The organism is Bifidobacterium sp. LH_743 (genome assembly GCF_056355775.1).
Genome location: NZ_JBKESZ010000002.1, coordinates 173015 through 228141 on the forward strand (window position 1 = coordinate 173015; position 55127 = coordinate 228141).

General features: G+C 58.4%; 62 protein-coding genes and 6 tRNA genes (2 of these 68 running past the window's edge). 37 read left to right on the plus strand and 31 right to left on the minus strand.

What is annotated here, in order from left to right; genetic code table 11:
• A protein-coding gene (locus AC1ATL_RS03865; RefSeq protein ID WP_476568631.1) for a zeta toxin family protein crosses the window boundary here: on the plus strand, nt 1-1264 show its 3' portion. 86 nt of this gene lie to the left of the window's left edge; the window shows 1264 of its 1350 coding nt (coding positions 87-1350); the start codon falls outside the window, past its left edge; the stop codon is at nt 1262-1264.
• 498 nt (nt 1265-1762) lie between these two features.
• Here AC1ATL_RS03865 and AC1ATL_RS03870 read toward each other — a convergent pair whose 3' ends face one another.
• On the minus strand, nt 1763-3067 hold the full coding sequence (locus AC1ATL_RS03870; protein WP_476568633.1) for a tyrosine-type recombinase/integrase: 1305 nt from the start codon (nt 3065-3067) through the stop codon (nt 1763-1765).
• 964 nt (nt 3068-4031) lie between these two features.
• Here AC1ATL_RS03870 and AC1ATL_RS03875 point away from each other — a divergent pair.
• Nucleotides 4032-4102: transfer RNA gene (locus AC1ATL_RS03875), tRNA-Gln, on the plus strand.
• Between the two features lie 268 nt (nt 4103-4370).
• Here AC1ATL_RS03875 and AC1ATL_RS03880 read toward each other — a convergent pair.
• Nucleotides 4371-4444, minus strand: a tRNA-Pro gene (locus AC1ATL_RS03880).
• Between the two features lie 218 nt (nt 4445-4662).
• Between AC1ATL_RS03880 and AC1ATL_RS03885 the strand changes: the two genes are divergently transcribed.
• The 6 genes from AC1ATL_RS03885 (at nt 4663) to AC1ATL_RS03910 (ending at nt 12397) form a co-directional block, all read left to right on the plus strand.
• A complete protein-coding gene (locus AC1ATL_RS03885) occupies nt 4663-6102 on the plus strand; it encodes a UTP--glucose-1-phosphate uridylyltransferase (protein ID WP_476568635.1) in 1440 nt (479 codons plus the stop codon).
• A 143-nt stretch (nt 6103-6245) separates the two neighbouring features.
• Nucleotides 6246-8156 (plus strand): helix-turn-helix transcriptional regulator, encoded by a 1911-nt coding sequence (locus tag AC1ATL_RS03890; RefSeq protein WP_432624517.1) that lies wholly within the window; start codon nt 6246-6248, stop codon nt 8154-8156.
• Nucleotides 8157-8167: 11 nt separating this feature from the next.
• Nucleotides 8168-8485 carry a hypothetical protein gene (locus AC1ATL_RS03895; RefSeq protein WP_432624518.1) on the plus strand — a complete coding sequence of 106 codons (318 nt, stop codon included), beginning with the start codon at nt 8168-8170 and terminating at the stop codon, nt 8483-8485.
• A 14-nt stretch (nt 8486-8499) separates the two neighbouring features.
• Nucleotides 8500-11100 carry a DEAD/DEAH box helicase gene (locus tag AC1ATL_RS03900; RefSeq protein ID WP_476568637.1) on the plus strand — a complete coding sequence of 867 codons (2601 nt, stop codon included), beginning with the start codon at nt 8500-8502 and terminating at the stop codon, nt 11098-11100.
• Between the two features lie 96 nt (nt 11101-11196).
• Nucleotides 11197-11544: an RNA polymerase-binding protein RbpA gene (locus tag AC1ATL_RS03905; protein ID WP_026646045.1), complete on the plus strand. Its 348-nt coding sequence runs from the start codon at nt 11197-11199 to the stop codon at nt 11542-11544.
• 118 nt (nt 11545-11662) lie between these two features.
• The gene (locus AC1ATL_RS03910; RefSeq protein ID WP_476568639.1) at nt 11663-12397 is read left to right on the plus strand and encodes an HAD hydrolase-like protein; all 735 of its coding nucleotides are present in this window, start codon (nt 11663-11665) and stop codon (nt 12395-12397) included.
• A 67-nt stretch (nt 12398-12464) separates the two neighbouring features.
• Here the strand turns inward: AC1ATL_RS03910 and AC1ATL_RS03915 are convergent, their stop codons facing one another.
• The gene (locus AC1ATL_RS03915) at nt 12465-13544 is read right to left on the minus strand and encodes a protein rep (protein ID WP_476568641.1); all 1080 of its coding nucleotides are present in this window, start codon (nt 13542-13544) and stop codon (nt 12465-12467) included.
• Nucleotides 13545-13652: 108 nt separating this feature from the next.
• Here AC1ATL_RS03915 and AC1ATL_RS03920 point away from each other — a divergent pair, with 108 nt between their 5' ends.
• Nucleotides 13653-13988 carry a hypothetical protein gene (locus AC1ATL_RS03920; RefSeq protein WP_476568643.1) on the plus strand — a complete coding sequence of 112 codons (336 nt, stop codon included), beginning with the start codon at nt 13653-13655 and terminating at the stop codon, nt 13986-13988.
• A 61-nt stretch (nt 13989-14049) separates the two neighbouring features.
• Here AC1ATL_RS03920 and AC1ATL_RS03925 read toward each other — a convergent pair whose 3' ends face one another.
• The 18 genes from AC1ATL_RS03925 to AC1ATL_RS04010 form a co-directional block, all read right to left on the minus strand.
• The gene (locus tag AC1ATL_RS03925; RefSeq protein WP_476568645.1) at nt 14050-14901 is read right to left on the minus strand and encodes a hypothetical protein; all 852 of its coding nucleotides are present in this window, start codon (nt 14899-14901) and stop codon (nt 14050-14052) included.
• A 213-nt stretch (nt 14902-15114) separates the two neighbouring features.
• Nucleotides 15115-15387 (minus strand): hypothetical protein, encoded by a 273-nt coding sequence (locus AC1ATL_RS03930; RefSeq protein ID WP_476568647.1) that lies wholly within the window; start codon nt 15385-15387, stop codon nt 15115-15117.
• Entirely contained in the window at nt 15387-18026 is a 2640-nt protein-coding gene (locus AC1ATL_RS03935) for a hypothetical protein (RefSeq protein ID WP_476568649.1), read from the minus strand. The genes AC1ATL_RS03930 and AC1ATL_RS03935 overlap by 1 nt, the downstream gene beginning before the upstream one ends.
• Before the next feature lie 83 nt (nt 18027-18109).
• The gene (locus AC1ATL_RS03940) at nt 18110-18301 is read right to left on the minus strand and encodes a hypothetical protein (RefSeq protein WP_476568651.1); all 192 of its coding nucleotides are present in this window, start codon (nt 18299-18301) and stop codon (nt 18110-18112) included.
• A 361-nt stretch (nt 18302-18662) separates the two neighbouring features.
• Nucleotides 18663-18959: a hypothetical protein gene (locus tag AC1ATL_RS03945; protein WP_476568653.1), complete on the minus strand. Its 297-nt coding sequence runs from the start codon at nt 18957-18959 to the stop codon at nt 18663-18665.
• A 290-nt stretch (nt 18960-19249) separates the two neighbouring features.
• Entirely contained in the window at nt 19250-19495 is a 246-nt protein-coding gene (locus AC1ATL_RS03950; protein WP_476568655.1) for a helix-turn-helix domain-containing protein, read from the minus strand.
• A gap of 68 nt (nt 19496-19563) precedes the next feature.
• Complete coding sequence (locus AC1ATL_RS03955) at nt 19564-19788, minus strand: hypothetical protein (RefSeq protein WP_476568657.1); 225 nt, start codon at nt 19786-19788, stop codon at nt 19564-19566.
• Between the two features lie 90 nt (nt 19789-19878).
• Complete coding sequence (locus AC1ATL_RS03960) at nt 19879-20100, minus strand: hypothetical protein (RefSeq protein WP_476568659.1); 222 nt, start codon at nt 20098-20100, stop codon at nt 19879-19881.
• Nucleotides 20097-20324 carry a hypothetical protein gene (locus AC1ATL_RS03965; protein ID WP_476568661.1) on the minus strand — a complete coding sequence of 76 codons (228 nt, stop codon included), beginning with the start codon at nt 20322-20324 and terminating at the stop codon, nt 20097-20099. The genes AC1ATL_RS03960 and AC1ATL_RS03965 overlap by 4 nt, the downstream gene beginning before the upstream one ends.
• A gap of 107 nt (nt 20325-20431) precedes the next feature.
• A complete protein-coding gene (locus tag AC1ATL_RS03970; RefSeq protein WP_476568663.1) occupies nt 20432-20719 on the minus strand; it encodes a hypothetical protein in 288 nt (95 codons plus the stop codon).
• 241 nt (nt 20720-20960) lie between these two features.
• Nucleotides 20961-21329: a hypothetical protein gene (locus AC1ATL_RS03975; protein ID WP_476568665.1), complete on the minus strand. Its 369-nt coding sequence runs from the start codon at nt 21327-21329 to the stop codon at nt 20961-20963.
• A gap of 210 nt (nt 21330-21539) precedes the next feature.
• The gene (locus AC1ATL_RS03980) at nt 21540-21977 is read right to left on the minus strand and encodes an FHA domain-containing protein (RefSeq protein WP_432624231.1); all 438 of its coding nucleotides are present in this window, start codon (nt 21975-21977) and stop codon (nt 21540-21542) included.
• A gap of 87 nt (nt 21978-22064) precedes the next feature.
• On the minus strand, nt 22065-22250 hold the full coding sequence (locus AC1ATL_RS03985) for a hypothetical protein (protein WP_432624226.1): 186 nt from the start codon (nt 22248-22250) through the stop codon (nt 22065-22067).
• A 115-nt stretch (nt 22251-22365) separates the two neighbouring features.
• Nucleotides 22366-22497 carry a hypothetical protein gene (locus AC1ATL_RS03990; RefSeq protein ID WP_275051104.1) on the minus strand — a complete coding sequence of 44 codons (132 nt, stop codon included), beginning with the start codon at nt 22495-22497 and terminating at the stop codon, nt 22366-22368.
• Between the two features lie 271 nt (nt 22498-22768).
• Nucleotides 22769-22841 (minus strand) — tRNA-Val (locus AC1ATL_RS03995).
• Between the two features lie 30 nt (nt 22842-22871).
• A tRNA-Val gene (locus AC1ATL_RS04000) sits at nt 22872-22943 on the minus strand.
• 41 nt (nt 22944-22984) lie between these two features.
• Nucleotides 22985-23055 (minus strand) — tRNA-Cys (locus AC1ATL_RS04005).
• A 29-nt stretch (nt 23056-23084) separates the two neighbouring features.
• Nucleotides 23085-23157, minus strand: a tRNA-Gly gene (locus tag AC1ATL_RS04010).
• Between the two features lie 150 nt (nt 23158-23307).
• On the opposite strand from AC1ATL_RS04010, the gene AC1ATL_RS04015 reads away from it, so the two are divergent.
• Nucleotides 23308-24135: a PAC2 family protein gene (locus AC1ATL_RS04015; protein WP_432624225.1), complete on the plus strand. Its 828-nt coding sequence runs from the start codon at nt 23308-23310 to the stop codon at nt 24133-24135.
• Between the two features lie 89 nt (nt 24136-24224).
• Here AC1ATL_RS04015 and AC1ATL_RS04020 read toward each other — a convergent pair whose 3' ends face one another.
• Nucleotides 24225-25109 carry an undecaprenyl-diphosphate phosphatase gene (locus tag AC1ATL_RS04020; RefSeq protein ID WP_432624224.1) on the minus strand — a complete coding sequence of 295 codons (885 nt, stop codon included), beginning with the start codon at nt 25107-25109 and terminating at the stop codon, nt 24225-24227.
• A gap of 163 nt (nt 25110-25272) precedes the next feature.
• Between AC1ATL_RS04020 and AC1ATL_RS04025 the strand changes: the two genes are divergently transcribed.
• On the plus strand, nt 25273-26064 hold the full coding sequence (locus AC1ATL_RS04025) for a fructosamine kinase family protein (RefSeq protein ID WP_476568668.1): 792 nt from the start codon (nt 25273-25275) through the stop codon (nt 26062-26064).
• 104 nt (nt 26065-26168) lie between these two features.
• Here the strand turns inward: AC1ATL_RS04025 and dnaJ are convergent, their stop codons facing one another.
• The 3 genes from dnaJ to AC1ATL_RS04040 all read right to left on the minus strand — a co-directional run bounded on the left by dnaJ (nt 26169) and on the right by AC1ATL_RS04040 (nt 29081).
• Complete coding sequence (dnaJ, locus tag AC1ATL_RS04030; RefSeq protein WP_476568670.1) at nt 26169-27320, minus strand: molecular chaperone DnaJ; 1152 nt, start codon at nt 27318-27320, stop codon at nt 26169-26171.
• Between the two features lie 52 nt (nt 27321-27372).
• A complete protein-coding gene (gene hrcA, locus AC1ATL_RS04035) occupies nt 27373-28518 on the minus strand; it encodes a heat-inducible transcriptional repressor HrcA (RefSeq protein WP_476568672.1) in 1146 nt (381 codons plus the stop codon).
• A gap of 101 nt (nt 28519-28619) precedes the next feature.
• Nucleotides 28620-29081, minus strand: a complete 462-nt coding sequence (locus AC1ATL_RS04040) for a DUF739 family protein (protein WP_476568674.1) — start codon at nt 29079-29081, stop codon at nt 28620-28622.
• Nucleotides 29082-29139: 58 nt separating this feature from the next.
• Here AC1ATL_RS04040 and AC1ATL_RS04045 point away from each other — a divergent pair, with 58 nt between their 5' ends.
• Nucleotides 29140-29361: a helix-turn-helix domain-containing protein gene (locus tag AC1ATL_RS04045; protein WP_267473145.1), complete on the plus strand. Its 222-nt coding sequence runs from the start codon at nt 29140-29142 to the stop codon at nt 29359-29361.
• Between the two features lie 113 nt (nt 29362-29474).
• On the opposite strand, the gene AC1ATL_RS04050 is transcribed toward AC1ATL_RS04045, so the two are convergent.
• Nucleotides 29475-29834, minus strand: a complete 360-nt coding sequence (locus tag AC1ATL_RS04050) for a hypothetical protein (protein ID WP_476568676.1) — start codon at nt 29832-29834, stop codon at nt 29475-29477.
• 259 nt (nt 29835-30093) lie between these two features.
• Between AC1ATL_RS04050 and AC1ATL_RS04055 the strand changes: the two genes are divergently transcribed.
• The 8 genes from AC1ATL_RS04055 (at nt 30094) to AC1ATL_RS04090 (ending at nt 36542) form a co-directional block, all read left to right on the plus strand.
• Nucleotides 30094-31260 (plus strand): helix-turn-helix domain-containing protein, encoded by a 1167-nt coding sequence (locus AC1ATL_RS04055; protein WP_476568678.1) that lies wholly within the window; start codon nt 30094-30096, stop codon nt 31258-31260.
• Between the two features lie 132 nt (nt 31261-31392).
• A complete protein-coding gene (locus AC1ATL_RS04060; RefSeq protein WP_476568680.1) occupies nt 31393-32610 on the plus strand; it encodes a DUF2637 domain-containing protein in 1218 nt (405 codons plus the stop codon).
• A 3-nt stretch (nt 32611-32613) separates the two neighbouring features.
• Nucleotides 32614-33396 (plus strand): hypothetical protein, encoded by a 783-nt coding sequence (locus tag AC1ATL_RS04065; RefSeq protein WP_476568681.1) that lies wholly within the window; start codon nt 32614-32616, stop codon nt 33394-33396.
• A 166-nt stretch (nt 33397-33562) separates the two neighbouring features.
• On the plus strand, nt 33563-33898 hold the full coding sequence (locus AC1ATL_RS04070) for a hypothetical protein (protein ID WP_476568683.1): 336 nt from the start codon (nt 33563-33565) through the stop codon (nt 33896-33898).
• Between the two features lie 43 nt (nt 33899-33941).
• Nucleotides 33942-35222, plus strand: coding sequence for a helix-turn-helix domain-containing protein (locus tag AC1ATL_RS04075; protein WP_476568685.1), 1281 nt, complete (start codon nt 33942-33944; stop codon nt 35220-35222).
• Between the two features lie 20 nt (nt 35223-35242).
• Nucleotides 35243-35746, plus strand: a complete 504-nt coding sequence (locus tag AC1ATL_RS04080; protein WP_476568686.1) for a hypothetical protein — start codon at nt 35243-35245, stop codon at nt 35744-35746.
• 51 nt (nt 35747-35797) lie between these two features.
• Nucleotides 35798-36178 (plus strand): hypothetical protein, encoded by a 381-nt coding sequence (locus AC1ATL_RS04085; RefSeq protein WP_476568688.1) that lies wholly within the window; start codon nt 35798-35800, stop codon nt 36176-36178.
• A 160-nt stretch (nt 36179-36338) separates the two neighbouring features.
• On the plus strand, nt 36339-36542 hold the full coding sequence (locus AC1ATL_RS04090) for a hypothetical protein (RefSeq protein WP_204442867.1): 204 nt from the start codon (nt 36339-36341) through the stop codon (nt 36540-36542).
• A gap of 248 nt (nt 36543-36790) precedes the next feature.
• Here AC1ATL_RS04090 and AC1ATL_RS04095 read toward each other — a convergent pair whose 3' ends face one another.
• A complete protein-coding gene (locus AC1ATL_RS04095) occupies nt 36791-37402 on the minus strand; it encodes a hypothetical protein (RefSeq protein ID WP_204442866.1) in 612 nt (203 codons plus the stop codon).
• A 178-nt stretch (nt 37403-37580) separates the two neighbouring features.
• On the opposite strand from AC1ATL_RS04095, the gene AC1ATL_RS04100 reads away from it, so the two are divergent.
• The 7 genes from AC1ATL_RS04100 (at nt 37581) to AC1ATL_RS04130 (ending at nt 44047) form a co-directional block, all read left to right on the plus strand.
• The gene (locus tag AC1ATL_RS04100) at nt 37581-39059 is read left to right on the plus strand and encodes an aggregation-promoting factor C-terminal-like domain-containing protein (RefSeq protein ID WP_476568691.1); all 1479 of its coding nucleotides are present in this window, start codon (nt 37581-37583) and stop codon (nt 39057-39059) included.
• 29 nt (nt 39060-39088) lie between these two features.
• Nucleotides 39089-39748, plus strand: a complete 660-nt coding sequence (locus tag AC1ATL_RS04105; protein WP_476568693.1) for a hypothetical protein — start codon at nt 39089-39091, stop codon at nt 39746-39748.
• A 69-nt stretch (nt 39749-39817) separates the two neighbouring features.
• Nucleotides 39818-40162 (plus strand): hypothetical protein, encoded by a 345-nt coding sequence (locus AC1ATL_RS04110; RefSeq protein WP_204442863.1) that lies wholly within the window; start codon nt 39818-39820, stop codon nt 40160-40162.
• 86 nt (nt 40163-40248) lie between these two features.
• A complete protein-coding gene (locus tag AC1ATL_RS04115; RefSeq protein ID WP_476568695.1) occupies nt 40249-41778 on the plus strand; it encodes a type IV secretion system protein in 1530 nt (509 codons plus the stop codon).
• A 119-nt stretch (nt 41779-41897) separates the two neighbouring features.
• The gene (locus tag AC1ATL_RS04120; RefSeq protein WP_476568697.1) at nt 41898-43361 is read left to right on the plus strand and encodes an SCO6880 family protein; all 1464 of its coding nucleotides are present in this window, start codon (nt 41898-41900) and stop codon (nt 43359-43361) included.
• Between the two features lie 15 nt (nt 43362-43376).
• Nucleotides 43377-43703, plus strand: coding sequence for a hypothetical protein (locus AC1ATL_RS04125; protein WP_195229556.1), 327 nt, complete (start codon nt 43377-43379; stop codon nt 43701-43703).
• Nucleotides 43700-44047 carry a hypothetical protein gene (locus AC1ATL_RS04130; protein ID WP_476568699.1) on the plus strand — a complete coding sequence of 116 codons (348 nt, stop codon included), beginning with the start codon at nt 43700-43702 and terminating at the stop codon, nt 44045-44047. The genes AC1ATL_RS04125 and AC1ATL_RS04130 overlap by 4 nt, the downstream gene beginning before the upstream one ends.
• 632 nt (nt 44048-44679) lie before the next feature.
• Here the strand turns inward: AC1ATL_RS04130 and AC1ATL_RS04135 are convergent.
• Nucleotides 44680-45462 carry a hypothetical protein gene (locus tag AC1ATL_RS04135; RefSeq protein ID WP_204442859.1) on the minus strand — a complete coding sequence of 261 codons (783 nt, stop codon included), beginning with the start codon at nt 45460-45462 and terminating at the stop codon, nt 44680-44682.
• 35 nt (nt 45463-45497) lie between these two features.
• Between AC1ATL_RS04135 and AC1ATL_RS04140 the strand changes: the two genes are divergently transcribed.
• The 3 genes from AC1ATL_RS04140 to AC1ATL_RS04150 all read left to right on the plus strand — a co-directional run bounded on the left by AC1ATL_RS04140 (nt 45498) and on the right by AC1ATL_RS04150 (nt 47397).
• Nucleotides 45498-46028, plus strand: coding sequence for a DUF4352 domain-containing protein (locus tag AC1ATL_RS04140; RefSeq protein ID WP_204442858.1), 531 nt, complete (start codon nt 45498-45500; stop codon nt 46026-46028).
• A 181-nt stretch (nt 46029-46209) separates the two neighbouring features.
• On the plus strand, nt 46210-46443 hold the full coding sequence (locus AC1ATL_RS04145; protein ID WP_476568702.1) for a hypothetical protein: 234 nt from the start codon (nt 46210-46212) through the stop codon (nt 46441-46443).
• 75 nt (nt 46444-46518) lie between these two features.
• The gene (locus AC1ATL_RS04150; protein ID WP_055054436.1) at nt 46519-47397 is read left to right on the plus strand and encodes a hypothetical protein; all 879 of its coding nucleotides are present in this window, start codon (nt 46519-46521) and stop codon (nt 47395-47397) included.
• A gap of 94 nt (nt 47398-47491) precedes the next feature.
• Here AC1ATL_RS04150 and AC1ATL_RS04155 read toward each other — a convergent pair whose 3' ends face one another.
• Both AC1ATL_RS04155 and AC1ATL_RS04160 read right to left on the minus strand, forming a co-directional pair.
• Nucleotides 47492-47842 carry a toxin-antitoxin system protein gene (locus AC1ATL_RS04155; RefSeq protein ID WP_227561695.1) on the minus strand — a complete coding sequence of 117 codons (351 nt, stop codon included), beginning with the start codon at nt 47840-47842 and terminating at the stop codon, nt 47492-47494.
• Between the two features lie 137 nt (nt 47843-47979).
• Nucleotides 47980-48150 (minus strand): hypothetical protein, encoded by a 171-nt coding sequence (locus AC1ATL_RS04160; protein WP_476568704.1) that lies wholly within the window; start codon nt 48148-48150, stop codon nt 47980-47982.
• 211 nt (nt 48151-48361) lie between these two features.
• On the opposite strand from AC1ATL_RS04160, the gene AC1ATL_RS04165 reads away from it, so the two are divergent.
• The 7 genes from AC1ATL_RS04165 (at nt 48362) to AC1ATL_RS04195 (ending at nt 53950) form a co-directional block, all read left to right on the plus strand.
• Nucleotides 48362-48595: a hypothetical protein gene (locus AC1ATL_RS04165; protein ID WP_278653104.1), complete on the plus strand. Its 234-nt coding sequence runs from the start codon at nt 48362-48364 to the stop codon at nt 48593-48595.
• 64 nt (nt 48596-48659) lie between these two features.
• Nucleotides 48660-49535, plus strand: coding sequence for a hypothetical protein (locus tag AC1ATL_RS04170; protein ID WP_278653102.1), 876 nt, complete (start codon nt 48660-48662; stop codon nt 49533-49535).
• Between the two features lie 553 nt (nt 49536-50088).
• Nucleotides 50089-51474, plus strand: a complete 1386-nt coding sequence (locus AC1ATL_RS04175; RefSeq protein WP_476568707.1) for a hypothetical protein — start codon at nt 50089-50091, stop codon at nt 51472-51474.
• A gap of 346 nt (nt 51475-51820) precedes the next feature.
• A complete protein-coding gene (locus tag AC1ATL_RS04180) occupies nt 51821-52588 on the plus strand; it encodes a hypothetical protein (RefSeq protein ID WP_476568709.1) in 768 nt (255 codons plus the stop codon).
• A 96-nt stretch (nt 52589-52684) separates the two neighbouring features.
• Nucleotides 52685-53164 carry a hypothetical protein gene (locus AC1ATL_RS04185; RefSeq protein ID WP_476568711.1) on the plus strand — a complete coding sequence of 160 codons (480 nt, stop codon included), beginning with the start codon at nt 52685-52687 and terminating at the stop codon, nt 53162-53164.
• Nucleotides 53165-53287: 123 nt separating this feature from the next.
• On the plus strand, nt 53288-53608 hold the full coding sequence (locus AC1ATL_RS04190) for a hypothetical protein (RefSeq protein WP_204442768.1): 321 nt from the start codon (nt 53288-53290) through the stop codon (nt 53606-53608).
• A gap of 36 nt (nt 53609-53644) precedes the next feature.
• On the plus strand, nt 53645-53950 hold the full coding sequence (locus tag AC1ATL_RS04195; protein ID WP_204442767.1) for a hypothetical protein: 306 nt from the start codon (nt 53645-53647) through the stop codon (nt 53948-53950).
• A gap of 73 nt (nt 53951-54023) precedes the next feature.
• Here AC1ATL_RS04195 and AC1ATL_RS04200 read toward each other — a convergent pair whose 3' ends face one another.
• A protein-coding gene (locus AC1ATL_RS04200) for an N-6 DNA methylase (RefSeq protein ID WP_476568713.1) crosses the window boundary here: on the minus strand, nt 54024-55127 show its end. The gene runs 1674 nt beyond the window's last position; 1104 of the gene's 2778 nt are visible here — the last part of the coding sequence; the start codon falls outside the window, past its right edge — the gene reads right to left on this strand; its stop codon occupies nt 54024-54026.

Here is a 55127-nt window from a genome sequence, read left to right on the forward strand (position 1 = left end):
CTCCGGCAGGATGCTCGCCCAGCGGCGGCTGGCCGAAGCCCGGGGCGATCTGGACGGGGAGCGTCGGGCGGAGGCGGATCGCCGAGCGCTGTTGATTGCCCGCGACCAGGTCGGTCCGACCGACCGGAGGGCACTGATTACGGCGAAGCGCTCCAACGACGAGGACCGTGCGACCCGCGCGGACGCCGCCGCACCATGGCATGCGATCGGCAGAAACCTCGCGGTCGACGTGGAGGGCATCTGGCGCGACGACATCCGCCCCGTCATCGACGCCGCGACAAGGTCGGACGAGCCATGCACGGTATTCGTCGGCGGCCAGCCCGGCGCGGGCAAGACGCGCGCCACGCACATGGTTCGCGTCTCTGGCCTGCATGACGGGCCGCTCCTGCCCGTGAACGGCGACGACCTGCGCCAGTACCATCCCGACTACGACCGACTGTGCGACGAGGAGCCGCTGGCCATGCCGGAGCGGACCGCGAAGGCGTCGGCCGAGTGGATACGCATGACCATGGAGCACGTGACGGCCAATGGCATCTCCGCCGTGGTGGAGGGCACGTGGAGGAACGCGGCCACGGTGCTCGATGAGGCCGCGAACGCGAAACGCGCGGGCAGGTCGACGCACGCGGTGGTGCTGGCCGTGCCGCCGGCGTTGTCGCGGCTGGCGATATTGGAACGCTACTACCGCGACCGTTCGGCGGGCCTTCCGGCGCGTTGGACGCCCGCGTCCGCGCACGACAACGCCGTGGCCAACCTGCCCGTCACCGTCCGCGCCGTCGCCATGTCGCCGTTGGTCGACAGGCTCACCGTGATAAGCCGCGACGGCGGTATCCTGTACGACGGGACCGACCCCGACCTGTTTCGTTGGACAATGGGAGCGTGGTTTCAACAGGCCGTTGTCGGCCGGGGAGAGGGCCGACGTCCGCATGCGGCTCGGCAGGATCGAGGCCCTGAGAGAGGTGCCGGGCGTCGGCACGGCCCTGTCCGACCCGGTGGTGGCGTCCGTCCGCCGGAGCCTCGACGACGCGGCCTAGAACCCCCACCGGCGGCACGTGTCGACGAATGCGGTCAATCGCTCGCGTTCGTCAAGGGCCGCGTATGTGGTCGGCACGATGGTCTTCGAACGCATCTCGGCGCGTGCGCGCTCCGCGTCCAACCCATGCGGCCGCTCCGGCATCGGCGCGCCGTCGCGCGCGGCCGCGGCGATATCCAGGGCCCAGTCGTAGAGCGTTGTCGACGGCGACAGGGACGTGACGCGGGGGAGTGATTCCATTGCGTCGGCCATGCCGTCCCAGTCGAGCGTCTCGGCGGCCTGGGCGAACGCGTACCGTGTCTGCCGGTGGAGGAGATGGTCCGGCGCGTCGGAATCGGGCTCGTACGCCTCGAACAGGCGCTGCAACGTCCCGTCGTCCACGGCCGTGGCGACGAACCGTTGCGCCGGCGTGGCGTCCGGGCCGAGCCGGTGGGCCAGCGTCAGCTCCTCGGGCACGGGATGCACCTGGTCGGCGGGCAGGTTCTTGCAGGTCAGCATCCCGTCGTCGTATTTGGTCTGGACGTCGTACGACACGTCGTTGCCGAAGAAGTCGTGATGGTTGACGTTGACGACGAAGCCGGCGCCGTGGCAGTCCGTCAGCACGCGGTTGAACATTGCGAAAGTCTCCATATCGTCCACTCTATCCTTGACCGCTATATATATAGGTATCCACGGCCGTCACCCGTGCCCAAGCCCACGACCTTGTCAAGGGGCCGTGGGCCTTTCCTTTGCCTAGCCTTCGATGGCCTTCTCCACGCCGTCGGTCGCGGCGACGAGCCGGTCGAGCTCGACGTGCGTGTAGATCTCGTTCGTCGTGGACACGCGGCTGTGTCCCATGATGGCGGTGCGTGTCACGTCGTCCAGTCCAAGCCGGTTCAATATGGTCGCGGTGGTGTGGCGGGCTGAATGCGGCACGTACTCGTGGCCCAGGCCGATGCGGTCCAAGGCCTTGTACCAGCGGCAGCGCTCCACATTGCCGGTCAGGGGTTGGCCCTGGTCGTCATGGAACACGAGCCCTTTTCCGTTCACGCCGTGGCGTTCGATGTAGGCGAGGAGCTGGTCGGCCAAAGCCCGGGGCAGGGGAATGGCGCGGCGTCCCTTCTCGGTCTTCGGGCGCGTGCGGTACATGCCGTTGCCCAGGGCCGAGCATTCGACGCCCTTGGGCAGTCCGTCGACCTCGCGTTTCGTCAGGTGCTGGGCCTGCCATTCGACCAGGATGACGAGGTGGTCGCCGTCCTGGCGCAGTTCGTCTTGGGTGAGCCCCAACCGTTCGCCCTGCCGCATGCCGGTCATGAAGGCCAGCATCCACATGAGCCTCCACGTGTCGTCGGTCTCCGCGGCGATGAGGTCGGCCGCCTGGTCGGGCGTCAACGCCGCCCGCTCCTTCAGCGCCACACGCGGCGCGGTGCCCTTGACGGCGGGGTTGCGTTCGATGGCGCCCTCCAGCACCGCGTCCTCCAACGCCTTGTGCAGGGTGCGCCATGCGCTGCCCGCGGTGGCGGAGCTTCTGCCCTGCTCGACGGTGACGTACCGCTCGAGCCGGCGGAAGTGCGCGGGCTTCAGTTCGTCGAGCCTGATTCTGCCGATGGCGGGGATGATGTCGTTCGCGGTGACGGACGCGTACGTGCCCCACGTGCGGGGCTTGAGCCGGGGCTTGCACACGTCCGACAGCCAGTGGTCCATCCATTCGGCCACGGTGGGCGGCTTGACGTAGCCGACCTGGTGGGTGCGGTCGAACTCGGCGATCGCCTCCCTGAGCCGCGTCTCGGCGACGGCCTGCGTGTCGGCGGTGCGGCTCACGCGGTGCTCCTCGCCGGTGTTCGGGTCGATGACGGTGCGGTACGCCTTCACCCTGCCGTTCGGCAGCCGGCGGATGCCTCCGGCGCCCTTCGTCCGCCGCCGCTCGGCCGGGGCGATCCTGGCCCGCAATCGGTCGACGAGCCTTTTCGGATTGGTGCCCGTGAGCACCACGTTCGTGCCATCGGTGCCCGTGAGCACCAGCGTGTAGTCGGACATGCCGTTTTTTCCTGCGTTCATGCGGTCCGTCTATGCAGGTCACTTATAGGTCACTTATGATTGCGCCTGATTGGGCCTGATTGACGGAAATCGCGGGTGGTCAAAACAGCCGTCGACCAACGGAAAACGGCGGAATACCGCCGATAATCGGTGATATTCCGCCGTTCTTCAAAGCAGTGGGCGAAAGCGCCGGAGCTATTTCCACATCTGATAGCCACAGCCTCCTAAGCCCTACTGCTGGTTGGGTTTCAGAGTCCAGTGTAGGCGCTAGGTGCACCTATGGTGCACTTACTTCGGGAAAGACACGACCCCCGCACGACTCAATGAGAGCCATGTGGGGGTCGTTGTCGTCTTTTCGGGCCGGATTCCGTCACTGCGGCCGCTCGGGCAGGGAGGAGATTCAGACGTCCAGGTCGCAAGGGCGGCAGCCTCGGGCATACCCCGATAGCGGCCGGTTCTCAATGAGAATAAACGACTTCTCCTTGGGTGGCAAGTGTCGCAAGAGCCCGACCGGTGCGTAGCAGGTCACACTGCGCGAGACAACGAGGCAGCTGCCGTCCACCGTCGGCACGTCCGACGTGTAGTCCGTTAAGAGCGCCGGTAACACCATGACCGTGTCTAACTTTGACAATGGCCTGTGTCTGATCGTCGACTTTAATGGTAGCCCGATGATTGTGGGCACACCATCGTCAAATCCATGGCAGACAAGAATACAAGTGGCGCCAATGGCATCGTGGGTACGCATTGGATGGCCTCCGGGGATGGAGAAGTGTCGCGGCCGAGGAAGCCGAGCACACGGTCGCCGTGGGTGCGTCGGAATGGGAAATTTTTTATGGACAGATGTATTTTTCATTTGACATTCCAATGTCTCCTTCGCGATGCATCGATTGAGCATGCGATTCGACGCGACACTTCCGACACGCAATGTTGGTGACATATGGCATAATGGTCACTTGGCAGCGGAACCTCGCGTTCACGATGCCGATCCCCCATGGTGTAATGGCAGCACACGGGTCTTTGGAACCCTTTGTCTTGGTTCGAGTCCAGGTGGGGGAGCTCGGATAACGGATTCTCGTCTTTATGCGAGAATCCGTTTTTCTGTATTTAATGGCGATTACGAACATTGCCTTGACGTATCCGAGGTATTGGGCGGGTCTTGGACGGAGTCGAGGTGCGCATGACGTCGAGCGATTGAATCTCCTAGGGCCTTTTTCGTGTGCGAGGGATGGAGATTCGTAGTACATTGCCCCTGGCTGCCCCCGGGGCATAAAAAATCCCGTCATTCCAATGTTGTGAAAACGTTGAAACGACGGGTTTCTTTTAGTCGGACCAGCGGGATTTGAACCCGCGACCCCTTGACCCCCAGTCAAGTGCGCTACCAAACTGCGCTATGGTCCGAACGGTGTGAAAAGCACCAAGAATGAAACATAGCATACTTGGCGCTTTTTTTCAAAACGTATCGTGTCGCGTGATCGAAAAATCTCTGAAACCAAGAACCTTCCGTCCACATATGGGTGCACCCGTAACAAAATAATCCACGAATTCGGGGTCATGCCCCATTATCCAAGCCAATATGTCGTATCATGTAACACGTAGTCACGTCCGCATGGAAGGGAATGACATTGACTGAAGAGGACGTATTCGATCTCTCGGCGGCGAAGATGAGAGAGCACGGGATGACCGATATGGCCATCGCCCAGTTCAAACGCCTGTATGAGGTTTGGCGCAATGAGGAAGCCAGCAGCTGGATTCGCGAAAGCGATGTCGAGCCGTTGACCAGTGTTCCCAGCTTCCATGACGTATACGAGACCATCAACCACGAAAAGGCCATCGATGCGTTCGCCAAAACGGCTTTCCTGAAGCTCAACGGTGGTTTGGGCACTTCGATGGGGCTTGATTGCGCCAAGTCGTTGTTGCCGGTACGCCGTCATAAGGCGCGTCAGATGCGTTTCATCGACATTATTATCGGACAGGTGCTTACCGCCCGTGCCCGACTTGGTGTCGAGCTGCCGCTTACCCTGATGAACTCTTTCCGTACCTCCAAAGACACCATGAAAGTGCTGCACGCCAACAAGAAATTCCGCCAGGATGGCGTGCCGATGGAGATCATCCAGCATCAGGAGCCGAAGATCAGTGCCGAATCCGGTCTTCCGGTCAGCTTCCCGTCGAATCCCGAACTTGAATGGTGCCCACCGGGCCATGGAGATTTGTTCTCCACCATCTGGGAATCCGGTCTGCTTGATTCGCTTGAAGCGCGCGGCTTCAAATACCTGTTCATCTCGAATTCCGACAATCTGGGGGCGCGCCCTTCGCGCACTCTTGCCCAGCATTTCGAGAACACTGGTGCTCCGTTCATGATTGAGGTCGCCAAGCGAACCCCGGCCGACCGCAAGGGCGGTCATATCGTGCGGGACAAGGCCACAGGGCGCCTGATGCTTCGTGAGATGAGCCAGGTCCATCCGGACGACAAGGATGATGCTCAGAATATCGATAAACACCCGTATTTCAATACGAATAGCATCTGGGTGCGTATCGATGCGCTGAAGGCGAAGCTCGCGGCATACGATGGCGTGCTTCCATTGCCGGTGATTCGAAACAAGAAGACAGTTGATCCTACCGACCCGTCCAGCGAGCCGGTCATCCAGCTGGAAACTGCCATGGGTGCCGCGGTGTCTTTGTTTGACGGGGCGACATGCGTGTGCGTGGACCGTATGCGATTCCTTCCGGTGAAAACCACTGACGATTTGTTTATTATGCGGTCCGACCGATTCCATCTAACGGACCAATACGAGATGGAAGATGGCAATTACGTCTTCCCGGATGTTCATTTGGATTCGCGTTATTACAAAAACATCCATGATTTCGACGCTCGTTTCCCTTACGGAGTGCCATCTTTAGCTGCTGCAAAATCCGTCGAAATCGACGGTGATTGGACCTTCGGCAGGGATGTGATGCTGTTCAGTGATGCGCATCTGAAAGATCAAGGGGAGCCGAGTTACGTACCGAACGGCGAGTATGTCGGTCCGCAAGGTGTGGAACCGGATGATTGGGTCTGATTCAAGGGGGCAGTGCAACACGAAAATCCATATTTTTTCGTGAAATAGGCACAAACAGGTCGAAAAACCTCTATCATAGGATGGTGTGTGCGGCTTACAAAGCCAAACACTTAAGACGAAACGTTAACGAGACGTGAGGACTAATGGCTGAGGGAAGTAACGGTAGGCGTCGTTTTTCCGACAAATGGGGCAAGCACGAACTTGATGTGTTGGCGGTGCTTTCCTCAGCCTTCCCCCAATGGCTTACCTCTCGTCAAATCGCGCAACGTGTGAAAGCTTATGCGGATTCCTATGGAGAGCTTGCCGACCAAGCGGCGAAAGCGGCTTTTGCAAAGCAATTCCAGCGTGATCGTGCCAAGCTGGCTGCCATGGGTATCGCCATCGAATCGAGACAACCTGAATATTCCTCCAAGTCGGAAGGCCAGGACTTTGCCTCGTACCGTCTGCAATTAGGGGATGAGCCTCGCGTGCGTTTGCTGTTCGGGGATGACGATCTGCCGATTCTCGCCGCTGCGAATTATCTTGCGAGATCCATGTCGATTTCCTCCGCTCCCGCGCATGAGCCCCAACACACCTCACGTACGGCACCGCGCGTGCCGCAGACTCCGATTCCGGGTCTTGGACTTGATTCCATCGCGCCGGGACTTGGCACGCAATCCATTCCTGACGAACTCGTCAAAGTGGTGGATCAGCGGCGTTTCGCCGCAACGGTGGATGTTGACGGCGAGCATCTGAACGTCGCCTACACCGATTCCGACGATCTGGCCATGTTCGTGCTGTCCCATCCGGGAGCCTCCATTGTGAGTCCTCCGGAAGCAGTGGACGCGTTCAATCGTCGTCTGCATGCGGCCACGCAGTTCCTGCCGGCCGATGAATCCACCGGCGCCGACAGTTCAACCGTGGTTTCCCCGGAAATCAACCGTAATAGTCCGGATGATGATGCCGAGGAAGGAAAGGGACGTCCGAAGAAGAATTCGGCATTCCAAACCGGTAGCGAAGTTGATCGCCGTTTGCGTCTGATGTTGTTCCTGTCCGCGCATATGGGAGAGGAATATTCGCTGGAAGAGCTTGCCGAGCGCTTCATCGGCAGACCGAAGTCCGAAGACGAATTGAAGAAGTTCGTCAACATCATTCATAAGGACATCAATACGTTGACCACGGTGTCCGATGACGGCGAAATGGCTGGAAGCCAGTTCTTCGACATCGATTGGTCGCTGCTTGACGCCGAGGGCATCGTGTCCGCCACGAATTCGCTTGGGCTTGAACGCCTCGCCGGAATCTCCCAGCAGTATCTGAGCATGCTGACCGCATCGGTGAGCTACCTTGCTCATTCCTCCCTGCTGCCGGACAAACTGCGTGAGCAGGCTGAATCGCTGTACAGCCGTCTGCGTCAGCATGTGAAGCCGGGGGACATGCCATGGTTGAGCCTTACCGGTTACGAAATGGAGCCAAGGAATTTCTCCATCGTCAAAAGCGCCATCTCCAAGAACATGCTGCTCGATATGGAGTATACAGACGGCGCAGGGCGCATTCAGCGCAAGTTGGTGGCGCCTGATAAGATTTTCGTCGACGAGGGTGTTTATTACGTGGCGGTCTGGACGGATGTGGCCAACGCGGCTCCCGCCGACAAGGCGAAGTTTGTCAAGAAGGACACGGCCATCAACAAGGCCACGGGTAAACCGCGTATCTGGCAGGTGCTGCGTATATCCCGCATCGAACATGCCGAGTTGGTCCAGCCGACCGAAAAGGTTGACATTCCGGATGTTCCTGCATCCGAACTGCGCAAGTGGAGCTTCGATAACGGCACTCCGGCCGTCTTCATCACCAATCAGGACGACCTGTCGTTCATCGACAGTCTGTCCGGTGCCACCGTCGAAAAATGTGGCGACGGCGAGAAAGTCCATCTGATCGTCTCCTCCGATTCCTGGTATGTCGCATTCTGCATCTCGCATGCGCGTCACATCACGGCTGTTGCACCGGAGACGTTGCGTACCATGATCGTCGCTCGCGCAAAGCACGAGCTGAGCATCGGCGACCATGAGAGCGAAGACTGACGGGAGAACCTATGCCTTGGTGGATCTGGCTGGTGCTTGTCCTGTTCATGCTGGCGATGTTGATCGCGGGTGGCGCATATGCGTGCATCCATGGCTATCAGGCTTTCAAGAACGTCGCAAAAGTTGGAGGACGTGCATCCAAACGTTTTGAAGCCATGTCCAAACCGCTGCCACAAGTGGAGAAGGACATGTCTCCATTCTTTACCCGACCGCTCAAGGATGCGACGGATCACTATGCCAGCGCCCATGCCGAAGTCATTCGGCGTCAAGGGGAGAAACGCACTCGTCATGCCCAGCAGTGGGCCGAATGGAAACATTTCAACGACTGATTCGAAAAGGAACCATGACTCATCATCGCCGTCGCGGCAACAACGGTATCGACAGGCAAACAAGCAAAGCGAACGCCGAACCATCACCGGCGCAACGGTATGCGGCATTCAGACAGGCGCAGTCAAAAAGAAAGTCGGTAGCCTCTAGGTTCGCCGAATCCATGCCGTTCGAATTGGATGATTTCCAGATTAAAGCCAATGACGCGTTGGAGGCCGGCGACAATGTGCTCGTCGCGGCACCCACTGGAGCTGGCAAGACGGTCGTTGCTGATTTCGCCATCTATCTGGCGCAGGAACGCAATGTCAAGGCTTTCTACACGACGCCAATCAAAGCATTGAGCAACCAGAAATACCATGATCTGGTGGAGACATACGGATCGGACAAGGTCGGTCTGCTCACCGGCGACACGTCCATCAACTCCGAAGCGGATATCGTGGTCATGACCACTGAGGTTCTGCGCAACATGCTGTATGAGCATTCCATGACATTGGAGGCATTGCGCTACGTGATCCTCGATGAGGTCCACTACCTCGCCGACCGGTTCCGCGGCCCGGTATGGGAGGAAGTAATCATCCACCTGCCGCAGAATGTGAGAATCATCGGCCTGTCCGCGACGGTATCGAACGTCGAGGATTTCTCCAAATGGATTGAATCCGTCCGGGGTGATACCACGTTGGTGGTATCCGAAAAGCGTCCCGTGCCGTTGGAGCAGCATGTGCTTGTCCAAGCCGACGACAATACTGAGCCTGAACTAATCGACCTGTACAGGCGGGATGCGAACGGCAATCAGACCGACAAACTCAATGCGCAGTTGGTGAATAGGCTCGATCAACTGGATCGCAAGGCGGCCAGACGCAGGGGAGAGCAGCGTCCCGACAAGCGCAAAGGTGGCAAGGGCGGCTGGAATGACCATTCCCGCAAACCGGAGCGGCATACCCCGCGCAGATGGGCGGTGGTCGACGAACTGAATTTCCTCGGCGTCCTGCCGGGCATTTATTTCATCTTCTCGCGTAACGGTTGCGACCAGGCTGTGGAACAATGCATCAATGCAGGTCTTGAACTCACCACCGATGACGAGGTACGCCGCATTCGCCGCATCGTCGATGAGATGGTCGAGGGACAGCTCAGCCAAGAGGATCTGAAGGCCCTACATTTCTCGCAGTTCCGTTTCGCGCTTGAGGAGGGGTTCGCGCCGCATCATGCCGGCATGGTCGCGCTTTTCCGTCAAATCGTCGAGCGATTGTTTGAAGAAGGCTTGGTGAAGGTCGTTTTCGCCACGGAGACGCTTGCCTTGGGTATCAACATGCCGGCACGATGTGTGGTGGTGGAAAAGCTCGAGAAATTCGATGGCACAGGCCATGTCGGACTGACACCGGGGGAGTTCACCCAGTTGACCGGTCGAGCGGGTCGGCGAGGCATCGACACCATAGGACACGCGGTGGTCGTGGACCATCACGGCTTTATACCAGCGACCGCTGCCGCATTGTCTAGCAAGCGCGTCTATCCGTTGCATTCCAGTTTCAAACCGACTTTCAACATGGCAGTGAACCTGCTTAATTCTAGCGATTACGAGACGGCTCGCATCACGCTCGACCGCTCATTCGCACAGTGGGAAGCTAACGAATCCGCCTGGCAGCTTGAGGCTCAGATGGATACGCTTCGCAAGGCATTGGATGGATACGAACAGGCCTTCGATTGCGAATTTGGCGATTTCAAGGAATTCATGCGCCTGCGCATGCGGCTAAGCGATTTGGAGAAGAACGAGCGTCGCAGACTCAAGCATGAGGTTTTCCGTACGCAAAAAGCGCGCGGGGAAGCGTTCAAGGCTCTTGACAGACGTATCGCGAAGCTGCGTGAAGAGGAACGCGAACACCCCTGTCGAAAGTGTTCCGATATCCAGCAGCATCTTAAATGGGGACATCGGTGGGCTCGTGAGATGCGTGAATTGGAACGGGTACGGAATCGGTATGATTCGCGTACGGGTTCGGTCGCACGCCAGTTCGATCGCATCTGCAACGTGCTCGAAGAACTCGGATATCTCCAGAGATTTGAGGGAAGCGCCGATGATCAGGTCGATTATCGACTTACCGAACAAGGTCAGTTATTGCGCCACCTGTACAGCGAGCTGGATCTGGTGCTCGCTCAAGCGATTGACGATGGCGCGTTCGATGGCCTTGATGCGGCCGAATTAGCCAGCGTTGTCATGTCCCTGATATACGAGCCGCGCAGGGGCAGTGGGGGAGAGCCCCGTCACTATCCAGGCGGAATCCAAGGCAATGTGGCTGTCTGCGCGGCACAGCTCAAGGGTGTGCACGCGTCGATCGCCATGTTGTGCGAGGACCATGCGCTTGGCGAGATGCGTCAGCTTGATTTCGGAATCACCGACGTCGTTTACGAATGGGCACAAGGGGAGAGTCTGTCACGCGTGCTATACGGCACTGATTTGACCGGCGGCGATTTCGTGCGTAGTTGCAAGCGTCTCGCCGACGTATTGCAACAGATTGCCGTAGCAGGCCCGTATCTGGGCAAACGAGCCGAAACGCTTGCTTCAATCGCTAAACAGGCCTACGAAAGCGTCAATCGTGGTATCGTCGCATATTCCGGCGTCGATTGATTCATGGGCATTCCCAAGGGAATCGGGGAATAAACAACACGTCCGAACTGTTCTGTAGCTTAGAGTGAGCAGATAATCCAAGGAGGCAAAGGCAATATGGCAGAGCGCAGCCTACGAGGCATGAGCATTGGCGCAAAGTCGCTGGAATCCGATGACAATGTGGATTTCGCGGCACGAACCGACGTCGCATACATATGCCCAAAGGGACATCGTACGATTCTGCCATTCGCCGAGGGTGCAGAGTTCCCTGACGAGTGGGAGTGCCGTTGCGGCGCCGTCGCCCACCGTGAAGGTGACGATGACAGCGAAGCCGATGAAATCACCAAACCGACGCGTACCCATTGGGACATGCTTATGGAGCGTCGTACCGAAGACGAGCTGAAAGCGCTGTTGGAGAAGCGTCTCCAGATGCATCGTGATGGGTGGTTCCCGGATTACGAGTGAGTCGTTTTCAGCGACTTGCATTTTGAACAACACCTGAACGAATGCCCGGTCATTGCGACCGGGCATAATCGTTATCGATACCGCTCAGATACAACAAATCAGGGAGAAGGTCAAACCCATGTCCGAACATCCGAAAAAAGTCGTTCTGCTTGACCTTGATGGCACGCTCACGAAATCCGATCCAGGCATCATCGGCTGTGTCGTCAAGACGTTCATGGAGATGGGATACCCGGTTCCGGACGATGCCGAACTGCATCGCTTCATCGGCCCGGCCATCAGCGAATCATTGCAGCGTAACGGCATTCCGGATGACAAGCTCGACGAGGGCGTACGAATCTACCGCAAATATTATTCCGATGAGGCCGTATTCGACGATCCGAACAATCCTGGAATGAAGGTGCCGGGACGTTTGAACAACACGATTTATCCCGGTATTCCTGAACAACTTGCCAAACTGCGCGCCGATGGGTACTATCTGGCGGTTGCCAGCTGCAAGCCGCAGTATCAGTGCATTCCGATTTGTGAGCATTTCCATCTGGACACCATGGTCGATGGCATCTATGGCGCCAGCAAGGACAATTCGCGCCTTGATAAGAATCAGGTGATTCATTGGGCTTTCCAGCACATCGGTTTCGACGAGAACGCCGGAGACAAGGCTCTGATGGTCGGCGATCGATGGACCGACGCGGATGGCGCCAAGGCGTGTGGTCTCGATTGCCTGGGCTGTGGCTGGGGTTATGCGGAACCTGGTGAGCTCAAGGCTCATGGAGCGTATCGCGTTCTGGATTCCGTGGATGGGCTTGCACAGGCCGTCGAGGAATATTTCGCTGAGGTTTTCATGAACGCATCCTGATGAAATCCGCATCAAGGATGCTACGTCATTGCATGTGAAGCCCTGATCATACAAGAAGGCCGTTATGTCAGAAACGTATGGTCAAGGCTTCATTTTCCTTGAAAATCCGCCATTCCCGAAACGCCGATAATGTACGGTACATCACGTTATGTTCGTTCTCCAAAATACGAATAAAGTCCCAATATGTGAGATGGAGCACGTCACGGCCATTGGCGTGTCGCTTGACCTTGCCAACCTTGCTCTGGGTGTTCGTCAGCTCGTGACCGAGCTTCGACGTCTGGGGAGTGGTGGCGGTTTTCGAGAGCGTGCAATACTTCGCCGCCGCTTCGATGCTGCTCACCCTGTCCAGGTCAATGACCTCGAGCCGCTGGTTTTTCATCAGGGGAGCGGCATAGCCACAGCGTTTCGCCGTCTCCACCCACTCGGCAGCATACGCGCCGCTGAAATCGGCCGCTTCCGACCTGGACAACTTATGATCGAAAATGTAATAGCAATGGAAGTGATCATGCCAACCGTTCGCGTGACTGTATGTGACCTCCATAGCGCGCAGATAACCAATCTCATGCGTCCGGCTAAACAAATCCTTAATACGCCGGTGGCTCCTGGACTTCCGCCAAACCTCCTGCGCCATCCTGGTAACGGCCTTAAGCGAATCACCCCGCTTATGCCGCACCGTCAAAGTGCCAAACACGACGCCATAGTCATGCTCCTTGCAAAAATCCATCAGACGCTTCACCTCGTCAAAACGCCCCGCCTGAATCTTGTGATTGCACACCGGGCACACCCACACGGAACCGCAGGACTGCAAGCCACTGATCCGAGAACCGTGCTCGGCATCCCAATACACGCCCTTGCCCGCGCACTTGTTGATCTCAAACCCACATTTACCCGGCCTGGTGCCACGCAGCACACGGCGCACGGTACGACGCTGCGCCCACCGATCGGCGCGCAGTTGCGCATAGGTGGCGAAATCGGCGGAGTCCGCAGCCACGTCGAGAGTGGCCGCATAACTTGCATTGCTATCAAGGGCGGCTACGCCGCCGTCCTTTTCAGCCTTGTATTCGGCGATATGGCGTCGTACCCAGAGGGACGCCCGGTATTCGGGCGTGAATTCCTCCGGTGTGATAGGATGTATGTCTGAAACCATTTGAAAACCTCACAATATCTTTTGGTTTCACGTCCTTGGATAGCTCCAACTGTCCAAGGACATTTTTTATGTCTGGGCTTATCGTATCACGGCGGACGTGATTAAATCGTGCTGCATATCGAAGGCGATGAAAAAGAACACAAGGCAAACCAGGAACAACGCGCCAGCGATGGCAAATCCAATAGTCATGAGCTTGCGATGGTTGAGACGGCGCATGTAATCCGCGATGAAGCACCACCAGACGGCGAAAATGATGAACGCGAAACCAAGCTCGTCGAAGGCCATGTCGCCGTGGCCGAATGGGACACAGGGGACGCCGGAGAGAACGATCGTGAACAGGCCAAGGATGATGCTGCGCACATGGTAGCCGTCCCGGAATTGCTCGACGCAATACCAGATCGAGGAAGCCAAGAAGATGATGAACGTCAGCAATGCGAGCAATGAACCGAACTCAATCAGCATTTCCGCGCCTTTCGTTTTTTTGTCATAACGGATATTATACACGTTATTTAGGGCGTGCCATGAGCTGCTTGTAATCTGGACACGAGCACTCGGGCACACGCCGCCGACCGCCGCAAACAGCGCAGCGTCCGGACATAAGCACCGTGCCGATGGTGCTCACGGATGCGAAAGTGTCGTAACAATGCGGCGCGGTGTGCCTGGACAGCAGGAACCAGGAGGACGTGAGCGGGTCGAACTTGCGTTGCGCCTGGTTGATCTCAAGATCCGTATAGTCCGCGCTGTCGTATGTCTTGAATCGAAACAGTCGATTCTGGCGCCATTGGCTGTCGGGAGCGCGAACGGGAAAATAGCCGTGGCAGATCGTGACCGTCTTCGTTGTCTCGCGCAAAATGCGATCGGCGCGTGACCAGGACGGCGCAGTCCACCGCAACACCAGGTCACGTTTCCGCAGCTGCTGCAGCATGGTGGCGATCTGCGGGGGCAGCGCGTCCGACTCGCGACTGCTGGCGATGCTGCTCACCTCGTCCAAAAGTATATCGGCATGACGAGCGTTAAGAATCTGCTGCCAGTCGTGCAGCATTTCCACGTTCGGAGCGGGGGAGCCGTCCGGCCAGGTGATCGGCACCGTGGTATAGATCTTGCGTCCCTGGTACAGGCTCGGGAGCGTATCGTGCACCATGCACAAAGTCTTACCGGAGCCGTTCGAGCCGATATAGGCACTGATAGGCCATCTCATGCGTGCGGAACGTCCGCAATCGCTCTCATGCGGGAACGGAGGAGTCGCGACGGCCACGTGCTCGGCGGCGGGAGCCGCCGTGCGCGCGTGTCCTTCCGCGCCTTCCTCCGTTTTCCGCCTTGAGACAAGATAGGCATACAGTTCGCGTGGCTTGACCATGTGCGTAACCTTTCGCGTGTTATTCCCCGTTTTGCAACGTTTGCAATGTTCGGGGGTTCTTTTTCGTTGTTTTTCGTATCGTGTTCGATATTCTGGTGACGTTTTTCCGGTTTTATGCGGTTTTTCGTGCAAAACACACCATGTTCGCATGTCTTTTTTTGTGGAGAATGACGTGTTTTCATGGTGTGTTTCATTTCATGACGGTTCCCCATGTCAGCCGTTGCCGCCGATCATCGGCAGATGGCCGATGGCGGCACGGGCGGCACGCACCAGGAAGCAGGCGAGGACGAAGCCGACAGTGCCTATGATAAATGTCTTGAATTCCGTCCAGGGAAACCAGATGCTGAAACCGTCAAGCCACTGCGTAATCGTCTTGATCGCGGAAGGCGGATGCATGGCAAAATCAGGGATCCGGACGCCATCGAACAAACCCAGGAACCACGCCCACAAGTCAGTAGCCCAGGAAACAACAGTCTCGGTGATCATCACACATCACTCCCGCCATCCGGGATATTGAAATCGAAGATCGCCATGACCGCCTTTCGGCAGATCGAGAACGCCATGACCGCCAGGCCAAGCGTAATGCCCGCTTTGGCCAAAGTCGGCAGGAACTCCAATTGCGTGCCGGGACAGGCGTTCAAAAACTCGGCGTCATCAAACACCTTGATATCACCCCAACTGAAATTCACCTTTATACCATGACAGCCACCGCCGAACGAATCGAACAGGGCGCCCCAATTCGTCCGCAATTCCTGGAATTGCGGCATGATACCGTCGGAAGTATCGCACTGGAACTTAACGGCCGTGGTGGTCATCACCTTGGTATCCGGAATGAACAATTGATGCGCGGCGCACGTGATTGGACTGTACAGCCAGGCGGCGGCCGTCTCGCTGGTGGCACTTTTCACACAGTCGTTCCAACTATAACTAGTATCCGGTTTCGTGGTTGTCTTATCGCTGGTGGATCCGTCCGGCTGACCGGTAGTCTGCCCACTCTTCTGCGCTTCCGGTTTGAACTGCGGCGCGTATGCGATGCACTCGCCCAACGGAACTTCCGTAATCTTTCCAGGCACGTCATACGAGCACTTATATTTCAGATTCGGATACTCCTTGGTAGTGCCTTTAAAATTCACGTCCAGTTGATGCTCGGGAACGAGGGTCTGTGTTTCCTTGACCCAATCCGCGCACGCGTAACCCTCGCTGAAACAGCTTTTGCCCGTCACTGTGTCGATGAGATCCAGGCGCTTGCCGGTCGGATTCGGTTTGATGCCGTCCAGGCTCATGCTGCCCAGATCACTAGTCTTGCCATTTGCGGTCGCTCCGTAAGAGAGAGTGCCGCCAATCGTTCCATCATCGTTTAAACCCGCCTGGACATGGCGGGGGAACAGTCCGCCGTTATCCAGATCCTGGCCGTCCAAGCTGCTGATATGTTGCGTGCCGTCCTGGTCGGTCACGGTGGTGGTGGTCGTTGCCGTCTCCTGCTCACTTGGCCGATAGGCTGCCGGGCAAGAATCATCACAGACAGCGAAACCAGTCGTGTTCGAGTCCGTCCATCCTTTATCGGACAAACGGCCAAGACGGAGCATCGCGAAAACCTGATCCGGCGTGCCCGGATAAAGTTTGTGACCACCCGAAAAATCACGATTTTTGTACAACTGATCCACAAAAACCAATCCAGAAGCATAAGACTCATCCGCGATCGAAGACAAGGAATCAGCATAAAGCTCGCCGCTGTGACCATAAGGATTATAGCCGCCATACTCATTCATCGCAGAATTATTATCCAGCCAAGGGCTCAGCAAAATATCATCCTCAGACCGGACATTAGGTACTACGCTGTTATACATCCACACGATATTCTTGATACCATTCGTAAACCATCTACCATGCACATACACCGTCGTGCCTCCCGGTGCAACACCGTAATACCAAGACGTTTCCGTATACGACCAGCCCTTGTACTGATCATCCGTCATGCTCTGCTCGCCACTAAGATCTTTTTTCGCTTTGCCGAATTGACGGGTTGAAGCCGCCGTGCCCTGGGGCACGTAATTATCGCAATCCACGCCGGTGACCGTGCCCACCACTTTATTATCAATGTAGCCAAGTGCTTTCAGAGCCCAATTTCCGGCAGTAAGACCAGTCAGGGCATCGCACCAATTATCAAGTCCCACGGTCATGTCCAGGACTTTGCGGCTGCCATCCTGGATCATACCGCCGACGAACTGGTCGATCATTTCCAAAAGACCTTGTTTCCCGGCTTCCTTGCCTAATTCCTTGGCCTTGCCCGCCCACTGCTTAGCCTGCGCCTTACGGCCACCGACCACGGCGGACGGTTTCAGATCCGAATAGTTGACGATCGAACTCTTCTTGCCGCTCATCTCGTTCAAAACCTGGTCATAGTAAAGCGTGCCGTTGTCGCGATCAAGGACGGTAAGCGCGTCATAATTCTTGAACTGGCTCGGATCATACGGAATCACGTCGGATGCAAGATACGTTCCCGGCGTGTCCCCGCCCCGTTTCCATGCATAATCGACAGCCGAAAAGACCTTAGCGACCGCGCGGCAGCCGCTCGTCTCAGCCTGAGCACTGGACGCGTCATAGTCGAAGTTCTTCGCCTGCTGCAACAGGTAAGAGGACGTGTGCGCGAGTTTCTGGCTCTCCTGGTCTATCTCCTCGCTGGTGGGAATATATCCGGTGTCACCGTAAACCTTGCTGCCGTTCGCGGAAGCCGCATAGCCGTCCGCGAACGTCTGTCCTAGCAGATTCAGCCACTCGCGCATCTCGAAAGTCTTGTCCTGGTACCGGATCACGCTGGCGTGATCATCTAACGCCTGGTCGAAATCCTTTTGCGCAGGATAGCCGTCACGAACGCCCTGATCGTCGAGCTTCGCGTCAATGTCGAAAGTCCTATCGTCCTTCAGCTGCAAAATCTTTTTCGCGGTGCCCTTGCTAATCCACCAAGGCAACTGCAACGACGTGCTGCCCATCCGGTCGAAAGCCTTGACCGCACCGCCATACCAAACTGGAACATCCAAATTATCGGCGGCGGCCGCGGGCACCGCCGACGCCAACAACACCAGGACGCACGCCATCGTGCATCCCATCTTCCGCAACAAATCCATTTTTCCACATCCCACCTAAACGAAAACCCCCGCCACTAGTGAGCAATGACGAGGGAGAAAATACCAAACGTGAATCAGGAGACTCACTTAGCGGAGCGCTTGAAGAAGCCGATAAGCTTCGGAACGCCCCAGATCACGACCGCGATAGCGGCGGCGGCACCGACAACAGCCGGAGCGGCGGCGGCGAACTGCGTACCGACCTCACTGGTGAAGGAAGACACCAGCGTGGACAGATCGGTAGCCGAACCCTCGGCAACGGTAAGCACGTAATCCATAATCTTTCACCCCCTTAAAGGAATCGCACGAACAACAAAAATTTAAATGAATGTGAGCGGATCCCTCATCAGAACCCCCTGGTCAGAACCGAGCGAAGCCAGCCGAGCAGCAGACCGGCCGCCCAGAAGCAGAACAACAACGCCGCGTCATCCATCTCGACACCTCACATACTGCGGAAGAACAGGCGGACGAGCGCGTCGAACGTCATCAACACGGCGCACACGCCACAGATCAGTTGCAACAGCACCATTTCAGCGGCCACCTCCGAACACCTGGAATCCAAGCGAGAACAAAACCAGGCACATGAACGTACCGACCAGCCGCCAGTCATCCGGGGAGAGCGTGAACTGCTGCATGGCGTTATTCCGCGTTGTTGTTGCGAACGTAGTTCAGTTTGAGGATGCCGTAAGGGTTGCCGGTGTTCTTGCTCACACCGTACACGACGTACGGACGCACGACCCACGCGACGCGTGTAGTCGGCTGGAAGGCGTGCACTTGCAAGTTCCTGGTGTCCTGGGCATTGAAATTCACGTTGCTGATGCCGTCTTCGTTGCTGACCTGCACCGTCGCATAATCGTTTCCGTCAGAACCGCGATCCACATGCACGTTCAAAATGGATCCCTCAATCAGCAATCCCGCTTCAGGTACCATAGCCATGTTGAAAACCTCACAATCATCAGTCAATCAGATTAGATTAAATCCCCTCGATGGGAAACCCATTTCGGATTACTGACAATGCAAGCATTTTCACGATGGCGTGTCATGCGCCGGAAAAAGCCGGCATGTCGCGCATGGTTCCGCGTGGTTCCGCCGTTCCGCCGCGTCCTTGCGGTGGTTTTCGTCCTTTTCCGGCGCTAATCGGGGCGCCGCCCCGAACCCCGCCGACATTTCGGAAATGTCGGCCAAACGATTGCTAGCGCGCGAAAATCGCAAGCGATTTTCGTTTGCTACTCGTTGCCGTCCTCCGTTGCGGCCAATGCCGAGTACAGCGTGTCAAGGGTGACGCCGAGCGCGACGGCGAGCGAACGGGCGGACTTGACCGACATCAACAGCGGATCGCGCGCGGACTTCGGACGTGGCGACCGGTTCCAGGCTTCCCAATTGCCGATGCGCCCGAGCGACAGGCCGGACAGTTCCGACAGTTGCGCGAGCGTCAACCCGCGATCAAGGCGGAGTGTCTGCAAGCTGACCATGATAACCCCCAAACGGATAGCGGATGATACGAAATGGATTCTAGCACGGAACCGCCGTGCGGAGCGGGTCAGTCAGTCCAGGCGGCCGCCAGGCGTCGGCAGACCGGGCAGACGGCCACGTCGTCATCGACCATCCACCCGGCTTCGATGGCACGCCGTCCCGCCGCCGTGGGGGACAATGCTATCGAAGCCCGTCCGCCGCACGCGTCGCATTCGTGCCACCATGCCGGGACTGCCCCCGCGCTCTTCCCGCGCAGTCTCCGCATTGTCTCCGCGTTGTCCCTGGTCAACATGTCAACTCCTTTTTTTTGTATCCGTTTGGATAATTACTATTATATCCGTTCGGTTATGTTGCGCAAGTGCGACACGCCGAACGGATATAATCACTCCTGGGAAACGTCCAGGCCGAACACGCCGCCGCTGGATCTCACCACGTCATCCAGGCGGAACAGAAGCACGTGATGCCACACGATCGAGTCGACATCAGCGAAGCGGCCGCCATTGTGGTGACGCCGCAGGGTGATGGGGGAGACGCGCAGCAGACCGGCCGCCTGGTCGATATCGAGCCACCAGGAGCCACAGACGAAGACGGGTTCCAACCTCATTCCGCACCACGCTTCCCGTCGATCCAGTCGCGCAGATCGCCCGCGCGAAACCAGCCATGCCGACGGGAGCCGTGCAACATGGCCTTGACCTCCGGCTGCGCGAACAGTTCGGACGGATCGCGCCACCATTTCAGCTCAAGCAGCGACCCGGCCATGACGCGGGCGTCATCGCCCGCTTCGGCGCAGACCGTGCGCAGATCCCGCATGTCAAAAACCTTGAACATATCAACCTCACTAAAATATATCCGATTGGATATTTACTATTATATCCGTTCGGGTATGTTCCGCAATTGTGACACGCCGAACGGATAAAAAAAGGGGCGTGCGAAGCCTAAGGACGCGGCATGTTACCCCCGTTCTTTTCCTTCTTCAGAGGAGTCCCGCCGCGATCGGCGCGATCATCAAACCTGAAAGGCACCTGGTGCCAGTCCAGGAAGTCCATGAGCAGCGGCAAATTGCCTTGCGTCGCGTCCATGAGCGCGAACATGAGCGGCATCAGCCACTCGCGCCGCTGCACGTGAGCACCATAATCCCAAATTGTCAAGCGGTAAGAGTCGGCACTGGCGAAATCCTGGGCGGCCAGTTCCTCGTCAGTGAGTTCCTGGCCGAGTCCGGCCATGTCACGCAATCCACGCGACCAGATCAGCGCGCGGCAGCCCTTAGTGGCCTTGTAGTACTCCTTAGCGAGAGCACGCACCTCGTCGTACGTATACCCCTCTTTAGCAAGCTCGGGCGAAAACGCCGATAATGTACGTTATGTCAGAAAGGAGAAATCGACAAACCATCTTCCTCTCTTCTTTCCATATGTCATGCTTGCGAAAGGTGTGAATCGGTATCTAGCGTGTCGATCTTCGACGGTCTTATTCTCCCGTCGCCTGATTGAGTTTGCGCTCCATTTCCCCATGCATTCCGTTACGTGCCTGCAGATACATGAATACCAGTTCGGCTGCGATCAACACAATCATCAACACTGCCGACAGCCAGCCGACATGCTCATAGAAACGCCGGAATCTACCGGAGAAACCGGTTTTGAACATCTCATATATCGGGTATGGCAACGCGCCGAAAATCAATGATGTGAAATGCAATGCGACGATCGACCAACGTACCGGATATACATTGCGATGCTCTTTTGAGAAAAGCTTTCCTCGAATCGCAGTAATCGAACATATGTTCACTGCGATGACGGCAGCTATTATCCACAGCAATGCCGGCAGAATATCAAGCATGTGCCGCTCCCCCTGCATGTTATCCAAACATTTCCGGATAACATCGTATCAAGCGCATGTGATTCGTTGACGGCAAGCGACCGCCAACGTACATGTAATTCATGTCAGAAATGAGAATCGCCCGTGCTCCAACTCTTGCCGAGGACACGGGCGATTATAAAACGAATGGCATACCCCCATCACGGTTTGACGGGCATATGCATGACTTCATCAGGCGATGATGGCCTTATTGGTGAAATAGACGAGCCGGAACTTGCCCAGAATAATCTCATCGCCATTCTTCAGCTCCTGGCTGTTCACGCGCTGCCGGTTCACATAGGTGCCGTTCAGGCTACCCGCGTCGATGACGGAATAGTTGCCGTTGACACGGCGGAAAACAGCATGCGTGCGGGAGACGGTGGAATCGTCCAGCAGGATGTCGGAACTTGGATCACGACCCACGGTAATCTCGTCTTCATCGAGGAGATAACGCGAACCGGACACCGCTCCCCTCGTGGAGATGAGCAGGGCCGTGCCATCGTCAAGACGCATGATGGTGTCAAGATCCTCTTTGGTTAGAGGACGGTCTCCGGTGGAGGTAACCGGTACAGTGATTGCAGGAAGACCGATGATGGTCGTTTCGCCTGCGCTTGGAATCGGATCAGTCATAGTCGCCATTCTACTCTTTGCCTTTGCAAATGGCCGGTATTGAGACCGGCATGGTCACGAATCATACACGGTGAGCGGTATGTGCCGTCACTTCTTGTCGATGAAGGATACGAAATCGTCTTTCGGCAGCATGTCGTCATAGCTGCGCCATCGTCGTTCGAGCTCATGGTTCGCCTCGTCATGCTGCTTCTGCCCCAGTTTGGCATACGCCCGCAGTTCGTTGGGACCCATGTCCTTGACTGGTTGGTTCAGATTCAATGCTTCCTCGTTCACGTTACGCCATTGTAGCCCACTTGGAGGGCGATATAAAAGGAAATCGCCCGAAACGTCGAATCTGGGAACGTTCCGGGCGATTGCCAAGGAGGAATCTGTTGAAAACCTCTATGATTCAGCGACGCGTCTCGATGATTTCCTGCAGGGCGTCATTGACTGAAGCGGATCCGGCGACCGAAGAGAGAGCGCTGATGCCGCTCATTTCGAAGCCACGGACGATTGCGGAGAAGAGCTTGTTCTTATTCATGGAATTTCCTTTTCTTACTGATATGCTGTGGCGTGCCTTGCGCCTTATCTGCTTTCCGTTTGCGACACCCATTTTATAAATGCATTTAGTAAAAGTCGTGTTCCGCTTATCTGTTTCTTTGCATTTTTATCGGGTTTTCTTGTATTGCGATTGCCAAAACATAGGGATCATAGTCAAAAAAAATTTTTGAGGGCATCATTGCGGACGACGCTATTATGCAAAAAAGAACATCAGATAAACAAAAACCCGGCAGAACCGGGACACATAACTGTGGGTGATATAGGAATCGAACCTATGACCCCTTCCGTGTGAAGGAAGTGCGCTAGCCGCTGCGCCAATCACCCAGTATTGATTTATATGGAGCATTGCTCCAGTGGGCGATACAAGATTCGAACTTGTGACCCCTTCCGTGTCAGGGAAGTGCGCTACCTCTGCGCCAACCGCCCGGGTTGTCATATCATGTGGAACCGAAATCCCGCATGAAGAGAGGTGGGTACGAGAGTCGAACTCGTCTATACGGCTTTGCAGGCCGCTGCCTAACCGCTTGGCTAACCCACCATGAAGGTCGATAATCAATCGGAACCTAGAGCGGACAACGGGACTCGGACCCGCGGTCTCAACCTTGGCAAGGTTGCGCTTTACCAACTAAGCTATGTCCGCATGTCTTAGGCTTTTCACTGCCTGAGCACGAGTATTTACTATAACCGTATCTACGTATTTTGCAAGTCAGCGTGTCGCGCTTTTCATAATGGCATTCACCAATGGCTGAAGCATGTGGTACGCCACCCGTTTCCGGTATACATTGAAGACATGTGTGAGGAGAATGCAACGCCGAGGACCCTGCTGGTCGCCGCGTTCGAAGGGTGGAACGATGCAAGCCAGGCGGCAACGAACGTCATCCGACATCTGGTGTCGCGGTATGAATCGCAGGAAGTGCGTCACATAGACAACGAAGGCTTCTACGACTATCAGGTGGCACGTCCCATGATCTGCTCCGTGCAGGGCCGCAAACGTATCATCTGGCCTAAGACCACGTTCTATGACATCGCGGTCTCCCCCGTGCTGCATCTGCTTGTCCAAATCGCACCGGAACCCAATTACCGTTGGAAGGAATACTGCACGCAGACGCTGAACATCGCCAAGGATTATGACATCAGCGGTGTCATCACGCTTGGAGCCATGTTCGACGAATGCCCTCATACAAGGCCGTTGCCGCTGGACATCTCCAAAAGCGGTTGCGAATGTGAATCCGACAGGGAATACAACGGTCCGGTCGGCATTCCCAACATTCTCGATGCCTTTGCCGCCGAAGCCGGTTTCCCCACGACATCCATGTGGGTGTCCGTGCCGCACTACTGCGCCAATGCCGAATGTATGCAAGGCACACTGGAACTTCTGCGCGCCCTGTCCCTGACAATCGGTTGCCCTCTTGCCGAAGGCGATTTGATTAGGAAAGCCGCGCAATGGCGTGCGCAGGCTGACGAGCTGGTAAAGAGCGCGCATACCGGCGACTATCTCGCACACTTGGAGCGTGATTACGATTTAGACGCGCGGGCGAAGCGAATCGCCTCGAATGGCATGCCAGCATGCGAGGAACTGATTCGTGAGGCGGAATCCTTTCTACGCGATGGCGTCTGACCTGACTACGAATTTATCCGAATACAAAAAATCCCGGTCGTCATCATACGGCCGGGATTTTTTCAGATAAGGCGGCTGTCGAACCTACGTCACGCTGCTGCGGTGGCCTCCATTGGAGACAGCACGCCGCAGATCAGCAACAGTGCTACAACAATGGCCAACGCGATGCGATAAATGGCGAACGCCTTATAGGAGAACGTGGACACGAACTTCAGGAAGCCGATAATCACCACATAACCGACCACGAACGCCACGATGGTCGCCGCGATGGTGGCTCCCCAACCAGGGAACATACCTGCATCGCCGGCTGCCACATCCTTGACGGCGGAGATGGCTTCAAGAATACCTGCGCCAAACACGGCAGGAATGGCCATCAGGAAGCTTACACGCACCGCGGCCTCACGGGTATAGCCCATTGCGCGGCCGAAGGTGATGGTGCCACCGGAACGGGAAACGCCAGGAATCAACGCCAGCATCTGGCCGATGCCGAAGATCAGCGCATCCTTCCAGGTCATCTCCTCCATGGTTTTGATCTGCTTGGCCCGGGCATCGACCACCCACAGCAGAATACCGAAGATAATCAACACGGTGACGGTGATCCACAGATTGCGCAATGTGCTTTCGATGGCGTCCTTGAACAGCAGGCCGGCAATCAGAATTGGCAGCGTGCCGATGATGATGAACCAACCCATCTGCGTATCACGGTTATGAGCGCCCATACGGCTTTTGAAGTCCTTGCCTTCCTTGCCGAACAGGGAGCCGAACCATGCGCCGAGAATACGGATGATGTCATGGCGGAAGTACAGGATCACGGCAAGCTCGGTGCCGATTTGGATGATGGCGGTGAATGCGGCGCCCGGATCGGAACCCAACATCAAATCGCCGATGATGCGGATATGCGCGCTGGAGGACACCGGCAGGTATTCAGTCAGCGCCTGGACCAGGCCAAGGAAAATCGCTTGGAAGAAATTCATGAACCCTCTTTTTAATCGTAGGAAATAGGTTTCGTCTGTTTTCCGTGACCAAGAGTAGCGAGTGGGGTCTAGTTTTTGAAAGCGTCCGGCCTGGTTGTCCCAAACCATACACACAATGGAGCCAGATTCGTTGTTTCCCGGTATGGAAGGAAGTCTCGTCATCATGGGCAAATACCGTAAAAGCAGGGCGTTCAGTCCGAAAGGGTTCTTCGAATGCGAAGGCCGCGGCCTTCAATGGCTTGGTGCGGCGCATCCCCAAGGTGGTCCGCGTGTGGTTGACGTGTACGACTGGGGTAATGACTATCTCGACATTGAACGCGTCAACGCCTGCGGACCGACCATTCAGGCCGCCCGTGATTTCGGTGCGGCTCTTGCCCGCATGCATGATGCCGGCGCCGACCATTTCGGATCCGCTCCGGACGGGTATGAAGGCACCTGCTATTTCGGTCCATTGCAGGATCCGGTGCCGATGGATACCGGCGATTGGGACGATGTCGCCACCTATTTGGCTGACGGCAGGCTCCGTCCGATGGTTCGTCTGGGCATAAAACGTCGAGAGCTGACTGATTACGATATGGAGCTGACAGAAGCTGTCATCGATGCGTTGCCTGACATCCTCGGCAAAGCGGCCAATGACAAGCCGGCACGAGTGCATGGTGATCTTTGGAGCGGCAATGTCATGTGGACCGCGGATTCCGGCAATGTTGAAGCTGTCCTTATCGATCCGGCCGCGCACGGTGGACACCGTGAGGAGGATCTTGCCATGCTCGACTTGTTCGGCATGTCGTATCTGACGGACATTCTCGCAGGCTATCAATCCGTGCATCCGCTCAAGGCTGGATGGCGGGATCGCATCACGTTGTGGCAGCTCTACCCCATTGCCGGTCATTGCGTGTTCTTTGGCGGCGGTTATGTGAGCCAGTACCGTGCCATGTGCAGGTCGCTGCTCAAATAGCAAGTGAGATTTACCTCGCAACTATGGGAAAGCCGGTGCTCCAAGGCAAATCTCCTTGGAACACCGGCTTTCATTTCACCATGGCGGTGTCATAACTGATGCGATCAGCGCAACGCATCTTTCAGCTTAGAGAAGAATCCTTTCTTTGTTCCGGAGGCCGGACGGGAATTCACGGACACATGCTGCGCATCCGCATCATGCAATTCGCCGAATCGCTTGATCAGGTCGCGTTCGTCATCCGACAACTTTTTCGGAATCTCCACCATGATATGTGCCACCAAGTCGCCACGCTCGTTCTTATCGTCAAGATGGGTGACACCAAGGTCCTTTAATGTCACAGTATCGTCCGGTTGGCTGCCTGCGGGCACATCCAGTGTCTGTTTTCCATCGAAGGTATCGATTTCGATTTCATGCCCCAGAACGGCCCAGCTCATCGGTATTCTGATCCAGCAATGCAAGTCGTCGCCATCGCGGGTAAACGTGTCATCCGGTTTGATGCGGATGTCGACGTACAAATCGCCCGCTACTCCGCCGTTTTCGCCGACTTCACCCTGATTGGCGAGACGCAGTCTGGTGTTGTTGGCCACGCCCGCCGGCACAGCCACGCCGACATTGCGGGTGACGCGGATGCGACCATGGCCCATGCAGGATGGGCAGGGCTTCTCGATGATGGTTCCGTGCCCTTCGCACCGTTCGCAAGGCGCGGTGGTCATCATCTGACCAAGCATGGTGCGTACCACGCGTTGCGCATACCCCTGTCCGTGGCAGTCGGGACATTGGGTCGGCTGGGTGCCTTTCTGGCATCCGGTTCCGGCGCAATCCTGACACAATCCGAAAGTGTTGATCTTGACATGCGTCGTGTCTCCGAACACGGCGGTTTTCAGGTCGATGGTGGCTGTGGCCAGTGCGTCGCGTCCCGGTTGCGTGCGCGGAGTCGGGCCACCGCCTGTGGCGCCGCCGAACGCGCCGCCGGTGAACATGTTGAAGATATCCCCCATATCGGCGAATCCGCCGTTGAACCCACCGCCAGCGGCACCGGCGTTCGGGTCATTTGGATCGATGCCCGCGTCGAACATCTGGCGCTTCTTGGGGTCGGACAGCACTTCGTATGCGTTGTTGACTTCCTTGAATTTGTCTTCGAATTCCGGACCGGCGATATCGGGGTGGTATTTGCGGCTCATCTTTCGATATGCCTTTTTGATTTCGTCCTCGCTTGCGGAGCGGTCGACGCCCAGCACTTCGTAATAGTCCGTCACGATTGTTCTTTCTCCCTGTTGGTTCTGCGTGTCATTGTGCCATAAGGCGGGGTCAGTCGGCCGATTGGCCTTCGTCGTGCGCAAGGAAGTCCGTCAGATATCTGGCGACCGCGCGCACGGCGGCCATGGTGGCCGCATAATCCATATGCGTCGGACCGATTGACCCGACGAATGCGACCGGCTCCCCTGCTGGCGGCATGTCCTTGTCCGAATCCTGATCGGTTCCGCTCCCGGATGATTGCCCGGATACGTTCGATCCGCTCCCCGCGTCATCGGTGTTCGACGCGGATGTATGACCATAGCCGCTGGTCACCACGGAGGCGTGCAATAGACCAGGGGTATGCGTTTCGGAGCCGATTGCCACTCCGACTCCGTCGGATTGGGTGGTCTCGCTCAGGGAGCTCATGAGCTTCATAAGCACGACCTGCTCCTCCAGCGCGTCGAACAGCGGCGCCAGATCTGCCACGGTGCGTTGATGGGCGAGCCGTGAAGTGCCGGCCATATACAGCTCTCCGGCCCTCTCGTCATCGGCCATGCCATCGAAAGCCCGCGCGAGAGCTTCCACAAGCGCGTTGATCGGATGGTGCTCCTTGCGCGTTCCCATTTGTCGCGCGTAATCGGCGGTACGTGTCAAAGAAGCGCCTGCGCATTGATTGTTGATTTCGTTGGTCAGATGCGTGAGGGTCGCGGAATCCGGTAATTCCGCGACGTTGAGGATATGCTGCGCGACACGGCCGGTGTCGGTGATCACCACGGCAAGCAACGTATTGATGGATACGGGGACGATTTCAATGTGTCGCAATGTCGATTTCGACAGCGAAGGGGCGGCTACGACGGCGACCTGGCCTGTGATCTGCGCCAGCAGTCGGGCAGCCCTCTGCAATGTGTCCTGCAGATTGACGGATCCCGACAGGAAACTGTTGATGCCGCGACGCTGTGCTTCAGACAGCGGAACGACGGTCGCCAATCGATCGACGAAATAACGATAGCCTTTTTCGGTCGGAATTCTGCCGGCGGATGTGTGGGGTTGGATAAGGTAACCTTCGTCCTCCAATGCCGCCATGTCGTTACGTATGGTGGCGGAGCTGACGCCAAGATCATGGTCCCGGGTCAATGTGGTGGATCCCACCGGTTCCTGGGATCGTATGTAGTCCTCTACCACGGCACGCAGCACCAGCATGCGTCTTGACTGTGTCATGCGCACCTCCTTATATACGAGCATTCGAAACATCTGCCGACGTGCCTTTCCCCGTATGGGCCATTGGGCACGTCCGGAAACGGAATATTTCCTACACTGTATTAGCACTCCGGGCCGCGGAGTGCTAATCGGTTCGTTCCCGGCATAACGAAAAAGCGTGGACGAGAGTCCGCGCCGCCCTGCCGATCCGTGTCGTCTGGGCGGCGGAAGTAACGCACGCCGGCCGACGCGGCAAGCTCACGACGGGAAATATCAGTTGGCGCATAATGCGCCAACTGATATTCCGTCTCCGTATCGGCGAAGAGGTAATCCTTTAAAGCGGTCGGCGAGACGAGAACATAAAAAGGCAGGTTAAAGTATTCGGCTGCATTTGCGATGTCCGCGGAAGTCCAATCTGCCTTACCGTTCAATTTCTTGCTGATGGAAGCTTGGGACAATTGCAAAGACAAGGCAAATGATTCTTGCTTTTGAGGAAACCTAGCAAGAATCATTCGGATGTTATTGCGCACAATTGATTGAAATTCCATTGCTGCTTGAGTTTGATTGTTTTCTTTTTTCTGCATGATTACAGTTTAGACACGCCGAGTTGATATATCAATACTTATTACTATCATTATTCTTATGACGAATAAAGAACTAGCGAGAAGAATTAACGACTTGAGAAAAGGGGCCAATATGACTCAATTGGATTTTGGAAAACAAATCATCCATGTCAGTCAAGCAACCGCCTCAAAAAAACTAAATGGGCAGATTCCTTTCAGTGCTGAAGAGATTTTTGAGTGTGCCGAAAGGTTCAATGTTTCGACCGAATACCTGTACGGAAGAGAATTGACGCCCGTGTAAGACGCTCAAAGTCCGTGGACGAATTGCAGTTCGCATCCGGGCGGTGGATGAAACCCATCCAGCATTTCCCAAAACCTAAAACAGAAGAGAGACAGAAAAGCCGGCAAACACCGTCAACCGCGGTGATTCCTACGGTAGCCATTCACCGCGGCGACCACGGAACGTATGAACCGGCAAGAACCACCATCGAACAAAACAGTCAACAGCAGACGTTCAAGCAGACCGTCGTCCGCAAGCTCCGCATCCGAAAGACTGAATTCGCGGAAACGATGGCCATGATGAAGCGATTCCAACGCTTCAAGCCAGCAATCGTACGCCACGGAGGCCCGATCCAATGGAACGGCGTCATCAAGACTGCAATCTTCGAAGGACACAGCCGCAAGAGCAATCTCCAACATGGAGACGTCATGCTCCAACATGAATCTGTAGTCCGACGTGATGGAATCCAATGCAAGGGAGTCATCTCCTGTCATAGCCATTCCAATCTTTTCGTCGGGTTCCTATACCAACCACTTGGCGATGGGCCGATATCGCTCAAATAGTAATGCCCGCACATGAGTTGCAGCTCACATACGGGCGGCGAGTCAATCCCATCCAGCATTTCCCAATTAACCAAGGTTCCACGGTCACCAGCCAAGGAACCAATCGCAGAAAGAAGAGATCACAATGAGCGATTTCAACGAAACCTACGCAGATGCAATCAATTCCAACTCTGAGGAAAGGACCAGCTCAATGTCTGATTATTCCACATCCACCACACCGAATGAAACCCAATATCAGGAAAACACGCCGACGACCACCCCCGAGATTGTGGACGATGAAGTCGCGGACGCCGAAGTCCTGGACGACATCGATGATACAGACCTGGTCGAGACCAACCCGGTTGCCGCTCTCGCCGGAAACTTCCAAGATGATGAGCTGACAGCGCATCCTCTTGCTCCGGGTGAGACCAATTACACCGAACAGGAGGCTCGTCAGACCACCGAAGACATCAAAGTCAAGCTCCTGCACGCGCTTGAGGCTCAGTACGATTTCATCCAGGCCGCGGAGAAGGCGTTCGACAGCCATATCTGGGTCGCTCTCGGCTATCCGGAGGGCATGAAGGGCTGGGTCGCATACTGCAAGGACAATTTCGCCGCCGAGAAGATTCGCGCAACCGGTCAGCAGCGCACTGACCTGATCACAGGCTTCACCCCAGGTAAAATCACCAACCGTGGCATTGCTGCTCTCCTTGGTGTGCATCATTCGATTGTCGATCGAGCTAAGGCGAAGGCCGGTATCTCTACTTCAGGGGAAAAGATTCGTGACGCGGCAGGCAAGCTCCGTCACGTGGATGCTGGCAGCATGTCCAGTGAGGAGCGCCGCAAGAAGATCGTGGAACTCTCCGAGGAAGGCAACAAGCAGACCGACATCGCCGAAATCCTCGACGTGTCCCAGTCCACCGTGTCCGACACCTTGCGCAAGGACAAGATGCGCAGGCTCAGCGAAGGCCTCGAACCCGCCGTCGTGGACAACACCGAATTCGACCAGGCCGACGACGACCAGCCGTTGGAACTCGGCATGGGTGACGCGGACGCCAAGATCCGCAGCTACATCGAAGCGTTCGGCGTCATCGCGACCCAGGCGGACGAGGCGATCGAAGGCATCGTGGAGAAACTCGAGGACGAGTACTGGCAGCCCGGCGGCGAAACCGTGAACGAGATCGTCAAGAACAACGCGGCGAAGATCTTCAACATCATCGCCAACATGGGCAAGATGCTCCGCCTGCTGAACATCGACGTGGACAACGTGTTCGAAGGCGCGTTCGTGGAGGACCCCGACGATACCGACAACGACTGGAGCCGTTTCATCGACGGGTGCGGCGAGCTCGGCCAGGTCTGCCAGGACATCCTCGACTAGCCACCCACACCAACTTTGGGGAGCGGGCCCAGGGAACCCGCTCCCCAAAGACAGAAGGGCATGGAAGCCCAAAGGGGAAACACAAACAAGGCAACCGGAGCCAAGCCGGAACGCCAGAGAAGGACCTGAATCATGAAAGACACTGAAGAAGAGACGAAGCAAGCCGACCGGACAAGCGTCAAGATGTGGCCCGGCATCAGCGCCGGCACCATCATCGGCCTGATCGCCTTCATCCTGAGCTTCGACGCGTTGCGCCTCGTGTTCGTGGCCTGCGGCATCAACCCATACCTGAGCTGGGGCGGTCCCGTCTGCGTGGACGGCACGATCCTGCTGTGCACATGGGCCACCTGGGGATTCAAGAAAGGACACATCCGCGGCGCCGCGTACCCGTGGATCGGACTCGTCCTGTTCAGCAGTTTCAGCATCGCCGGCAACGCGTTGCACGCGATGCTCAACACCGGCTTCGAACTGCCCGCATGGGTACCGCCGGCCATCATGAGCATCCCACCGGTCGCGTTGTTGTATTCCACCCATTTGATCGTCATCATCGCGGGCGACAGGCTCGACAAGATCAACACCATCCTCACCCCGACGTCGAGCACCGAACCCGTGGCGGAAGCAATCCCCGCACGGCCGGAAGAACAGACCACGCCCGCCGTACCCCAACCGGAACCGGTCCCGGCTCCACCGGAGCAGACACCTGTCCCGTCCGAACCTGAAATTCCCGACCTGTTCGACTTCCGGACGCTCGTCCCCGACATGGAGGACGATGCCGACCCAAAAGCCGATGAGGCCGAAGCGCCAACCGCCGAAGCCTCCACTCCGATCCCGGAAGCCGACGGGACCAATGTCCCGCAACCGCCGGTGATGCGCGAACCCGTCATCATCCCGACCCTCATGGCCGAACCCGGACCGGAAGCTCCGGAACCATCCATGGACGACATGGACAAGGACCAGGCCGAGACCGCCGTCGAAGACACGGAACCGGAGACGCAACCGGCACAGGCCGCCACGCCTGAACCGGAGAACGGGAACGACATCCAGGAGTCGGAGGAACCATCGGAGGGAACCAGGACCGCCGAAGCCGACGGGACCGAAGCCAAGGCTGAAGCCAAAACCGAACAGTCCGCGTCCGAGACGGAGACCATCGCGCCGAAGAAGCCAAGGAAAGGCCGCGGACGTACCGCCGCAGCCGAGGACGACGAATGGCTCGCCTGGCTCGACGACCTCAAGGCGCAGGGAGAGCAGCCAAACCCAAACATGGCGATGCAGGCGGGTCTGGCCGCGAGCGGCAGCACCGCGAAAAGATACCTCGCACGTTTCCGTAAAACCTATCCGGAAAGGTTCTAAGCCATGGAACACGAACATCACAGCATGGACGCCGGTGAATTCAAAGCCCGGTACGGCGTCACCCCGCAGGAGGTCCAGGACGCTTTGGATGAGAACCGTTATCGTGCGACCAAGCGCCTGTCCGAATGGGGATACGCGTGGGCAGTGGACGAGATCCTGTGCGACGTGACGGTCGAACTGCTCAAGGGAGGCCTGCGCCGGTGGGCCTCCTACACGGACCGCAGGCCATTGGCCGCGTTCGTCAACGCTCTGGTCGGCAACCGGCTGGGCGAATGGATGCGTATGGAACGGCCGAAATACCGCACCGGCATGACCCACGCGCCACGCAAGGCCAAGAGGACGCGGGAGCCGACGCAGGGCGAACCGTTGGACGCCGATACGGTCCGCCGCCGGCTCCGCCAGGATGAGCATGACGCGGCCCTGGGCCGCCTGTGCGAGGAGGCGGACGTGTTCGGCGACCCGGATTCGAACGTCCTCTCCGCCCCGGCCGGCGACAGGTCCAGCTACCAGGAATGGCTCACCGGCGGGGACCAGCCGGCGGAACTGGCATCCGACGCATACAAGTCGGACCTGAAATACCTGAAGAACGAATGCGAGAAGCTGGGAGGAAAACCGGTCTGGACGGCGCTCCTGCGCCAATGCCTCGTGACCCGCGACGGCAGCGCCCTGCGCAACGAGGTCCGACGGTTCCTCGAGAATTCCCATCGCGGTCTCGATCCGAAGATCGACAACTACCCGTACATCCTCGCGGCCATCGGCAGACGCAAGGCCAGGAAAACAAGATGACCGGGCTTCATCGGCCGTTAACGGGCCTCGAGCACGTGGTCATGATTGTCGGATGGTTTCTCTCTCCAACTGTCCGACGCCGGCCACCCACGCGTCGTGGGCAACGACGCCCAAGACGCTGGTTGGCACCCTTAAGACTTCACCAACAGCAACCTGGAAGGAACACATGATGAACACCGTCGAACTGGCCTGGACGGCCGATCCCGAGACACCGGAGGAGAAACTCGTGCTGCTCGCCCTCGCGTGGCACACGTACCGCACGCCACGGGAAAACCTCGCCATCATCGGCATGCGCGCGTTGAGGAAGACCGCATGCGGCATGACGCCGGCGGAACTCGACATGGTCCTCACAAGCCTGGAACGCCAAGGCTACATCACACCGTTCAAGGATCCGACAGGTCCGGTCGGACGGCGCATCGCCGTCCTGGACCGCGAGCACGCGGAGGACGGGCCGTGGAAGGCATGGCATCTCAACATCAACAGCAAGGAGACGGGACGATGAGCGTCAGTACGGCGGACCACCATTCCGGAAAGGCTGGCAGATCATGACGGTAGTGACCATGGTATGGGTCCAGGAACACGTGCACGAGGTCCGCAACGCGACCAAGGCGGTCCTGTCGTATCTCGCGTTCAAAGCGCGTTACGACGATGGGACCGCCGCATGGCCGGCGATAGAGAAAATCGCCGGAGCCTGCGGATTGAGTGAGAAGACCGTGCAGCGCAGCATCGACCAGCTTCTCGATCTCGGACTGCTCGAACCCGGCCAGCAGAACTTCAGCGCCATCAACCCGAAGACCGGCGAGCCGGTCAGGAAGAACTACCAGACCATCGTATGGAATGTGATCTGCAAGGAATCGGATCTGCCGACCGAACCATACGAGGACCGGAACGCATCCAAGGTCAGGGCCGCCATGAAACGCGCGGAACGGGCGAAAGCCAAAATGTCGCCCCTGGACCAACAGGACGGACATGACGGCGAAAGCTCGGACAAAATGTCTGGAACACCGGGCGGGAAACAAACGAAAAAAGCGAAAGACAAAATGTCGCCCCTGGAGAATGGCGGAAACAAGCCGGTTCTTTCGGATTCCGACAAAATGTCGCCCCTGGAATCGCAGAGTGGGAAAGACGATGGAAACGAAGACAAAATGTCCGAAAATCCGGACAAAATGTCGCCCTATAATACAGTGAAATACAATTACCCCTCTCTCCCTACGGGAGAGCTCCCCGCAAGCGGGAAGCACGCCACCGGGGAGGACGGGAGCAACGAAGCGATGGGACGGCCTTCCGAAGCCGTGACTGTGATGGACCATCTCACGGCCGTCCGCTCCAAACTGTCGCTCACCACCGCGAAGCCGACCAAACGTGACCTGTCCAAGATCGGGAACCTCGTCAACCGGATCGTCAAAGCCCATGATGGCGAGCATGCGGCCGCCCTGGCGATCATCCTCACGGTCATCGACTGGCTGCCCGCGAACACGTACTGGCTCGGCCGCGTCGACTCCGCGCGACGCCTGGCCGACAACTGGGACCGGATCGCCAACGACTGGACCATCGGCCAGCTCGAACGCCAGCATGAACATGACACCGAAGCCCGCGGCCGTGACCGGAAGCCCGCGTCCAAGCCCACTCCCCTGCCGGAACGCCATTCGGAACGCCACGTGCATTCGCTCATGTGCGAGCACGTGCTCGCCGACATGAGGCCCCACGAGTCGGAATACGACCACGAGGGAAGCCTCCGGTCCGGGCATCCATCCGAATGGCAGCTCGCATGCATGCGCCGCGCGGACGAACTCAACCGGCGCGACGGCATCGGCGCCGCCGCATGATCCGAAAGAAGGGATGCGAAATGAAAGACTATGACGCATGGGTCAAGGCTTGGGAAACCTACAACCTGCACTACTACTCCGTACCGGCCTGGTTCACTCTCACCATGGCGCTCGTCCTGATGGCAGGCTTCGCGTTCGCGGTCGCCCGCGACGCGGCAAAAAAAGAGCAGCCCGACAGGCCCGGCCTGCTTGTCAACGCCATGCTGGTCGTCTCGCTGGCGTTCGGCATGGTGGGCGGTCTTGCCTTCCTGCAGTCCATCCGCATCACCGCCGAGATGTTCAAGGAACCTTTCACGGCCGTGTCGGAACCTTTGAAATTCGGCTCCCGATTGGAGAAGGACACCGGAGTGAACGGGCTGTCCTGCGGCACGAGCCTTGACCTCACGGTCATGCCCGCCGACGGGACCTATGACTGCCGTTATCTCGACGGACACGGCACACTGCATCGCGACGCGACGCTTGTCGTGGATGGCACCAAAGCCGGCCTGTACGACGGGCAAGGCAAAACGATGTTCACCAACTGAACCTCCCACCAGGTAAGGCAACCATAACCAACCAATCGAAAGGAAAACACGATGAACGGGAAACGAGAGAAAACCAACGCGCACGGCGCCGGACGCATCCTGTCCTACGAACCGTTGAAAGTGCACTGCGACGCTTGCGACCATGATTTCAATTCATGGGAATCGTTCGGCAGGCACGTGGACGAGATCGTCGACAAACCCGCCGACACCAGACGCGAGGCCGTCATGGACGTCCTCGCCGACCATCTGGGAGACATCGGCATGGAGGACGGGTGGGACGATCCACAAGTCACACCCGACGGGTCCATCAAATGCGGATGTCTCACCGAATTCCCGGACATCACCGCATGGCGCGCGCATCTCGCCCAAGCCATCCTCGACAACATCGACGCTTCCAAGGAAGGAAACGAAGCCCGGGAGATGGACGAATGACAGGCACAATGCTCGAAGCGCCCGCAAAAGGCTGACCGCTGACGGATTCGAACATCGCCACCAGCGATTCGATTCCAACGGGATTCAAGGTTCGTTTCGGTGAGAACGGCGACATCGTGGATATTCTTGAGGGGGGGTATTAAAAAGCACTCCCACGGCGATGAGTCTGATGAAACTCGACGAGTTCGGTTCGGTGCAGCAGCATCTTCAACCGCGGCACATCTGGGGTCTGCCCGTGCCTGATTCATGGGAGCAGGTCTCTACGATCATCGAGGCTGGGAAAAGAATGATGGCCGCCATGGAACAGACGTCGTTGGCCGATGAATCCCTGCGGATGAATGGTTTCGATTCCTTGATCGAATGAGTTGGGTCGGGATCGTTGTCCTGATTCCCGACACCGAAGCAGAATATCAGGTGCGCCATTATGGCGCACCTGATATTTCCCGTCGTGAAAAAGGCTGAGCATTCTTGGCGGAAGGCATGGAGAATCTTGTAAGCGATTCCGTGATCGAGGAGATCAGTGGCGGCTCAGAATATCAGTTGGCGCATTATGCGCCAACTGATATTTCCCGTCGTGGGCTTGCCACTCCGACCGTTATGGGCTTGTCTGCTTCATTCGTTCCATGGCCAGGCGTTGTTCCATACTGCGACCGGTTTGCCGAATCTGATCCTCCGTGGCTCCAGGTCGAGGCTGTATGAATCGAATGCCCAGTGAAATCTTTGAGGCCAATCATCGGTGAACATCGGCAAGGGCAGTACCTCGAGCGGTGACTTGTCTCTTGGGTTGGAGAACACTCCTCCCCGGCCCTGATGGTTCCTGTAGACGAAATTGTCTCCTTGGAGACCGCCGCATTTCGGACAGGTTATGGCCAGATACGTGTATCCCGCCGACTTGGAATACGCGGGGCGCACATGCCAGCAGTCGGAAAGCGTGCGGCGGAATGGCCGCGAGAGCAGTCCGGACGCGTCCGTGTCGCTCCAGGATACGACGCGGCAATGGTATCCGTCCCGTCCCTCGAGTTCCAGGAACAGTCCGCTTTGGATGACCGGGTATCCGCATTTCCAGCAGGATACGCGGCGCAGTCCCTGGATCAATCCCACTTTGTGGAGTCTCCAGAGTTCCAGCTTGTAGAGGTCCGGGTCATCCCCCGCCGGCCAGGACGGTTCCGGCTCGTCCGCGTACAACGGGCGTACCCCATATAACGGACGCGTTTCGATGCCCATGATCCTCCGCTCCCCTTGCCTTGTTTTCCGGCCTTCACTGACGATGATATCCCCTCTCGGCCGTGGCGCGCGTCATGGGATCCGGACCGTTCCCCCTCGCCGATTATCGGCGATGTTTCCTCCCGCCTCCGCGTGGAATGGATTGCAACATGTTCCGAGGTTTCGATGGGAGGGGCTCATGGAGGATGGCAAACACGGTCTGGCGAAGGGCGTCACCCTGTTCGGTGTGGCCATTCCGATGGTCCTGGTCGTCCCCATCGTCCTGTTGATGAGTTTCAGCACGATCCTCGTAGCCATGGTCCAGGCCCAGTACGGCACGACGTGCGGCAGCGTGACGTCTTCCGGTTCGACGACCTCGTGGGTCTCGTGGGCCAAAAGCATCGCGGATGACGATTCCCACGGGTACAGCCAGGTCCACCGCACCGGCGATCCGGATTACGATTGCTCCAGTTTTGTGTACTACGCGTTGAAACAGGCCGGATTGGACGTCGGCTCCTACGCGTTCAACACGAACGGCGAGGGCGCGATCCTCGAAAAAGCCGGGTTCGAACGTCATGCTTGGACGCGCGTGTCCGACCTGCAGTCGGGCGACATCGTGTGGCGGGACGGGCATACCGAGATCTACATGGGTGACGGCAGGTTCGTCGGCGCGCATCATGACGAGAACGGTGGTATCACCGGCAGGACGCCGGGCGACCAGACCGGCGACGAGATCAGCGTCGATTCGTACGCGGCGGGCTACACGGCCTACTACCGGTACAAGGGCGCTATGAACGTGACCGGCGCGGACGGGAGCGTGTCGTCGGCCCAGGCCGTTTCCGGCAAGACCGGTGACGACGGTTGGGATGGCCTGTCCTCCACGGCCGCGAAATCGAAATGGTTCAAAGGCCTCGCCGGCCCCGATGACGCATGCGCCACGTATCCCGAGGGACAGTGCACGTGGGGCGCGTGCGTCCGCGCCTACCGTCTCGGCTGGAAGCATGTGGGCAAATATTGGGGCAACGGCCAGAATTGGGCCTCGTCCGCCAGGAACGAAGGATACCGGACCACGACGGACGCTCCCGTTCCGGGAGCCATCGTCAGTTTCCCGGCCGGCGTGCAGGGGGCCGACGCGGTCTACGGCCACGTCGCGGTCGTGGAGCACGTCGACACGGCCAAGGGCGCCATCCTCATCAGCGAGATGAACGTGAAGGGACCCGTGTATTCGTCCCGTACCCTTCCCATCAAAAGCGGCGCGGTCTACATCCTGCCGAAGGACACCATCGCCGGAGCGGGAAGCTCGTCCGGTGCCAGTGTGGAGCAGTGCGTGACCGGCGACGATTCCACGTCGGACGTGTCCGGAAACAACGCCGGCACGGCGGACGCGAAGAAGATCGCGAAACGCAGGCTCAAGGACTACGGGTGGGACGACAGCCAGTACGACTGCCTCGACAAGCTCTGGACTCGTGAATCCGGATGGCGGTGGGACGCGGAGAACCCGTCCAGCGGCGCGTACGGCATCCCCCAATCATTGCCGGGATCGAAGATGGCGTCCGCCGGCCAGGATTGGAAGACCAACGCGAGCACGCAGATCAAATGGGGATTGGGATACATACTGCAGCGTTACCAGTCGCCGTGCGGCGCGTGGGCGCATTCCGAATCGACCGGCTGGTACTGACCGGCCGGAAACAAACACAAGGAGGCATTATGAGGATTCTCGCGGACAGTGCGTTGAAGGGATTGAAACCCGATCCGTCTTGGGATGTGGCGGGCATCCGCGACATGACCGGCGGTGTGATCGCCGTCGCGCTCGTGTTGTGCGTGGGTGTGATCATCCTCGGCTGCATCAGCCTCGTCCCGGGCCTTGTCTCCAACAACCAGATGGAACGCGCGTTCAGCTGGAAACGCCTGCTCGCCGCGATGCTCGTCCCGTTCGTGATCGGCGCGGCCGTGAGCGGCTGGAGTTGGAGCTGCGACCTGTTCGGATCCCAGGGATTGCAGGCCAACCGGTCCTACACGCAGGCGTCCGGCAGCGGCAAGACCGATCTGAAGGACAATCGCGGCAAAGGCAACGACAGTCTGACCGACCTGGTCAAACAGTTGGGCGATGACATCGTCTCCGGTATCGGCGACGCCGTCAAAAGCACCGTGAAGACCGCCGTGAGCGACGCGATGAAGGGCGTGAACTGGCTGACCGGCGGTGATGGCAAGGGCAACATCTTCCAGAAGACCGGCAACGCGCTCGGCGACGCCGGCAAGTGGGTGACGGGCGCGGACGGCAAGGGCAACATCTTCCAGAAGGCCGGCGAAGGCATCAAGGACGGTTTCACCGGTCTGTGGAACTGGGTGTCGGACAACGGCAAATAATCCCCCTTCCGGTTATCGGCAGCGACGGACCACGAAGGCGCGTGATAACGGCTGAAAGGAGTGTGAATCATGTTTCACCATTTAGCGGCGCCCATCGCCGCAACAATCGTGTCCGTGGCCACCGGCTTGAATGACGGCGACCTGTCCAACCTGAAGGTGAGTCCGAACTTCTCGTTCTTCCCGTTCATGGACCTGGTCTCCAACATGGTCGGAGGTTTGTGGGCTTTGAGCCTGTACATCGCGGTCGGCGCGTGGATCTGCGCGGCCATCGCGTGGATCGCAGGACGCGTCATCCATTCCGGCCCGATGCAACAGTATTCCGGCACGGTGTTCATCTGGTGCGCTTTGGCGACGATGATCCTTGGCAGCGCCATGGCGATCGTGAAGTTCTTCGCGACGCAGGCGCTGTTCTGACCGATGTCGCCTGACACACCCCTGTTCACGCCGTGGCCGGGCCTGTCCCGTCCACGGCTTCTTCATCCCGGAAGGAGGATGGCGAGATGTCACTGATCATCCAGACAGTTCTCGCTAATCTCATCGACTGGCTGTTCAAACCGTTGGACAACCTCTGCTCCCAGCTGTTGACCGGCGCGTTCAACGGTCTGGTGGGCAGCATGGGCAATGACGAGTGGAACATCGCGATCACCGCGGCGAACCGTATCGGCTGGATCATGGGATTCGTGAACATGGCGTTATGCATCATAGGAGCGTTGCAGGGCGCCGCGAAAGGCAGCGTCGCCGACGTGGTCAAAAGCTTCGCGATGGCCGTGCTCGCCTGGCCGTTGACCGCGGTGTGCATCAGCGTGATGATCACCATGGACGGCATCATCGGCCAGATCACGAACAGGATCCTCACCATACCGCTCGCCGGGGTGGGCACGTCCGACCCGTTCGGCGACAGCATCGTGTCGAATCTGATCGGTGTCATCGTGAAGACCACCGTTTCTTCCGACCTGATCATCCGCATCGTCATGTATTTGGTGCTTTTCATCGCGGTGCTGGCCTTGGCCGGCATGCTCGCCGCGCGTGACATCAGTCTGATCCTGCTCGCGTGCGTGGCTCCCCTGCCGGTCATGATGACCGGATGGAAGGTCACGCGTCCCGCCGCGGCGAAATGGGCGCAGGCCGTGGTCGGTGTGATGCTCGCGGCGCCGTTGAGCGCTTTGGTCATCATGGTGGGTTCCGGCATCTGCTATGTGGCGAAGAGCAATCCGAATTTCGCGGACTCGTTCTTCCCCGCGTTGATGGGCGTCGCCACGATCATCATGGCGTGCTTCAGTCCGAAGCTCATCATGCCCGCCGTGAGCTTCCTCGGCGCGAACGTGACCGCCGACATGCAGGAGCGTGGCGGCAAGGTAGGTCCGAACGCGATCAAGGCCGCGGCGCAGGTGACCGCCAGCGTCGTGCAGACCGCGACCGGTGGGGCCACGGGCGGTCTCGGCAGGGTCGTGAATTCGGGTGCCGGCGCCGTGCTGGGGGCCTTGCAGGGCAAGCCGGCCGCCATGGGATCGTCGATCCCGGGGATTGCCTCCGGTGTCAAGGACATGATGCGGGAGGACGCCGACCGCAAGTCGAAGGCCGCCGGCGATGACGGCGGGGATTACGGCACGCCGAAACCGGCATCCACGGCCGATGTCGCCGCCGCTCCGTCGGCGGCTTCGGATGGCATGGACCATTCCGGTTCCAGCCAGGCCATGGACGCCGCTTCCGTGTCGTCCGACGACAAACCATCCTCGGATGGTCCGTCCGTCGCTCCGGCTCCGAACCCCACTCCGAACGTGTCCGTGCCGGGAGCTCCGGGCGGACGCGGCGGAGACGCCCATGCGGACGGAGGCCAAGGCGGTCGCGGCACGGACGGCGGCCAAGGAGCCAGAGGCGCCGATGGTGGCCAGGGCGGCGAGGGCGGCACTGGCGGAGCCGGCGCCTCCGGTGGTCGCGGCGGCGACGGTGGCATGGGCGGTATGGGCGGATCCGGTGGATCGAACCCGTACCAGGGCGGCGGCGCGCCGTCCGGTCCGACCGTCGGCTGACACGGTATCGGCCGGAGTCCACGTGTCCGTATTGTCGGAGGGAACCCACCGTCGGATGATCCCCATCCGCCGGGTTCCCTCCGTTTTCCTTTTCCGATACTTGAAAAATGGAGGTTTCCATGTCCGATTCCGACAATGCCGGCGGGGGCAAGGTGCCCGCCGCCTCGTTCAGCCGACTGTCCGCCACGCGCGTGATCCTCGGCCTCGACAAGGCGCAGCTCATCGTCTGCGTCATCGGCCTCGTCGTCCTCGTGTCCGGCGCGGCGATGGGACTGAACGTGCCGGTCATGATATTGGGCGCGCTCGTCCTCGCATACGGCATCCCACGAATCCAGGGGTTGAGCCTCATCTCATGGACGTGGATCTGGGCGCATTGGCATGGCCGTCTGAAGGACGGCACGAACCGTTGGGCGTATTCGCCGCTCGCGTCCGGCAGGCCGTTGGGCGTGCTGGGATTGTCCGGGCATATCGAGGATCGTGCCCAGACCATCGAGGGAGACGGCGTCGAGGTCGTCGGCACCCCGTTCCAGGGAGCCTGCTACCTGTGGGATCCCGACAAGCGGCAGGCCACCGCCGTATTGACCGCGAACGTCGAGGAATGGATCCTCTCGTCCGACAGCCAGAAGGCCGGCCGGGCGATGGCGTTGAACACGATGCTCAAGGAACTGTCCGAAACGGACGGTTTCGTCGAATTGAAGGAGACGAGCTTCGTCTTGCCGGGCCACACTCCCCCGGAACCCGAATACCTGGAATCGGACAAGACCCCGCAGTGGGCGCGCGAGGACCTCGCGAACCTGTGGCATCTGCCGGACATCCTCACCCCGTTGCAGAACATGAACTACATCAGCGTGTCCGTGAACGCGGACCGTCTGCCGCACGTCGTCAGGAAGGACCGGACGGAACGGGCCGCGGTCGGCATCGCCATGGGCGATCTGATCCGCATGACCGTCGCCCCGTCCCTGCTGGACTGCGGCGCCCGCCGGAACACCATCCACTGGTGTTCAGTGGACGACCTGCGGTATCTGATCCGCACCGTCGCGGACCCGGAGCATGCGGCCGACCGTCCGCCGGTCAACAGGGACGATCCGACCGTCACCTGGGTGGAGGAAGCCAAGGAACACGACTACATCACCTTGGACTCGTGCGTTGCACGTTCGTTCTGGATCTACCAGTGGCCCGACTTCGACGTGGAGGCCGGTTGGATCCGCGAACTGGTCACGGAACGACGCATGATGGCGTTCTGCCACATCTGGCGTCCGCTGACGATGGAACAGTCCGAAGCGGAACTGCGCAACCGTAAGAGCAGCATGCGGCAGCGCAGCAAACTCCAGGACCAGCGTGAGAAAAGCCGTGACGAACGCCGTGAGGAAAAGGAACAACGGCTGCGCGAGCTGGAGCAGGAGGCCAACTGGCCGGACACCGACCATCAGGGATTCATCACCCTGTTCGCGTCCAGCCTGCCCGAACTCGACGTGTTCGACCGCGACATGCAGAACAAGGCCAAGAACTGGCATATGAAACTGAATCCGATGAAGGGCCAGCAGCGTGCCGCGTTGACCACGGTCCTGCCACTCGGCATCTGATAGGAGCAGTGAGATATGGGAATACATGCGAACGCGATCTGGGAGCCCGCGGAAACCGACGGGCGTGCCGACTTGCCCGTCGATGGAACGGGTATGGTCTGCCATTTGACCATGACGGTTCCCGCGGCATCGGACGCGTCTATGACCGTGGCCGGTAACCAGATCGGCATGACGTTGACGCTCACACCGGACCAGATGACGCGGATGGGAAAATTCCTTACAGACCAATCCCGTCATGCGACCGAATACCTTCGACGCTGCATGAATCCCGACGGGCTGGACGGCATCGAACCGGGCTCGTGCATCGTTATCCCGTTTGATGTGGAGGAGGCAAGGGAATGACGAAAAGAAGCATCATGATGAGCGTCACCCCATGGCCGACACTCATCAATGTCAATACCGACGATCCCGAACATTCCAGGATGGAACCCGGCGGGACACTCGCCTACATGCTCGCCATCGACAGCGACACCGCCACCGGCACGCAGACCATATCCGTCAGGGAAGGCGTGACGACCACCACGATCGGGCCGCTCGACGCGGACCAGCTTAGGAAACTGGGCCGGACGCTCATCCGCAAGGCCGATGAACATGACCGGTTGTTGACGCGTTTCGAGGATTCCGACGACGTGCTTGGCCTGCGTGCCCGGACGGTCGGCTTATGCGGGATGGCCATCCATGCGTGAGCCCATGTTTTCGGAAATCAGCTAGTGTCAAAGGAAAATCAGTACGGGCGGCATCAGGATCGGCGGACCAACACGTCGAAACATTCATCGACCTGCACAGTTCCGCTATCTCTCCTCCGAGCCAACGCAATGCTGTCTGCATCTGGTCCGCCGTTGGGACAATCCTCAGCCGGGATTGGCGTTCGTTCCTCTTGGCCGGAACAGTGCGGATATTCTTGACGCTTGCGACGAAACCCATGGTCCAAGCATTCCACGCGTCATCGATATCGACAAAGAATGACTGCCGACATCCAGCGTTCGATCGTATTTAATAACAGGTTCCGTTCACGTGGGGTCGTTGAAATGACAACAATCACAGAAAGACAAGCGCATGTGCAAGGCCACGCTCGTCGTGAAAGACGACAACAAGGCCGGCCTGTTCGACACGGACGGTCTGTCTGTGGGAAAGGGGAAGCGACATGAAGGACTGCAATCCGGTGGACGCGGTCGAATGCCCGCACTGTTCCACCGTGTTCCAGGTGCGGACGTTCGACACGGACGGCGCGGGATATGTCATATGGGACGGGTGCGAGACGGTGCCCGTGTTCTGTCCGCTGTGCGGAGGACGGATAGGCGGGGAGATGATCTGTCGGCTATCGCATGTCGTCCATCGCATCCTCGCAGGCATTGACGGCGTCGAACCATCCTTCCAGAGACGCGTAATGGTCCATGGCTTCCTTGGACACGTTCCGTATCCTCGCCGCGTCGATGGTCTGGCCGGACGTGGTCACGATCCGCAGCATGTTCGTCCGGTCGAGTCTTCCATTGTCGCCGGTCATGTAGAACACGAGTCGGGAATCCCCCGGCTCCAATGCCGCGAGACCGGTTCCGACCGTCGGTTTCACTGTCTTGTCGTATCGGCCGTCCTCCGTGAAGGATGGCATGCACAACGTCATGGGATTTCCGGACTCGCCATCGCGTTTGACCGCGATGATGCTGCCGGACGTCCTTCCCGCGTTCGACAGCACGATCGCGCCGATCTGCCGTCCGGTTCCGTCACTGGACATGCTGCTGGCGTAATAATCCTCGTCGAACCAGGAGAACACGGGACCGGATTGTTGGAACTGACGTGCAGATTCCTGGTACGATTCGTTGGCCTGTTTGATCTGCACGTATGTGGCTCCGAATCCGATGAGGGTGAGGATGAGCGAAAGGATGGACAGCAGGACCCCGAACTCACCACTGTGGCTGGCTATCTTCTTCGAGAGATCGCATTTGAACAATGTCTCTTTCGACTGGTCCCACATGCCGTCATTCGAGCGGCCGATGCGGTACAGCCATTCCTTTTCCGTCAGTTTCCTGGCGTCCTTCCTCTCTTCGGCGGTCAACGTGGGATCATACCTGGCGTCTTTCTTTTTCTCTTCTTTTTTATTCATAAACCGATACTGTAATCCGAAAGGAAACGATTGCAATGAGCATGTTCCATCAGTTCCATGAGCTTTGGGTGGCCGCGGGGCCTTTTAGCATCCTCGGTTCTGTCCTCGTGGCTCTTATTGTGCTGCTTTTCGCCTGGTTGGCTTTAAAGGATTGTCCGTTCGGCTGGGTCGAGGCCCGTGCGCGTGCGGGACGCGGGTTCGTCAACGTGTCCCACCGGTTCGAATCCGAGTGGTCGGCCGTGGACGTGTTGTCCTATCGTGTCCATCGGGGGAAACTCATCGTGCATTACCGTGTGACGAACCGGTCCGACGAGTTTTGTGGTTTCGGCGCCAACCAGTTGCGCGCCTTCCAGCATGGCATCGCCATCGACCGGTCAGGACCCGAGGCCGATTATCTGCGGGGTTGGGAACGGAATGTGACGTTGCTTCCCGGCGCCAGTGTGACGTTGAACCAGATGTTCCTCCTATGTGACAAGTCGCCGGTCACCGTGGTGGCGAATTATTGCGAGGATTCGGATGGCGGGCCGTTCGTCCTGCCAGTTGCCAACGTGAAGGCTGATAAATGATAAGGGCCGGGAGTATGAAAAACCGGAAGCTATCAGATTGTCGTTCCATGCGCCGGCATGGCATTAATTAATCGTTGCAGGTCCTAATGGATGGGCTTGTTTCGGGATCCGTATCCTATCGCGGTTGCTTTTCAGTGACGCATGTGAGAAAGCATAGTGAATGATAGTAAGGAGCTGAAGCGTGGCGGAGGATGTCGACAAGGTGGAGCGGGCGCGTCTGGCGCGCAAGGAGATTATCGACCATATGGATTGCGACGACTGCACGGAGGATTACGTGTTCCTTCTGCGGCAGGATGGCCGTGAGTTCGGCATGGGATTGACCACGGTGCTTTCCATGCTCGCGTTCGCCGAACATGAGGGCGCGGTGCCCGAGCTGCCGGCGGAATGGTGGCTGAAGGTATCCAGGAGATACTAACGGTGTCAGAACCATTTCCTCGATATCGTACGGCGCTACGATTGGAACCAATATCGGTTCCATCGGAGGTGTCGTATGGATGTGTTCAAGATCCATGTCGGCGAGGGCAGGGCCATCGCCATCAGCAGGGAGAATTATTTCATGGAGACCAAAGGCATGGAACCGTATGTGGTCGAACGGGATGGGCATAGGACGTTCTACGCGGTCTGTCCCGAATGTGACAATCCAATCCAATTGATCGGGTTGAACCGTCGCGAACTGGATGCCGGTCATCGACGCCCGTATGGAAAACACGTCGGGCATGACGTGCCTGGAGTGGCCGTATATGACGAGACGGCGTATCTGGAATGCTCGTATTCGAATCCGGGATATCATCGTGACCCCGGTTCGCGTCGTCCCCCGTCCAATCCCACGGCATTGGCCCTGTACCGGATCATGAGGGACCGTTTCGACCGGGTGGAATACGCGTGGAGACGCGCTTCGGGAATACGCCTTGGCATCAAGAGACTGCGCAGGGCGTTGACCCTTTGGCGGAACGACAAGGCATGGCTGAATTACGATTCCACCTACTGCAACCTTCCGCAGATGTTGTTCATGGGATCGCCGGAACAGGACCTGTACGGCCAATGCGTGTCCAAGGATGGTCCGGTCGCTGCGGCTCTTTCCACTCTCGACGACATCAGACTGGAACCCGTGGATTTTTCCGAGGAATACGTTCGCGTCTCCACCACGCGTTTCACCAACGTCACGTTCACGCTCGGCCCTCCATCCAAACGGAAGGACGGCGAGCACATGGTCGAATACTTCCCGCTATGCCTGTTGCATGAGGGACGTCAGATCGGCTGTTTCATCCAGGTTCGTACGGATCCGGAATGGTTCAGCCGCATATTGAACATGCCTGATTGGCATGAGAACCATCGTCTGTCGGCCATGGCCGCCGACGTGCTGGGATAGCTTTCCATGGTTGAAGAGTACAACAGGAATGGGAAAGGGAGCGGTCCGCGACTTGGAATCGTCACGAACCGTTCCCTTTCCTGTATCGGTTCCGTCACACGGCCCGCAAGCGGTGCTCTTCATGATGCGCGCGGGCATCCTGGATGATGAGGGCCTTCAGATACTTGCTTTTGTTGTTGAAACCATCACGTATCGCCGCATGCTCTATATAGGAACTCCATGAGACCGGGACACGGAAGCGTTCCTGCACGCTCTTCTCCCGTTTCTCGTTGGCCGTCGGCCGGCCTGGTCCGGCCATTGCGGCGAGAATCGCGGTGGCGTCGGAATCCTCGGCCATGAGCGAGGCCATCAGCTCCGATGCCTGATCGCCCGTGAGCTGCGCGATCGGAGCCGTCGCGGGGGCGGGCTCGTTCTCGTCCGCCAGTCGTTCGTAGATGTCGGTCATTTCCCTTGTCTCCATTCCATCCAGTAGGTACGCCATTTGTCGGTCAGATGCTCGACGTGGAACACGAGCATGTCACGTCCCTGCGGCCGAGCCAGCACTTCTATCAGGTCGTCGTCCAACGCGCCGGGATGGCGTAGTCATATGACGAGCGCCACCATGTTGCCGGACGTTCCGGGCGGGATGGTCGGGTCGGCCGGGTCGATGAGCGCGATCCATTCCGGATGCGCCATAGCCTTGCGTATCCCGTCCTCGTCAAGTCGGTCCTCATCGAAATGCTTGTAGGCCGATTTAGGGTCGAAGATAATCATGGAATTAATTGTACCACAATTGTTTGGCTGCGATTACGCTGTTTTCCTATCGCAGGCCGTCGTCTTGCCATTGGATATCCGATTCCATGCGGCGGCAGGATGGTTGGTGTGGATGGAGTGGAATGTTTCGGAAGCTGTGCCTTATTGCCGTCAATCCTTGGTGACGCGCGTGGAAAAGCGGAGTGATTCCTAAAAGACAAGGAGTTGGATCATGGCGGAGGATATCGACAAGGTGGAGCGGGCGCGTCTGGCGCGCAAGGAGATTATCGACCATATGGATTGCGACGACTGCACGGAGGATTACGTGTTCCTTCTGCGGCAGGGTGGCCGTGAGTTCGGCATGGGATTGACCACGGTGCTTTCCATGCTCGCGTTCGCCGAACATGAGGGCGCGGTGCCACCCCTCCCACCGGAATGGTGGGTACGGGTATCGAACAGATACTGATGGAAATTCAATGGAACACTCCATACGATGAAGACCGATATCGGTTTATCTGTCGGAGGTTCCCATGGACGTATTCAAGACTCATGTGGGTGAAGGCAAGGCGCTCATGATCAATGAAGAGAACTTCTATCTCGCGACCAGGGAGAGAAAACCGTATGTCGTCGATAGTGGTGGCGTGAAATCCTTCTACGCGGTCTGTCCCGAATGCGACAATCCGATTCAGCTGATCGGCCTGCTGCGACGCCAGCAGGATTCCCTTCCCCATCGCCCATATGGGCGGCATATCGGACATGACGTGCCGGGCGTGGCCGTATATGACGAGGACGCCTACCTGTCCTGTCCGTTCTCCGATCCCGGATATTGGAGAACGGACGGGAAACGCAAGCCGTCCAATCCGACCGGCCAGGCCTTGTACCGGATCATGAGGGACCGGTTCGACCGGGTGGAATACGCGTGGAGGGAAAGCTCCGGGCTTCTTCTCGGAATCAAGAGTCTGCGACGTGCGCTTACTGTCTGGCGGAATGACAAGGGATGGTTGAACTACGGCTCCACATACCATAATCTGCCTCAGATGTTGTTCTTCGGTCTCCCCCAGGAAACCCTGTATGGGCAATGCGTGTCGAAGGACTCGCCGCTCGCTTCCCGTTTGGCCGCCGCGGACGGAATATTCTTGGAGCCTTCGGGATTCTCCGATTCGTACCTACGGATCAAGACCTCGCGTTTCGTTGACGTCGGCTTCGTTCTGGGGGCCAGAAAGGCGCGGGTCGTGAACGATCGTTTGACGGAAACGTTTTTATTGGGTGTCAACGTCGAGGGAAAACCGTTAGGTTCCGATCTTGTCGTTCACACGGATCCGGTATGGTTCAGCCGCATATTGAACATGCCTGATTGGCATGAGAACCATCGTCTGTCGGCCATGGCCGCCGACGTGCTGGGATAGGTTTCCGTGGTTGAAGAGTGCAACAGGAATTGGTAAGGAACGGCGTCCTATCGTGGCCGATTCTTTGCAATGCATGTGGGGCATAGCGAATAAAGACAAGGAGCTGTATCGTGGCGGAGGATGTCGACAAGGATCGACGGGAAACGAACCGGAGGCCACCTTTCGTGCAGATGCGGGGCGGGCATCCCTCGTATTTCGCGGTCTGTCCGGCGTGCGGCAATCCGATCCTGATCTGCAACCTGTTCAAAAGGACTGACGGAAGCCGGTCGGCCAATCCGTATGGCCGGCATTACGCCGCGTCGGTTCCTGGAGTCGCGGACTATGACGAGACCGCGTACATGTTCTGTCCGCTGTCCAGGAACCATTCGGATCCCGGTAACATGCGCCGGACTCCGACGGATTGTGGCGTCCGACGTGCTGGGATAGGTTTCCGTCTTGCCGCTCCCCCGGTTCCTTATCGGCTGTGGTTTCAACCGGGACATGTGGGATTGGTTGGAATCTCCCCTCGCCGGGGTTTCCGTGCATATGCATACCGATCCTTTGAAAGGAAAACATGAAGAAGGAAAACATGAGGAAGGCCACCGCCGTGGCCCTGGGCGTCGCATTGTCCGCCGCTCCGGTCCTGACCGTCTCCACCAGCGCGTTCGCATTGGCGACCGGTGACGCCGTTCCGGCGGCGTCCGAACCGTCGGTCAACGACTTCCTGGCCGCCGCGGCCCAGGTCAAGGTCCTTGTCAACGGGAAGGAATACAAGGACTTCGATTACATGAAGGGCATCGACGCGACCAAGCTTCTGACGACGAAGAAGGCCGAGGTGTCCTATCCGATGCACGGCGGCACCGCGATTCCGGACAACGCGAAGGTCACTCTGGCGAACGTGCCTTCCGATTTCGCTAAGTACATCACTTCCAAGGACGTGGCTTCCGGCACCGACGTGGTGGCCAAGGCCTCCGGCTACACCATCACCTACCACTTCAACTACAAGAGGACCTCAACCGCGGGCACCACCAAGAAGGGTGATGTGAACAAGGACGGCAAGTACGACGTGAAGGATCTGGCGGGAGTGAAGGCCACCGTCGACGGCAAGACCCTCGACGCGTTCAGGCCGGACCAGTCCGGCCCGTACCGGATCGCTTCCGGCGCGAAGGTGGAATTGTCCGGCGTTCCGGCCGGATGGACCGCCAAGGCCAAGTCCAACACGGCCGGCGTGATCATCACCGTGTCCGATCCGGACGGCAAGGACGTCATCGGCTACACGTTCGCCGAAACCTCCACCCCGTCAGCCCCGTCCGATCCGGGCAAGACCGACGAGGCCGGTCCGCTCGCCGGTTTCACCGATGAGGAGAAGGCGTACCTGACCGGCGTGTTCAAGGTCCTTGACGCGGGCGTGCAGGATGACACCGCGAACATCTTCGACGCTTCGAAGACCCTGTATCTGAACGTCAGGGGCGCCGCCGGACAGTTGATCCGCACCAGTGGGAACATTCCGTCGGAGGATGCCCTGTTCTCCTATACCGGCGTGAACGGCAAGACCCAGACCGGCCATAAGACCACTTGGTACAAGGACGGCGTCGAAACCAACGCGGACGACCATGACACCGAGGTGCTGACGTTCACGGGCACGAAGTCCGGCAAGACCGTGTCCTACACGTTCACCACGCTTGACCATGACCCGTTCAAGACGACCCCGTCCGATCCGGGCAAGACCGATGACGCTGATAACGGTTCGGCCGCTCCGTCCACTCCATCGGCCCCGTCCGGCGATGACGCCGCGGCCGGTCAGGATTCCACCAAGACCGTGGATGTTCCGACGGCGGCGCAGTCCTCCGACACGAACCTCGCCAAGACCGGCGTGGGCGCCGAGAGCCTGCTCGCCGTCATGGCCGCCGTCGCGGTCGCGGGCGGTGTGATGGGCGTGCGTCGTCGTATCGCCGACTGACACGTCTTCCTCCTTTCGGGCGTGGCGGGAACCTGTTCCCCTGGGTTCCCGCCACGCTTTTTCCACGCCTTTTCCGGTATCGGCCGTTATCGGACGGTGTCCACGTGGTGGTATCGACGGCGATGTCCGGCTTGTCTCCCCCTACCCTCTGGGGTTCTCCTCCGGCGTCACCGTCCTGCCGTGAGGCAGTGATGAACGAACCCGCCGGAAAAGGGAACATCCCCTTTCCATCCCTGCCGGCGGGGATGGTCATCCGTCGGACTTTTATGGCTCGTGGTCCTTCTCTCCATTTTGAAACGGGCGGTTCGACGGATGGCCTTCGTCTTTTTTCGAGGAGGTCATTCCCATGATCCATGACAACGGGAACGTTCATGATGGTGTGGGTCCCGACTGGAATCCGTTCGCGCGGGACGACGGCGATAATGAGGATGATATCGGTTGGGATGACGGCAGCGGAGACCATGCCGGTCGGATGCCTTTGTCCAGGAAAGGCGTCGTCATCCTCGCCGTCTGCACGCTCGTGGTCGCGGTCGTGAGCATCGGCCTGGTCATCACGGAGTCGAACATGAGCGTCCACCGGCACCAGCTCGCCTCGGCCTGCGAGAACGCGGTCATGGAGATGGGCCAGGCGCGTGAACGGTTGAACGAACACGTGGATGCCAGGTTCAAAAGCATCGACACCCGGTCGTTGACCGCACGGCAGAAACGTGAATACGAATCATTGCGGCAGGTCGACAAAACCGTGTCCATCGACTGCGACGCTGGTCAGAGGAACAGCCGGCTCGAGGAGAACGCGCGCAAGGCGGAGCAGGAGGCGCGCGGGTATGCGAAACAGTCGAAGCGGGTCGACAGGTTCGCCCGCGCGTACGATCGGCGTGCGGCGAAACAGGCGGCCAGGGAGAACAAGGACCGGCTGGGCAAGGACATCGACGAGGCGCGGAGCCTGCTTGAACGGATCGACGGCATGGACTTGACGGTCCCGTACCTGCGTACCCGTCTCATGGATACCCTGTCCCAGGCCGAACAGGCCGTGAACGATACGGATGACTCGGAATCCGTCACGGCCACGTTGGAGGATCTGATGGGCCAGGTGCGCGAAAACGCAGGACTGTGAAGGAGAAAGGCCGGCGGCATCCATCGACTCGGAATGATCCTGGAACCAAGCCGATGGACCCTATCCCGACTGGTCGATTCCATTAGAATGAGCCTTATGATCGACATCCATGATTTTGAAGCATGCGAGCCATCCGGACAATTCTACGGTGGAAACGCCGGGCGGAAGATAGGACTTGTCTGGAAGGGCTGCGATTGGCTGGTGAAGTTCCCCGGCAAGGGCGCTCCCATCGCCCCCTTGAAGTACATCATGTCCGGTCAGGACGGGGAATGCACGAAGGCGTTGGATCGCTTCATGGAAAGATACGATCCACGTTCCTTCCATGATCTTCTCGACTCCATACCCTCCATGTCGCATGGTCTCACCGTCGCGCCGGAGGGTTTCCATGACTACCATCGCCGGGTCTGCGACTACCGGTACGAGCATGCGTTCGTGGAGGCGTGGCGGGGATTGCATCCCGCCGTGGGTTTCCCGTCCAGGCCGGAGCCATCCGAGCCCGAGACTCTTCCCGACCCTGATCCTTCCATCATGCCCTCGGCCTCCGATCCGACATGTTTCGATGGTCCGGGAATGTGACGTTATACGACGTGGTATCGATGCTCGAAAGACGTGGAATGGATGGGCCATCGGAAGACATGTCCTGAAAACAGGCTGTGGATGGTGCGGGCGAAGCGCCGGATGGTGGGAAGGAGACATTCAGTGAATTGGGTGAACCTGTTGAAAAGCCTTGTATGCGTGTTGAATCTCGTGGCGTGCGTCCGGCTGGTCGGACCATACATGATCCCGTCCGGTTCCCGTCGACGTTCGGAAGAACAACGGCGGCGCGATTCGGTGTGCCGGTTGGCCGGGTGGATCGGCGTGCTCGCCTACTCGTACGGGTTGGGTCATGGGCTCATGCGCGTACGGGATGGTTGGACCGGCACTGTTTCCGGCGTGGATGTGATTCTGCTGGTGGCGCAGGTCATGAATCTTCTGGTCTGGGCGTACCTGTTCGTCCGCACGCATGGCAGGAGCCTATGATATGGCCTTTAAGGGCCTGCGGAAGGAGGGATTGCGATGAGGTTCGAGGATCTTCCCGAGTCCGAGCGGGAGGCATTGTCCGCGTATGGATGCGAGGTCGCGGCCGAGATGGAGGCCATGGACGAGCCGGCGCCGGGTGATCCGACGCTCGACCCACGCTATGACCCGTCACGGGAACTGCGGCGGTTGGACTACCGGCGTCGACCGTGGGATCAAGGCGGTCGTCGCCGGTCGTGGAGCGCCATCGGACGTGCGCTCGGCGTCACCGCCGAAGCCGCGAGACGACGGTACGGCAAGCGTGCGGCCGCAGGTGTCCGACGGCGTGGAGGGCCGGAGATATGAGCCCTGTGTGGATTGGCCATAGGGCTCATATGCGTTTTTGCATGAATCCCAAAGGATCCATGAAAACCGGATTCTAGTTATCGCACAAGGATGTGGGCAGATCGATTTCCTTCTTAAGCAGGCCGTCGAGCTTCTGCTGGACGGCCAGCAGCAGGTCTTCGCACCTCTGTGCCTCATTGACCAGCTGGACCAGTCGTTTCTGTTCGGACTCCGCTGGAATGTCCAAGGTCACGTTGTCGAAGAAACCGGTCATGTTCCAGGTGCCGTTGTCCGAGTTCGACGCATAGGCCAGGAACTGCGACCTGTAGGCCAATGCCAGCCACCTCAGATCGACTTTGTATGGGCATCCGCTCCTGACCGACAGAATGTAGGCATCGTCATTGATGGTGTACCTGCCCTTCGGCAGGTATCGGGTGCTTCCGGCCTTGCCCTTGCGGATGACCAGCAGACCGTCCTTGTTCTCGAACACCTTCATCCGTTTTGTCCTGCCGTCTTTGGTGATGGGGCATGGCGTGATGTAGCCCATCGCGGTGTCCCCGGTGGTGGAGGCGGTCAGCACTTCGTACTTGTCGCCTTTGAGGAGGCTCATGCTGTAGATGAGTTCTTCGGTGAGGCCGCTGTTGCCGCTCATGCAGTCCAGAACGTCCTTCACGGGGATGCCGCGAGCCTGCCAGGCTCCGCCTTCATGGGGGGGGGTAATGGTTCCATGCTCGTCGGATGCGGCTATTTCAGCCAACGAATCCCGTATGTCGGCGAACTCCGAAGCGTATTCGTCCGGAGTGACGAAGAGCGGATCGTATGGTCGGAGGCGATGCTCCGGCAGAAGCGTGTAATACGGGTCGTCCTTGATGGTCTGGATGGGGATGTTGCCGCCTTTTCGTTCGGTCACATAGCTGCCTTTGTCCCCGAACCATGTCGTGCCTTGGGTCGTGCTGTCGTCGTAACGCGTGTCCCAGCGTTCCTCGAGTTGCGAGACATGTTCGTTCCCGTTTCTATCCACCCATGCCGAGACCTCGTTGTGAAGCCAGTTCTGGTTCTCGTCCCGCAGTCCGGTCGGATAACGTTTGTCCGAGTTGGCATAGCCGTCGTTGTCCACGATGTACATCCAGATGGGCGTCGTTTGGAATTTCCCGTTCTGGCGGCGACGGCTGCGGAGGTCTTCGTCCTTCTTGTTCTC

Bases quoted from the DNA above. Each gene is read 5' to 3' on its own strand.
- AC1ATL_RS04050 (WP_476568676.1), bottom strand. From the start codon at position 29,834: ATGACAGGAGATGACTCCCTTGCATTGGATTCCATCACGTCGGACTAC.
- AC1ATL_RS04120 (WP_476568697.1), top strand. From the start codon at position 41,898: ATGTCCGATTCCGACAATGCCGGCGGGGGCAAGGTGCCCGCCGCCTCG.
- AC1ATL_RS04090 (WP_204442867.1), top strand. From the start codon at position 36,339: ATGAGTCTGATGAAACTCGACGAGTTCGGTTCGGTGCAGCAGCATCTT.
- AC1ATL_RS04045 (WP_267473145.1), top strand. From the start codon at position 29,140: ATGACGAATAAAGAACTAGCGAGAAGAATTAACGACTTGAGAAAAGGG.
- AC1ATL_RS03990 (WP_275051104.1), bottom strand. From the start codon at position 22,497: ATGAATAAGAACAAGCTCTTCTCCGCAATCGTCCGTGGCTTCGAAATG.
- AC1ATL_RS04160 (WP_476568704.1), bottom strand. From the start codon at position 48,150: ATGATTATCTTCGACCCTAAATCGGCCTACAAGCATTTCGATGAGGAC.
- AC1ATL_RS04085 (WP_476568688.1), top strand. From the start codon at position 35,798: ATGAACGGGAAACGAGAGAAAACCAACGCGCACGGCGCCGGACGCATC.
- AC1ATL_RS03950 (WP_476568655.1), bottom strand. From the start codon at position 19,495: ATGGTCAGCTTGCAGACACTCCGCCTTGATCGCGGGTTGACGCTCGCG.
- AC1ATL_RS04095 (WP_204442866.1), bottom strand. From the start codon at position 37,402: ATGGGCATCGAAACGCGTCCGTTATATGGGGTACGCCCGTTGTACGCG.
- AC1ATL_RS04115 (WP_476568695.1), top strand. From the start codon at position 40,249: ATGTCACTGATCATCCAGACAGTTCTCGCTAATCTCATCGACTGGCTG.
- AC1ATL_RS04025 (WP_476568668.1), top strand. From the start codon at position 25,273: ATGGGCAAATACCGTAAAAGCAGGGCGTTCAGTCCGAAAGGGTTCTTC.
- AC1ATL_RS03955 (WP_476568657.1), bottom strand. From the start codon at position 19,788: ATGTTGACCAGGGACAACGCGGAGACAATGCGGAGACTGCGCGGGAAG.
- AC1ATL_RS04100 (WP_476568691.1), top strand. From the start codon at position 37,581: ATGGAGGATGGCAAACACGGTCTGGCGAAGGGCGTCACCCTGTTCGGT.
- AC1ATL_RS04055 (WP_476568678.1), top strand. From the start codon at position 30,094: ATGTCTGATTATTCCACATCCACCACACCGAATGAAACCCAATATCAG.
- hrcA (WP_476568672.1), bottom strand. From the start codon at position 28,518: ATGACACAGTCAAGACGCATGCTGGTGCTGCGTGCCGTGGTAGAGGAC.
- AC1ATL_RS04135 (WP_204442859.1), bottom strand. From the start codon at position 45,462: ATGAATAAAAAAGAAGAGAAAAAGAAAGACGCCAGGTATGATCCCACG.
- AC1ATL_RS04140 (WP_204442858.1), top strand. From the start codon at position 45,498: ATGAGCATGTTCCATCAGTTCCATGAGCTTTGGGTGGCCGCGGGGCCT.
- AC1ATL_RS03980 (WP_432624231.1), bottom strand. From the start codon at position 21,977: ATGACTGATCCGATTCCAAGCGCAGGCGAAACGACCATCATCGGTCTT.
- AC1ATL_RS04110 (WP_204442863.1), top strand. From the start codon at position 39,818: ATGTTTCACCATTTAGCGGCGCCCATCGCCGCAACAATCGTGTCCGTG.
- AC1ATL_RS03915 (WP_476568641.1), bottom strand. From the start codon at position 13,544: ATGGTTTCAGACATACATCCTATCACACCGGAGGAATTCACGCCCGAA.
- AC1ATL_RS04015 (WP_432624225.1), top strand. From the start codon at position 23,308: ATGTGTGAGGAGAATGCAACGCCGAGGACCCTGCTGGTCGCCGCGTTC.
- AC1ATL_RS03945 (WP_476568653.1), bottom strand. From the start codon at position 18,959: ATGGCTATGGTACCTGAAGCGGGATTGCTGATTGAGGGATCCATTTTG.
- AC1ATL_RS03960 (WP_476568659.1), bottom strand. From the start codon at position 20,100: ATGAGGTTGGAACCCGTCTTCGTCTGTGGCTCCTGGTGGCTCGATATC.
- AC1ATL_RS03900 (WP_476568637.1), top strand. From the start codon at position 8,500: ATGACTCATCATCGCCGTCGCGGCAACAACGGTATCGACAGGCAAACA.
- AC1ATL_RS04040 (WP_476568674.1), bottom strand. From the start codon at position 29,081: ATGCAGAAAAAAGAAAACAATCAAACTCAAGCAGCAATGGAATTTCAA.
- AC1ATL_RS03885 (WP_476568635.1), top strand. From the start codon at position 4,663: ATGACATTGACTGAAGAGGACGTATTCGATCTCTCGGCGGCGAAGATG.
- AC1ATL_RS04080 (WP_476568686.1), top strand. From the start codon at position 35,243: ATGAAAGACTATGACGCATGGGTCAAGGCTTGGGAAACCTACAACCTG.
- AC1ATL_RS04165 (WP_278653104.1), top strand. From the start codon at position 48,362: ATGGCGGAGGATATCGACAAGGTGGAGCGGGCGCGTCTGGCGCGCAAG.
- AC1ATL_RS04105 (WP_476568693.1), top strand. From the start codon at position 39,089: ATGAGGATTCTCGCGGACAGTGCGTTGAAGGGATTGAAACCCGATCCG.
- AC1ATL_RS04075 (WP_476568685.1), top strand. From the start codon at position 33,942: ATGACGGTAGTGACCATGGTATGGGTCCAGGAACACGTGCACGAGGTC.
- AC1ATL_RS03910 (WP_476568639.1), top strand. From the start codon at position 11,663: ATGTCCGAACATCCGAAAAAAGTCGTTCTGCTTGACCTTGATGGCACG.
- AC1ATL_RS03895 (WP_432624518.1), top strand. From the start codon at position 8,168: ATGCCTTGGTGGATCTGGCTGGTGCTTGTCCTGTTCATGCTGGCGATG.
- AC1ATL_RS04065 (WP_476568681.1), top strand. From the start codon at position 32,614: ATGGAACACGAACATCACAGCATGGACGCCGGTGAATTCAAAGCCCGG.
- AC1ATL_RS03925 (WP_476568645.1), bottom strand. From the start codon at position 14,901: ATGGTCAAGCCACGCGAACTGTATGCCTATCTTGTCTCAAGGCGGAAA.
- AC1ATL_RS03975 (WP_476568665.1), bottom strand. From the start codon at position 21,329: ATGCTTGATATTCTGCCGGCATTGCTGTGGATAATAGCTGCCGTCATC.
- AC1ATL_RS04175 (WP_476568707.1), top strand. From the start codon at position 50,089: ATGAAGAAGGAAAACATGAGGAAGGCCACCGCCGTGGCCCTGGGCGTC.
- AC1ATL_RS04130 (WP_476568699.1), top strand. From the start codon at position 43,700: ATGACGAAAAGAAGCATCATGATGAGCGTCACCCCATGGCCGACACTC.
- AC1ATL_RS04170 (WP_278653102.1), top strand. From the start codon at position 48,660: ATGGACGTATTCAAGACTCATGTGGGTGAAGGCAAGGCGCTCATGATC.
- AC1ATL_RS04060 (WP_476568680.1), top strand. From the start codon at position 31,393: ATGAAAGACACTGAAGAAGAGACGAAGCAAGCCGACCGGACAAGCGTC.
- AC1ATL_RS03935 (WP_476568649.1), bottom strand. From the start codon at position 18,026: ATGGATTTGTTGCGGAAGATGGGATGCACGATGGCGTGCGTCCTGGTG.
- AC1ATL_RS04180 (WP_476568709.1), top strand. From the start codon at position 51,821: ATGATCCATGACAACGGGAACGTTCATGATGGTGTGGGTCCCGACTGG.
- AC1ATL_RS04185 (WP_476568711.1), top strand. From the start codon at position 52,685: ATGATCGACATCCATGATTTTGAAGCATGCGAGCCATCCGGACAATTC.
- AC1ATL_RS03930 (WP_476568647.1), bottom strand. From the start codon at position 15,387: ATGATCACCGAGACTGTTGTTTCCTGGGCTACTGACTTGTGGGCGTGG.
- AC1ATL_RS03940 (WP_476568651.1), bottom strand. From the start codon at position 18,301: ATGGATTACGTGCTTACCGTTGCCGAGGGTTCGGCTACCGATCTGTCC.
- AC1ATL_RS03970 (WP_476568663.1), bottom strand. From the start codon at position 20,719: ATGGCCGGACTCGGCCAGGAACTCACTGACGAGGAACTGGCCGCCCAG.
- AC1ATL_RS04020 (WP_432624224.1), bottom strand. From the start codon at position 25,109: ATGAATTTCTTCCAAGCGATTTTCCTTGGCCTGGTCCAGGCGCTGACT.
- AC1ATL_RS03890 (WP_432624517.1), top strand. From the start codon at position 6,246: ATGGCTGAGGGAAGTAACGGTAGGCGTCGTTTTTCCGACAAATGGGGC.
- AC1ATL_RS03905 (WP_026646045.1), top strand. From the start codon at position 11,197: ATGGCAGAGCGCAGCCTACGAGGCATGAGCATTGGCGCAAAGTCGCTG.
- AC1ATL_RS03870 (WP_476568633.1), bottom strand. From the start codon at position 3,067: ATGAACGCAGGAAAAAACGGCATGTCCGACTACACGCTGGTGCTCACG.
- AC1ATL_RS04195 (WP_204442767.1), top strand. From the start codon at position 53,645: ATGAGGTTCGAGGATCTTCCCGAGTCCGAGCGGGAGGCATTGTCCGCG.
- AC1ATL_RS04070 (WP_476568683.1), top strand. From the start codon at position 33,563: ATGATGAACACCGTCGAACTGGCCTGGACGGCCGATCCCGAGACACCG.
- AC1ATL_RS04125 (WP_195229556.1), top strand. From the start codon at position 43,377: ATGGGAATACATGCGAACGCGATCTGGGAGCCCGCGGAAACCGACGGG.
- AC1ATL_RS04155 (WP_227561695.1), bottom strand. From the start codon at position 47,842: ATGACCGACATCTACGAACGACTGGCGGACGAGAACGAGCCCGCCCCC.
- AC1ATL_RS03965 (WP_476568661.1), bottom strand. From the start codon at position 20,324: ATGTTCAAGGTTTTTGACATGCGGGATCTGCGCACGGTCTGCGCCGAA.
- AC1ATL_RS04150 (WP_055054436.1), top strand. From the start codon at position 46,519: ATGGATGTGTTCAAGATCCATGTCGGCGAGGGCAGGGCCATCGCCATC.